Annotated in this window: 55 protein-coding genes, 1 tRNA gene and 3 pseudogenes (1 of these 59 running past the window's edge); 33 read left to right on the forward strand and 26 right to left on the reverse strand. The window is 52.3% G+C overall.

Annotated elements, in window-relative coordinates:
- Positions 1-40 precede the first annotated feature (40 nt).
- Positions 41-940, forward strand: coding sequence for a DMT family transporter (locus P0D43_RS00005; RefSeq protein WP_394672919.1), 900 nt, complete (start codon positions 41-43; stop codon positions 938-940).
- Between the two features lie 511 nt (positions 941-1451).
- Here the strand turns inward: P0D43_RS00005 and P0D43_RS00010 are convergent.
- Positions 1452-1976, reverse strand: coding sequence for a flavin reductase family protein (locus tag P0D43_RS00010; RefSeq protein WP_159568809.1), 525 nt, complete (start codon positions 1974-1976; stop codon positions 1452-1454).
- Between the two features lie 140 nt (positions 1977-2116).
- Between P0D43_RS00010 and tgt (P0D43_RS00015) the strand changes: the two are divergent.
- Positions 2117-3268, forward strand: a pseudogene (tgt, locus tag P0D43_RS00015) (tRNA guanosine(34) transglycosylase Tgt).
- Here the strand turns inward: tgt (P0D43_RS00015) and P0D43_RS00020 are convergent.
- Genes P0D43_RS00020 through P0D43_RS00035 form a run of 4 tightly spaced genes read right to left on the reverse strand, consistent with a single transcriptional unit; the run spans position 3207 to position 9212 of the window.
- A complete protein-coding gene (locus P0D43_RS00020; RefSeq protein WP_394672920.1) occupies positions 3207-4787 on the reverse strand; it encodes a chemotaxis protein CheW in 1581 nt (526 codons plus the stop codon). The pseudogene tgt (P0D43_RS00015) and the gene P0D43_RS00020 sit on opposite strands and share 62 nt — an antisense overlap.
- Positions 4784-7255 (reverse strand): PAS domain-containing methyl-accepting chemotaxis protein, encoded by a 2472-nt coding sequence (locus P0D43_RS00025; RefSeq protein WP_394672921.1) that lies wholly within the window; start codon positions 7253-7255, stop codon positions 4784-4786. The genes P0D43_RS00020 and P0D43_RS00025 overlap by 4 nt, the downstream gene beginning before the upstream one ends.
- A 30-nt stretch (positions 7256-7285) precedes the next feature.
- Entirely contained in the window at positions 7286-8821 is a 1536-nt protein-coding gene (locus P0D43_RS00030; RefSeq protein ID WP_394672922.1) for an IS3 family transposase, read from the reverse strand.
- Positions 8822-8831: 10 nt separating this feature from the next.
- On the reverse strand, positions 8832-9212 hold the full coding sequence (locus P0D43_RS00035) for a PAS domain-containing protein (protein ID WP_394672923.1): 381 nt from the start codon (positions 9210-9212) through the stop codon (positions 8832-8834).
- A gap of 305 nt (positions 9213-9517) precedes the next feature.
- Here P0D43_RS00035 and P0D43_RS00040 point away from each other — a divergent pair, with 305 nt between their 5' ends.
- Positions 9518-9778 carry a DUF4212 domain-containing protein gene (locus P0D43_RS00040; RefSeq protein ID WP_394672924.1) on the forward strand — a complete coding sequence of 87 codons (261 nt, stop codon included), beginning with the start codon at positions 9518-9520 and terminating at the stop codon, positions 9776-9778.
- An 11-nt stretch (positions 9779-9789) separates the two neighbouring features.
- Complete coding sequence (locus tag P0D43_RS00045) at positions 9790-11595, forward strand: sodium:solute symporter family protein (RefSeq protein WP_394672925.1); 1806 nt, start codon at positions 9790-9792, stop codon at positions 11593-11595.
- A 119-nt stretch (positions 11596-11714) separates the two neighbouring features.
- Here the strand turns inward: P0D43_RS00045 and P0D43_RS00050 are convergent, their stop codons facing one another.
- A complete protein-coding gene (locus tag P0D43_RS00050; RefSeq protein ID WP_159568804.1) occupies positions 11715-12113 on the reverse strand; it encodes a YkvA family protein in 399 nt (132 codons plus the stop codon).
- Positions 12114-12208: 95 nt separating this feature from the next.
- On the opposite strand from P0D43_RS00050, the gene P0D43_RS00055 reads away from it, so the two are divergent.
- A complete protein-coding gene (locus tag P0D43_RS00055; RefSeq protein WP_394672926.1) occupies positions 12209-12727 on the forward strand; it encodes an SRPBCC family protein in 519 nt (172 codons plus the stop codon).
- Entirely contained in the window at positions 12727-13803 is a 1077-nt protein-coding gene (locus P0D43_RS00060; RefSeq protein ID WP_341236754.1) for a putative solute-binding protein, read from the forward strand. Before P0D43_RS00055 ends, P0D43_RS00060 begins: the two co-directional genes overlap by 1 nt.
- A 12-nt stretch (positions 13804-13815) precedes the next feature.
- Here the strand turns inward: P0D43_RS00060 and P0D43_RS00065 are convergent, their stop codons facing one another.
- From P0D43_RS00065 to trxA (P0D43_RS00095), 7 genes are all read right to left on the reverse strand, one after another.
- Positions 13816-14316, reverse strand: a complete 501-nt coding sequence (locus P0D43_RS00065; RefSeq protein ID WP_341236755.1) for a TPM domain-containing protein — start codon at positions 14314-14316, stop codon at positions 13816-13818.
- Between the two features lie 2 nt (positions 14317-14318).
- Entirely contained in the window at positions 14319-15197 is an 879-nt protein-coding gene (locus tag P0D43_RS00070) for a YgcG family protein (protein WP_341236756.1), read from the reverse strand.
- On the reverse strand, positions 15197-15790 hold the full coding sequence (locus P0D43_RS00075) for a LemA family protein (protein ID WP_341236757.1): 594 nt from the start codon (positions 15788-15790) through the stop codon (positions 15197-15199). Before P0D43_RS00075 ends, P0D43_RS00070 begins: the two co-directional genes overlap by 1 nt.
- A gap of 56 nt (positions 15791-15846) precedes the next feature.
- On the reverse strand, positions 15847-16407 hold the full coding sequence (locus tag P0D43_RS00080; RefSeq protein WP_341236758.1) for a hypothetical protein: 561 nt from the start codon (positions 16405-16407) through the stop codon (positions 15847-15849).
- Between the two features lie 2 nt (positions 16408-16409).
- Complete coding sequence (locus P0D43_RS00085) at positions 16410-16826, reverse strand: polymorphic toxin type 44 domain-containing protein (RefSeq protein WP_341236759.1); 417 nt, start codon at positions 16824-16826, stop codon at positions 16410-16412.
- Positions 16827-16906: 80 nt separating this feature from the next.
- Positions 16907-18163: a transcription termination factor Rho gene (gene rho, locus P0D43_RS00090; RefSeq protein WP_008250210.1), complete on the reverse strand. Its 1257-nt coding sequence runs from the start codon at positions 18161-18163 to the stop codon at positions 16907-16909.
- A gap of 122 nt (positions 18164-18285) precedes the next feature.
- Positions 18286-18615, reverse strand: coding sequence for a thioredoxin TrxA (gene trxA / locus P0D43_RS00095; RefSeq protein WP_159571900.1), 330 nt, complete (start codon positions 18613-18615; stop codon positions 18286-18288).
- A 155-nt stretch (positions 18616-18770) separates the two neighbouring features.
- On the opposite strand from trxA (P0D43_RS00095), the gene P0D43_RS00100 reads away from it, so the two are divergent.
- Positions 18771-20609 carry a hypothetical protein gene (locus tag P0D43_RS00100; RefSeq protein WP_394672927.1) on the forward strand — a complete coding sequence of 613 codons (1839 nt, stop codon included), beginning with the start codon at positions 18771-18773 and terminating at the stop codon, positions 20607-20609.
- Between the two features lie 240 nt (positions 20610-20849).
- Here P0D43_RS00100 and P0D43_RS00105 read toward each other — a convergent pair whose 3' ends face one another.
- The 3 genes from P0D43_RS00105 to P0D43_RS00115 all read right to left on the reverse strand — a co-directional run bounded on the left by P0D43_RS00105 (position 20850) and on the right by P0D43_RS00115 (position 22268).
- Positions 20850-21605 carry a hypothetical protein gene (locus P0D43_RS00105; RefSeq protein ID WP_394672928.1) on the reverse strand — a complete coding sequence of 252 codons (756 nt, stop codon included), beginning with the start codon at positions 21603-21605 and terminating at the stop codon, positions 20850-20852.
- Positions 21562-21945, reverse strand: coding sequence for a hypothetical protein (locus tag P0D43_RS00110; protein WP_394672929.1), 384 nt, complete (start codon positions 21943-21945; stop codon positions 21562-21564). The genes P0D43_RS00105 and P0D43_RS00110 overlap by 44 nt, the downstream gene beginning before the upstream one ends.
- A gap of 182 nt (positions 21946-22127) precedes the next feature.
- Positions 22128-22268, reverse strand: coding sequence for a hypothetical protein (locus P0D43_RS00115; RefSeq protein WP_394672930.1), 141 nt, complete (start codon positions 22266-22268; stop codon positions 22128-22130).
- A gap of 155 nt (positions 22269-22423) precedes the next feature.
- Between P0D43_RS00115 and trxA (P0D43_RS00120) the strand changes: the two genes are divergently transcribed.
- The 7 genes and pseudogenes from trxA (P0D43_RS00120) to P0D43_RS00150 all read left to right on the forward strand — a co-directional run bounded on the left by trxA (P0D43_RS00120) (position 22424) and on the right by P0D43_RS00150 (position 27224).
- On the forward strand, positions 22424-22753 hold the full coding sequence (trxA, locus tag P0D43_RS00120) for a thioredoxin TrxA (protein WP_159571900.1): 330 nt from the start codon (positions 22424-22426) through the stop codon (positions 22751-22753).
- Positions 22754-22876: 123 nt separating this feature from the next.
- A pseudogene (gene rho, locus P0D43_RS00125) lies at positions 22877-24115 on the forward strand (transcription termination factor Rho); the annotation flags it as partial.
- 99 nt (positions 24116-24214) lie between these two features.
- A complete protein-coding gene (locus P0D43_RS00130) occupies positions 24215-24631 on the forward strand; it encodes a polymorphic toxin type 44 domain-containing protein (protein WP_341236759.1) in 417 nt (138 codons plus the stop codon).
- A 2-nt stretch (positions 24632-24633) separates the two neighbouring features.
- Entirely contained in the window at positions 24634-25194 is a 561-nt protein-coding gene (locus P0D43_RS00135; protein ID WP_341236758.1) for a hypothetical protein, read from the forward strand.
- A gap of 56 nt (positions 25195-25250) precedes the next feature.
- Positions 25251-25843 (forward strand): annotated as a pseudogene (locus tag P0D43_RS00140) (LemA family protein).
- On the forward strand, positions 25843-26721 hold the full coding sequence (locus P0D43_RS00145) for a YgcG family protein (RefSeq protein WP_341236756.1): 879 nt from the start codon (positions 25843-25845) through the stop codon (positions 26719-26721). Before P0D43_RS00140 ends, P0D43_RS00145 begins: the two are co-directional and overlap by 1 nt.
- 2 nt (positions 26722-26723) lie before the next feature.
- Positions 26724-27224 carry a TPM domain-containing protein gene (locus P0D43_RS00150; RefSeq protein ID WP_341236755.1) on the forward strand — a complete coding sequence of 167 codons (501 nt, stop codon included), beginning with the start codon at positions 26724-26726 and terminating at the stop codon, positions 27222-27224.
- A 12-nt stretch (positions 27225-27236) separates the two neighbouring features.
- Here the strand turns inward: P0D43_RS00150 and P0D43_RS00155 are convergent, their stop codons facing one another.
- The gene (locus tag P0D43_RS00155; protein ID WP_341236754.1) at positions 27237-28313 is read right to left on the reverse strand and encodes a putative solute-binding protein; all 1077 of its coding nucleotides are present in this window, start codon (positions 28311-28313) and stop codon (positions 27237-27239) included.
- Positions 28313-28831, reverse strand: coding sequence for an SRPBCC family protein (locus tag P0D43_RS00160; RefSeq protein WP_394672926.1), 519 nt, complete (start codon positions 28829-28831; stop codon positions 28313-28315). The genes P0D43_RS00155 and P0D43_RS00160 overlap by 1 nt, the downstream gene beginning before the upstream one ends.
- A 95-nt stretch (positions 28832-28926) precedes the next feature.
- Here P0D43_RS00160 and P0D43_RS00165 point away from each other — a divergent pair, with 95 nt between their 5' ends.
- Positions 28927-29325 carry a YkvA family protein gene (locus tag P0D43_RS00165; protein WP_159568804.1) on the forward strand — a complete coding sequence of 133 codons (399 nt, stop codon included), beginning with the start codon at positions 28927-28929 and terminating at the stop codon, positions 29323-29325.
- Positions 29326-29444: 119 nt separating this feature from the next.
- Here P0D43_RS00165 and P0D43_RS00170 read toward each other — a convergent pair whose 3' ends face one another.
- A complete protein-coding gene (locus P0D43_RS00170; protein WP_394672931.1) occupies positions 29445-31250 on the reverse strand; it encodes a sodium:solute symporter family protein in 1806 nt (601 codons plus the stop codon).
- An 11-nt stretch (positions 31251-31261) separates the two neighbouring features.
- Positions 31262-31522, reverse strand: coding sequence for a DUF4212 domain-containing protein (locus P0D43_RS00175; RefSeq protein WP_394672924.1), 261 nt, complete (start codon positions 31520-31522; stop codon positions 31262-31264).
- A gap of 305 nt (positions 31523-31827) precedes the next feature.
- Between P0D43_RS00175 and P0D43_RS00180 the strand changes: the two genes are divergently transcribed.
- From P0D43_RS00180 to P0D43_RS00195, 4 genes are read left to right on the forward strand one after another with little or no spacing between them, the layout of a single operon-like run.
- A complete protein-coding gene (locus P0D43_RS00180; RefSeq protein WP_394672923.1) occupies positions 31828-32208 on the forward strand; it encodes a PAS domain-containing protein in 381 nt (126 codons plus the stop codon).
- Positions 32209-32218: 10 nt separating this feature from the next.
- Complete coding sequence (locus P0D43_RS00185) at positions 32219-33754, forward strand: IS3 family transposase (RefSeq protein WP_394672932.1); 1536 nt, start codon at positions 32219-32221, stop codon at positions 33752-33754.
- A 30-nt stretch (positions 33755-33784) separates the two neighbouring features.
- On the forward strand, positions 33785-36256 hold the full coding sequence (locus P0D43_RS00190) for a PAS domain-containing methyl-accepting chemotaxis protein (protein WP_394672933.1): 2472 nt from the start codon (positions 33785-33787) through the stop codon (positions 36254-36256).
- Positions 36253-37833, forward strand: a complete 1581-nt coding sequence (locus P0D43_RS00195; RefSeq protein WP_394672920.1) for a chemotaxis protein CheW — start codon at positions 36253-36255, stop codon at positions 37831-37833. Before P0D43_RS00190 ends, P0D43_RS00195 begins: the two co-directional genes overlap by 4 nt.
- Here the strand turns inward: P0D43_RS00195 and tgt (P0D43_RS00200) are convergent.
- Entirely contained in the window at positions 37772-38923 is a 1152-nt protein-coding gene (gene tgt / locus P0D43_RS00200; RefSeq protein WP_394672934.1) for a tRNA guanosine(34) transglycosylase Tgt, read from the reverse strand. The genes P0D43_RS00195 and tgt (P0D43_RS00200) overlap by 62 nt on opposite strands.
- Positions 38924-39063: 140 nt before the next feature.
- Here tgt (P0D43_RS00200) and P0D43_RS00205 point away from each other — a divergent pair, with 140 nt between their 5' ends.
- On the forward strand, positions 39064-39588 hold the full coding sequence (locus P0D43_RS00205) for a flavin reductase family protein (protein ID WP_159568809.1): 525 nt from the start codon (positions 39064-39066) through the stop codon (positions 39586-39588).
- A gap of 511 nt (positions 39589-40099) precedes the next feature.
- On the opposite strand, the gene P0D43_RS00210 is transcribed toward P0D43_RS00205, so the two are convergent.
- Positions 40100-40999 (reverse strand): DMT family transporter, encoded by a 900-nt coding sequence (locus tag P0D43_RS00210; protein ID WP_394672919.1) that lies wholly within the window; start codon positions 40997-40999, stop codon positions 40100-40102.
- A 117-nt stretch (positions 41000-41116) separates the two neighbouring features.
- Here P0D43_RS00210 and pyrF point away from each other — a divergent pair, with 117 nt between their 5' ends.
- From pyrF to P0D43_RS00275, 13 genes are all read left to right on the forward strand, one after another.
- Positions 41117-41977: an orotidine-5'-phosphate decarboxylase gene (pyrF, locus tag P0D43_RS00215; RefSeq protein WP_394672935.1), complete on the forward strand. Its 861-nt coding sequence runs from the start codon at positions 41117-41119 to the stop codon at positions 41975-41977.
- A 74-nt stretch (positions 41978-42051) separates the two neighbouring features.
- Positions 42052-42756 (forward strand): response regulator transcription factor, encoded by a 705-nt coding sequence (locus P0D43_RS00220; RefSeq protein WP_159568812.1) that lies wholly within the window; start codon positions 42052-42054, stop codon positions 42754-42756.
- Between the two features lie 13 nt (positions 42757-42769).
- Complete coding sequence (locus P0D43_RS00225; protein ID WP_394672936.1) at positions 42770-44227, forward strand: sensor histidine kinase N-terminal domain-containing protein; 1458 nt, start codon at positions 42770-42772, stop codon at positions 44225-44227.
- 39 nt (positions 44228-44266) lie between these two features.
- Positions 44267-45283: a PhoH family protein gene (locus P0D43_RS00230; RefSeq protein WP_394672937.1), complete on the forward strand. Its 1017-nt coding sequence runs from the start codon at positions 44267-44269 to the stop codon at positions 45281-45283.
- Complete coding sequence (gene ybeY, locus P0D43_RS00235) at positions 45273-45770, forward strand: rRNA maturation RNase YbeY (RefSeq protein ID WP_394672938.1); 498 nt, start codon at positions 45273-45275, stop codon at positions 45768-45770. The genes P0D43_RS00230 and ybeY overlap by 11 nt, the downstream gene beginning before the upstream one ends.
- 92 nt (positions 45771-45862) lie before the next feature.
- A tRNA-Lys gene (locus P0D43_RS00240) sits at positions 45863-45938 on the forward strand.
- A gap of 186 nt (positions 45939-46124) precedes the next feature.
- Positions 46125-47153 carry a hypothetical protein gene (locus P0D43_RS00245; RefSeq protein WP_394672939.1) on the forward strand — a complete coding sequence of 343 codons (1029 nt, stop codon included), beginning with the start codon at positions 46125-46127 and terminating at the stop codon, positions 47151-47153.
- 84 nt (positions 47154-47237) lie between these two features.
- Positions 47238-48068, forward strand: a complete 831-nt coding sequence (locus tag P0D43_RS00250; protein ID WP_394672940.1) for a hypothetical protein — start codon at positions 47238-47240, stop codon at positions 48066-48068.
- A 67-nt stretch (positions 48069-48135) separates the two neighbouring features.
- Entirely contained in the window at positions 48136-48378 is a 243-nt protein-coding gene (locus P0D43_RS00255; RefSeq protein WP_394672941.1) for a type II toxin-antitoxin system Phd/YefM family antitoxin, read from the forward strand.
- Positions 48354-48638: a Txe/YoeB family addiction module toxin gene (locus P0D43_RS00260; protein ID WP_394672942.1), complete on the forward strand. Its 285-nt coding sequence runs from the start codon at positions 48354-48356 to the stop codon at positions 48636-48638. Before P0D43_RS00255 ends, P0D43_RS00260 begins: the two co-directional genes overlap by 25 nt.
- Positions 48639-48765: 127 nt before the next feature.
- A complete protein-coding gene (locus P0D43_RS00265) occupies positions 48766-49269 on the forward strand; it encodes a hypothetical protein (protein ID WP_394672943.1) in 504 nt (167 codons plus the stop codon).
- Between the two features lie 32 nt (positions 49270-49301).
- Complete coding sequence (locus P0D43_RS00270) at positions 49302-50978, forward strand: peptidase M19 (protein ID WP_394672944.1); 1677 nt, start codon at positions 49302-49304, stop codon at positions 50976-50978.
- Positions 50975-52396 (forward strand): hypothetical protein, encoded by a 1422-nt coding sequence (locus tag P0D43_RS00275; protein WP_394672945.1) that lies wholly within the window; start codon positions 50975-50977, stop codon positions 52394-52396. The genes P0D43_RS00270 and P0D43_RS00275 overlap by 4 nt, the downstream gene beginning before the upstream one ends.
- Before the next feature lies 1 nt (position 52397).
- On the opposite strand, the gene P0D43_RS00280 is transcribed toward P0D43_RS00275, so the two are convergent.
- The 4 genes in view from P0D43_RS00280 to P0D43_RS00295 are tightly spaced (at most 31 nt apart) and all read right to left on the reverse strand, a layout consistent with a single transcriptional unit that may run on beyond the window.
- Positions 52398-53054 carry a peroxiredoxin gene (locus P0D43_RS00280; RefSeq protein WP_394672946.1) on the reverse strand — a complete coding sequence of 219 codons (657 nt, stop codon included), beginning with the start codon at positions 53052-53054 and terminating at the stop codon, positions 52398-52400.
- Positions 53055-53085: 31 nt separating this feature from the next.
- On the reverse strand, positions 53086-54768 hold the full coding sequence (locus P0D43_RS00285; protein WP_394672947.1) for a sulfatase-like hydrolase/transferase: 1683 nt from the start codon (positions 54766-54768) through the stop codon (positions 53086-53088).
- Positions 54765-57374, reverse strand: coding sequence for a glycosyltransferase (locus tag P0D43_RS00290; RefSeq protein WP_394672948.1), 2610 nt, complete (start codon positions 57372-57374; stop codon positions 54765-54767). The genes P0D43_RS00285 and P0D43_RS00290 overlap by 4 nt, the downstream gene beginning before the upstream one ends.
- Positions 57375-57397: 23 nt before the next feature.
- On the reverse strand, positions 57398-57671 hold the end of the coding sequence (locus P0D43_RS00295; RefSeq protein ID WP_394672949.1) for an alpha/beta fold hydrolase. It continues 620 nt past the right edge of the window; the window shows 274 of its 894 coding nt (coding positions 621-894); its start codon lies beyond the right edge, outside the window; its stop codon occupies positions 57398-57400.

Consider the following 57671-nt stretch of genomic DNA (forward strand, 5'->3'; position numbering starts at 1 on the left):
CACTACACTGGGGCACCTTACTGAATGATCGTTCACTTTCGTGCCTGCAGCAAAATTATCCCTACCGCAAATCCAGTTACTCCTTGGCATTACTGCCATTTGGGGAATGAACTGGCCCGTGATGAAATATGCGGTAACCCAGTATCCACCCTTGCATTTTCGTGCCCTGTGCATGGTGTTTGGCATGGTGGCCATGTGGTTTGTTGCCCGGCAAATGAAGGTGTCGCTGAAGGTGCCACGAGAAATGTGGGGCAGGCTGGCCTTGCTGTGCATTCCCAATATGATTGGTTGGCACCTGTTTTGTATTTTGGCCGTGAAGGAACTGAGCTCGGGGCGTGCTGCCATTTTGGGCTACACCATGCCGGTGTGGGTGGTGTTGACCGGTTTGATGTTTGCGCACCCCGTAGGAAGGCGAGGCTGGATTGGACTTGCTTTGGCCATGGTGGCCGCCATGTTGCTGTTGTCGTCTGAATTTGCTGCAATTGCAGGCAGCCCGTTGGGCGTTGTTCTTATGTTGATTGCAGCCGCCAGTTGGGGCTTGGGCACCACCTTGATTCGGCATTACCCCACCGGTTTGCATGCACTTACCTTCACGCATGCCATGATGCCCCCCACCATTGTGGCCATGGGTTTGGCCGGGTTTTGGTTCGAAGGAACCGATGTGGGCGCGCCGCAGGGTTGGTCGCAGTGGTGGCCAATTTTCTACAACGCGTTTGGTGTATTCGCATTTTGCCAAGTGGCTTGGTTTAGCCTGGCCAAATCATTGCCGCCAATCGTGTCGAGCTTGTCCATCATGATCATTCCGGTGGTGGGTGTAATGGCTGGCAGCTTCTTTTTGGGCGAAGTGCCGCACTGGCCCGACTTCGTTGCGCTGGTGTTGATTCTTGGTGCGATGGCTGTGATTTTGGTGCCAGGGCGGAAGAAGGTGGTAGTCGGCTGAAGCGCGGGTTTATTGCCAACTCGGCGTGAGTTACTTGTGCAGCACTTGAATGGCGACTTTTGATCTGAACTTGAAGGGTCACCGCTGCCCGAAAACTTGGCATATCGGCTTGTCTGCTTGAGCCTGCACTAAGCCAAGTCCTCCAAAAGTAACGGTCGGGTCTTGGCTTTCGCGCCAGGGCGCGATCGTTTGTCTCGGCGCGCCAAGCCGGCAAGTTTTCTGACTGGTCATCGTGCGACCACTTGCAAGTTCAGCCCCGCGTCACCGGCGGCTGAATTTACAGCCCAATCGGCGGCGGTGTTTCGATCGCCTCGCCTTCAAGAAAACCTGCCCGTTTGAATTCACCCGCCACGGTCGGCCAAAGGCCGGCACCGAGACTCGGCCCGCCTTTTTGCCGAGCGAGGTGAGTCAGGGTGAATCTCAAAAAGGGAAGTACAGGTTTTCAGGCGAGAGCTCGGAACCCAAGCTGGTTGGGCTAAATAAACCAGCTGTCGAGCAAGCAAGAATTTGATCAGTTCCGGAAGTACTTCCTCGACCGATACACCAAGGCCTCACCTTCCCGGAAATCGCAACGCAACACCTCACCCACCATAATGAAATGGTCGCCTTCGTCATGGCGATTGCGTACCTTGCATTCAAAGTGAGCCAATGCATTGGGAATCAGCGGTGCGCCACCCAACCCCTCGATCACTTCAAGCCCGGCAAAGCGATCGCCTTTGAAGGTAGAAAAGTGATGCGACAGTTCTTCCTGATCTGCCGATAGCACGCTGACACCGTAGTGCGTGGCTACAGCAAATGCGTCGTGGCTGCTGGCCTTTTTGGACAAACTCCACAGCACCAGAGGTGGGTGCAAAGAAACGGAATTGAAAGAATTTGCAGTGACCCCCACGTATTTGCCTTCGGCATTTTTGGTGGTGATGATAGTGATGCCAGTGGCGAACTGGGCCAGCGCTTGCCGAAACAGATGCGCGTCCAGTTCGGCGTCGCCTTCGCGTTTCTCGGCGCGAATGAATTCGGGTTTTGCAGGTGATTGCATGGGGTACTTCTTTTGTATCGAATGGCCCCATTGTGCCAAACAAGTGCTTGAATTGCTGGAATCGGCACTCAAATCGTCGTTTTCAGACCCATGTGCTTGAAATGATTTAAAATACGGCCAATTCTAAAAAGGCATTTTCCTTGAGCGCACTGTCCTTCAAACTCAAAACCACCTCGGGCAAGGCCCGACGCGGTGAAATCACCACAGCCCATGGCGTCATTCAAACGCCGATCTTCATGCCAGTGGGTACCTATGGCACCGTGAAGGGCATGACCCCGCGCGACCTCACCGAGACCAATGCGCAAATTATTCTGGGTAACACCTTTCATTTGTGGATGCGGCCGGGCCTGGATATCATGGAAAAATTTGGAGGCCTTCACCAGTTCATGGGCTGGAAAGGCCCAATTTTGACCGATTCTGGCGGCTTTCAAGTGTTCAGCCTTGGTGCCATGCGCAAAATCAAGGAAGAGGGTGTTCATTTCCGCAGCCCCGTGAACGGCGACAAATTATTCCTTACGCCTGAGGAAAGCATGCGAATTCAAACGGTGTTGAATTCCGACATCGTCATGATTTTTGACGAATGCACGCCATACCCTGCCACCCACACCGAGGCAAGGCTGTCCATGGAAATGTCCATGCGCTGGGCGCGCCGTTCGCGCGATTCATTCGATGCACTGGATAACAACAACGGTTTGTTCGGTATTGTGCAGGGCGGTATGTACGAGGACTTGCGCGACATTTCGCTACAAGGTCTGTAAGAAATCGGCTTTGATGGTTATGCAATTGGTGGCTTGTCTGTTGGCGAACCCAAAGACGACATGCAGCGTATTTTGGCGCACACCGCGCCGAAGCTGCCCCAAAACAAGCCCCGTTATTTAATGGGTGTTGGCACACCAGAAGATTTGGTGAATGCCGTGGGGCAGGGCATTGACATGTTTGATTGCGTGATGCCCACCCGCAACGCGCGCAATGGTTGGCTATTTACGCGCACAGGCGACATTCGCATTCGCAACGCAAAATTTCGCAACGATGACAATCCGCTCGATTCGACCTGTACTTGTTACACCTGCAAAAATTTCTCACGGGCGTACTTGCATCACCTCGACCGCAGCAAAGAAATTCTCGGTGCGCAGCTTAACACCATGCACAACCTGCACTACTACCTGGAATTGATGCGGGAAATGCGCGAAGCGATCGAGCAAGACCGCTTCGACGAGTTTGTGAAAGAATTCAATGCGCTGCGTGCACGGAATGCCCAACAACTTCCACAGCCACTTCAGGCGGCACCGTAGGCGCCAGTCCAAACTGGTCGAGAATCAGTAACACCTGCTGGTGCAGGTCGATTACCTCGACCATTCGTTGGTGATCGGTTTCACCAATTTGCGCAAGCCGCTGGGTGGTTTTCAATTGACCATGCATTAGTTGCCGTTGCTCACCCAACACAGGCACGTTGGGTTCCCACTGCGCATTTTCAATTGCTGTCAGCGAAGTAACCGCAAAGCCCACGCTTGCGCCATGCACATTCACCACCAGAATACTTGATTCATGATTCAGACTTTGGCGTGCTGCACCCAGCCATTGAGCCAAGTCAAATACGGGAATGGATTCATCGCGGTGAGTCAGCATGCCGAGCATGGGGTTGCTTCGCTCAAAAATTTCGATGTCAGCCCGGTAGGGAAGTACTTCCCGCACTTGCTCAATTGGCGTAGAAAATTCGGTGTCCAAACGGTACACCATCAACCGGTCTAAACCGTGGGCAGTCCTGCCTTGCTGACTCGCTGCGTCCAGTTGGGCCGACGCGCTGGCCTTGGCCAAAATACCGGCCAGTTCAATCAGTTCCTGGTCTTCGCTGATTCGCGGGCAAGACAGCACAAAGTACTGCGGGCCACGTTGTGAATGCGGGTCTTCTTTTGAAAACACCGTACAGGGCAAGGCCCCCTCAAGTTGCGCCGCTTTGGGCAAACCAAAGCCAGGCAATGCAATCACTGAATTGTGCGGCACATGAACAATGTCCAGAACTTTGTCGATCAGCAAGGCAAGCGGGTTACCCGCTACCCGAATCACAAACGCCTGTTGTGCCGGGCATTGCGTTTTACCGGCATTGCCCAAGCCCAAATAGCTTGCCAGGTCCACTGCGGGAATGGTTTGCTCCCGGTAATCCAGATTGCCTTTGTAAAATCCACCGGAGTATTCACTGGGCAGCAACACGGGGTTGACCACCGTGGTTTCGATGTCTTTGGGATTCACCGCAAACAGCGTTGACATGCTTTGCATCAACATCAGCGGTGTTCGCGTGTTCAACGCGGTGTCTTCATTCGATGTTTGCAGTTCAAGCGATTGACGATGCGGCTCAGGGTCTTTGGCTTTGGGTAAACCTGGCAAGTCGAACAAGGCTTGCGTAGAAAGCACCTGAACCAGTTGATTCAATTCGCTGTTCATCAGGCTGCCAGCAAAAATGCTGCCAATACAATCGGCGGAATTGACCGTGTGCATATTGGCTGGGTTTGCAAAAAACAGGGCCTTGACCTCGTCGGCAATCAAACCGAGCAAATTGTTTTCGTGGGCGATCAGCAAAATACAGCCCGGTGCATAGGCATGGCCAGGGCGGTTCAAAAGGCATTCCAGATCGAGTACGGGAATGCTGACGCCGCGCAAGTTCAGGCCACCTTTGATCCAGGGCTGTGGGCAAGGCACGGCCATGAGTGGGTGAAAGGGCACCACTTCCCTGACCGACTTCATGGGCAAGGCCAAGGTCATTTCACCAATTCGAAATGAACCAAAGCCCTGTTCGTATTGGCTCAAATCACTCATGCAGCTTTACTGCCAGTGTGTTTCTCAAGTCCGCCAGTCAGTTCTTCAATCAGCCGGTTCACGGCAATGGCCAACTCGCGTTGCTGTTCTGCTGAACTGGTAATTTGCTTCACGCTTTCACCGGTCTCGGTCACGCTGCTCAAAATGCCGTCAAAGCTTTGCGCGGCGTTCTGGCTTACCTCTACGCCTTCCTCAACCTGCGCAACCGATTCTTCAATTAGCGTGGCGATCTCGCGTGCAGCGCTTGAGCTGCTTTCAGCCAGCTTGCGCACTTCGGCGGCCACCACTGAAAACCCAACGCCGTGTTGCCCGGCGCGTGCAGCTTCAATGGCAGCGTTGAATGCGAGCAAGTTGGTTTGGTTCTCAATGTCGCCAATGACCCGCACAATTTCTGAAACCTTGCTGGAGCTGTTTTGAATGGCATGAATTGCAGCAATGGATCTTTTCAATTCCCTGCTGCCCAGGTTCGCCGCGTCAAGGCCCTTTTGTGCCAGTTGAGTGGCCGTGGCCGAGTTGCTGGAAATGTCGGTAATGCTGTCGACCAGTTTGGAAACCCGTTCCCGCATTTCGCCCGACTTTTTGTTGATACCCTGTTCCAACATCACTTCTTTCGTTACGTCGTAAGCGTACTTCACTACTTTGACCACGTTGCCATTCAAATCCAGAATGGGGTTGTAGGTGGCTTGAATCCACACATCCCGATTAAACTTGCCCACGCGGTGAAAGCGACCGCTGACGAATTTTCCTTCGTTCAGTTTCAACCAGAAGTCGCGGTACTCTTCGCTTTGTGTGTATTCCAGCGTGCAGAAAATGCTGTGGTGCTGGCCTTGAATTTCTCGCGAGGTATAGCCCATCGCGTTCAGGAAGTTGCGGTTGGCATTGAGCACATGGCCGTCCAGGTCAAATTCAATCACCGCTTGACCCAAATTGATCGCTTCTACCTTGGCTTCAAATTCCGAGTTTTTCAGTTTGCTGTTGGTCACGTCGCTGGCAAACTTCACCACTTTGACCAGGTTGCCGCGTGGGTCGTAAATCGGGTTGTAGGTGGCTTGAATCCACACCTCACGCTCACCCTTGGCCACACGTTTGTATTCTCCCGATTCAAACTGACCGCGGCCCAGGCTTTCCCAAAAGGCCTGGTACTGCGGTGTGGCTGCATGGGCGGCATCCACAAACATGCGGTGGTGACGGCCTGTGATTTCTTCAGCCGAGTAACCCATCAGATTCAGGAAGTTGGCATTGGCTGACAGCACCTTGCCCTGCATGTCGAATTCAATCACGGCCTGCGAACGATCAATTGCGCCCAGTTTGCCTTCTGCATCCAGTCGCGACAGTTTGGATTCGGTGATGTCTTGGAGCATCAGCACCACTTTGATCAATTGCCCGTCCAGCCCAATCACCGGGCTGCGGGTACCTGAAAGCCAAATCTCTTTTCCACCCACGCCCTTGTATCTGAATTCGCCAGCCAGGTTCTTGCCTTCCCGCAGGTCATTCCAGATCTTGAAGTGGCTACTGTCGTTGCGCTCTTCATCGAACATCAAAAAGCCTTCCGACTTGTCGGCCAGGTCTGTTTGGCTGTAACCCAGTGATTTCTGTATCAACTCATTGCTGCTAAGAATTTTCCCTTCGGCATTGAATTCAAGAATGCAACTGGTGCTGGACACAGAGTCCATGCGTGCCTGGGTTTCAATTGCGTGCAATTTGGATTCGGTGATGTCGCTGCAAAACTTGACGATTTTGACGGGGTTGCCTTCCAGGTCAAGAATCGGGTTGTAACTGGCTTGAATCCAGATTCTTTTGCCATGGTTGCCCACGCGCAGGTATTCTCCCGAATCGAATTCGCCTTGCCCCAGCTTGCGCCAAAAAGCGCGGTAGGCGCCGCCACTGCTTTCTTCTTTGTCGACAAACATGCTGTGGTGTTGCCCCATAATGTCGTCTAGCGAATAGCCGGTCAAGCTCAGGAAATTCTCGTTGGCATTCAAAATATTGCCACCCAGGTCAAATTCAATAATGCCTTGTGAACGGTTCATGGCGCTGACTTTGCCATCGTCTTCAATGGCCTTGATTTTTGCGGCCGTGATATCGCTTGCAAATTTAACCACTTTCACCGGCTTGCCATTCACACCCAGAATCGGGGTGTAGGTGGCTTGCAACCACACTGGGCGACCATGCCGGTTTACGCGCATGAATTCGCCAGACTTGAACTCGCCCGCAGCCAGGTCTTTCCAGAAATTGCTGTATTCCTCCGATTCTGCATAATTTTTTTCGCAAAACTGACGGTGGTGTTGCCCCACAATTTCCTGAATGCGATAGCCCATGGTGTTCAGGAAATTGTCGTTGGCCGCCAGAATGCGGCCGCTGGTGTCAAATTCGATCACCGCCTGGGTTTTGTCGATGGCAGCCACTTTGCCTTCATTTTCAAGTGACTTGCTCTTGGCCTCTGTAATGTTGCTTGCAATCTTGATCACCGGGGGATGCGGACAAGATCTTGGACTTTTTTACGTTAAAAATCCCAGACTTTCACGGTATTCAATCGGGCTAAGGTAGCCCAGTGAGCTTTTGATTCTTTTTTCGTTATACCAGCGAATGTAGGCATCAAGCTTGGCGATGAATTCCTCAACTGAAGTTGAGCGCCAGTCTTTAGGGTAAAACATTTCTGTTTTTAACCTGCCAAAGAAGCCTTCACAAGCCGCATTATCTGGCGAGCAAGCTTTGCGTGACATCGACCTTGTCAGATTGGCTTTTGAGACCCTAGTAAGCCAACCTGGCCATCGATAGTGACCACCTCTATCTGAATGAATGATGGTGTTTTTTGCATCAGTCACAGTCTCAATTGCTGCGTCGAGCATGCCGTTTACAAGCTCTGCGTCAGGACTGGTACTGATGGACCAGCTAATCACCATTCCATCGAAACAATCAATCATCGGCGATAGATACACTTTTCCTGCTGGAATCTGAAATTCCGAAATATCCGTTAGCCACTTTTCGTTTGGAGCGGTCGCAGTAAAATCGCGGTTGATTAGGTTCTCTGGGGCTGGGCTAACCTCACCGACATAGGACGCATATCGACGTTTTTTGGGTCTGGCTGCCTTGAGTCCGCCTTGCTTCATGAGCCGACGTACAACTTTTTCAGAGAGAAACACTCGTTCTCTTCCAAGAGCTGCTTTTAGTCGACGATAACCATATGAATGATGGTTGTCTTCAAACACCTCGGCCAGTGTGTTTCTAACCTCAGCATACTTGTCCCCTACACGGGAAGGTGACCGATGATAAAAATACGAACTGCGCGGCATGTCTAATTTTTTGAGTAACTCAGTCAAGTCATATTCTTCTCTGAGGGCGTCAAGCAACATTGTCTTCTCGCTATTGCACAGAATTTGCAGGTCGACGCCCAGGTCTTTTTTTAGCAGTTCGTTGGCCTTCTTCAACAAATCGTGCTCTAGTTTCAAATCGCGAATATCGCGTTGCAGCTCCTGGATTTGCTTCTCTAGTTCGAGCCGATTTGAATCCGCATGGGAACCTTTGTCATGTTTCATGGATGCCGCGTCCTCCTTCCCCAACAACTGTTTTTTCCAGTTGTATAGAGTTACTCGGTCCACGTCCAGCTTTTCTGCCAACACCTGGGCACTTTCATTTCTTGTACAAAGTTCAAAGACAGCCGCCCGTTTGAAAGCCAGCGAAGCGGCCTCCCTGCGAACTTTGCCTACGACTCGTTGTTTCGCTTCGGGATACAGCTCGCAGACCCAGTCAGAAAGCTTCTGGCGTGAAGGGTAGCCCAAAGACCTAATCGTCGCAGCAATACATCGGCCGTTAGCCATGAAATGAGAAACAGCGGTCTTTTTCTGCTCCTCTGAATACTTTGGCTTGGTCCTTTGGTAACGCTTGAGCACATCACCATTTTGCTCAAAATCAACACACCATGCTTTCAAGGCGTTCTTTGTTGGATAACCCAACTGGCGTATGGTCACCTTGCAGTTTTTTCCTGTTCTCAGAAAAAGTTGCACTGCCCTAAGACGTTCTTCGTATGAATACATGGACTACCTCCTAAAGTAGTCCAAGATTTTGTCCGCATCCCCCCGACACCAAATTGCCGTCGTCGTCCCGTACCGGGTTGTAGCTGGCCTGGATATACACCTCCTGGCCCTGTGAATCCAGTCGCAAAAACTCGCCGCTTTGGAATGTACCCTCGCGCAATTTATCCCAAAATTGTCGGTATTCGTCCGATTCTGCGGTGTCGGCAGTGCAAAACAGGCTGTGGTGCTTGCCCAGTACATCCTCTTGCGCGTAGCCAAAAACATTCAGAAAGTTCTCGTTGGCATACAGAACATTGCCGTCCAGGTCGAATTCAATGCAGGCTTGACTCTTGGCCAAAGCATTGAACAGATGAGTACGGTGATTGTGCGTCTGCTCTGTATTGTGGGTCATGGTTTGCCTTGCTGATCAGAATGGGTTGGCTCGATTGGGGTAAACACCATTGTGTGGGGCCTTGGCTGGGTCAATCACTCGATAAAACAGGTAATCACAGTTCAATTGAGGTTTTTCCGTTGTTGTGAATCGCACATTTGGGGAGGGGGGTAATGCAAGGGGAGGGGTTTAAGGGTCTATCTGGCAGGCTTTCAGTTTGGCGTAAGTTTTCGCTTTGATACTCGTTCGCAAGCCTAGGCTTGGGAGGGATGTGACCTCGTATTCCTTGCCTGCGGTTAACAACAACCTTAAAAAGGAGACAAGCGATGAGCAACCCAAAGGGCGGTGAAGCCTACTGGAAAGCGACAATCGGCCTGTTGACCAAAATCATGATCGTGTGGTTTTTGGTTTCTTACGGCGCCGGCATTCTGTTTGTTGAGCAACTCAATCAATTCAGCATTGGTGGTTACCCACTGGGCTTCTGGTTTGCACAACAAGGTTCTATCTACACGTTCATTATTCTCATTTTCTACTACGCGAAGAAAATGGGTCAGATTGACCGCGAACACGACGTTCACGAAAACTAAGGAGATTGCTAATGGATTTGCAAACAATCACCTACGTGATCGTGGGTTTGAGTTTTGCGCTGTACCTCGGTATTGCGTTTTGGGCCCGTGCTGGCAGCACGGGTGAATTTTATGTGGCCGGTGGTGGTGTACACCCCGTAGCCAACGGTATGGCGACTGCAGCGAACTGGATGTCAGCTGCTTCGTTCATTTCCATGGCCGGTTTGATTGCCAACATGGGTTACGGTGGTTCCGTATTCCTGATGGGGTGGACGGGGGGCTATGTGTTGCTGGCGATGTTGCTGGCACCCTATCTTCGCAAGTTTGGCAAGTTTACGGTGCCCGATTTTATCGGTGACCGTTACTACTCGAACACAGCACGCACAGTGGCTGTGATCTGTTTGCTGGTTGCTTCCATTACATACGTAATTGGACAGATGACCGGTGTGGGTGTGGCTTTCTCCCGATTCCTGGGTGTATCCGCTGAAGTGGGTATTTATGTAGGTATGGGTATTGTGTTCATGTACGCTGTGTTTGGCGGCATGAAGGGCATTACCTACACGCAGATCGCACAGTATTGCGTGTTGATCATGGCCTACACCATTCCCGCCATCTTCATTTCCTTGAACCTGACAGGCAATCCATTGCCTCAACTGGGTCTGGGTTCTGACATGTTGGCAAATGGTCAACCCATGCTGGCTACCTTGGACAAAGTGGTGATGGACCTGGGCTTTAACCAGTACACCACGACTCCCGCGGGCGGCAGCTACCTGAACACGTTCTTCTACACAGTCAGCTTGATGATTGGTACCGCGGGTCTGCCCCACGTGATCATTCGCTTCTTCACTGTACCTACAATGGCCGATGCGCGTTCATCTGCTGGTTGGGCATTGGTGTTCATCGCAATTTTGTACACCACTGCACCTGCTGTTGGCGCAATGGCCCGTTACAACTTGCATGCAACGGTCAACGCCAACGTGGCAACAGGCGGCGACTTGTTTGCACCTGAAGCAGCTTTGGAAAACGACAAGAAACCAGCCTGGATGGGCCGTTGGGAAACTACAGGCCTGTTGAAGTTTGAAGACAAAAACGGTGATGGTCGCATTCAGTACTACAACGACAAGTCCAAAAACGAAGCATTCCTGGCCAAGGCTGAAGCAGCAGGCTGGAAAGGCAGCGAAATGACAGTGAACGCCGACATTATGGTGTTGGCCAACCCTGAAATTGCACTGTTGCCCAACTGGGTGATCGCCTTGGTGGCTGCTGGTGGTTTGGCTGCTGCGTTGTCGACTGCTGCTGGTTTGTTGCTGGCGATTTCGTCTGCTGTGTCTCACGACTTGATCAAGGGTGTGTTCAATCCAAGTATTTCTGAAAAGAACGAATTGCTGGCCGGTAAAATTTCCATGGCCTTCGCGATTGTTCTGGCCGGTTATTTGGGCTTAAACCCACCGGGCTTCGCGGCGGGTACTGTGGCTTTGGCCTTCGGTATTGCAGCATCAAGCTTGTTCCCTGTGATCATGATGGGTATTTTCTCCAAGACCATGAACTCCGCGGGCGCAATCGTGGGTATGTTGAGTGGCTTGGCGGTAACCCTGTTCTACGTGTTTGCACACAAGGGTATTTTGTTTGTCAACGGTACTGAGTACCTGCACTTGGTGGGCGGCGCCAACGGCTTCTTCGGCATTACGCCTGAAGCCTTCGGTACCGTGGGCGCGATTGTTAACTTTATCGTGGCCTACCTGGTCAGCAAGGTAACAGCACCACCCCCAGAGCACATTCAGCACTTGGTTGAAGACGTACGTACCCCGCGTGGTGCAGGCGTTGCAACTGGTCACTGATTGACTGTTCAACAATAATCACTGCCTTCATTGAAAGGCAGGGCTTGAGAAGCTTGAAAGCCCGGTGAGAAATCACCGGGCTTTTTTATTGTTCTAGAGTAAAACTGTTACTTCCACTCTCAAAAAAATGCTCCAATGCTTCCAAGCTGCGCATGTACCCAAGGGTGGCTGGCCAAAGCGGCAATGAGTAAACCCAGCAGCAGAATAATTCCGAAAGGCTTCAGTGGGCTTGTTTTAGCGGGTGTCGCAGGCAAATTAGTGGATGCTTTCGCGGTGTTTTGTTGCGTAGGCTGCGTCTTGCTTTGTTCTACAGGCATGCTGTTTTTGACCTTTTCCGGGACCACTTTGCCTAAAAACCACATGGCTGCGCTAATCACGATCAAATCGTCGGTGATGCCAAAGAGCACCAGAAAATCGGGAATCATGTCGATTGGACTGAACAGGTATACCACCACAGCCAGCATGAAACCCTTGATCCATTTGGGCGTGTCGGCATGCCGAAAAGCATGCCACAACATGCGGCTATGGGTCTTAAGCGCTTTGAGCTTGGTAAGAACTGGAAAAAAACGAGTAAAAAACATACACAGCACTCAACTATAAAAGAGGAAACATTGTGACCCAAGCACCCTTGATGATCCAGCGTTCATGCCGAATCCCTGTGCCTTTGGCGGACTGTTTTGCTTTGTACACCCGTTTGAAAGCGGATGAATATATTCACAGTGACGCATTAATTGCGCCCATTACCCGTATAGAAATGATTCTGGGCAAATCGTTCAATGAAGTGGGTGATATTCAGCGAATTACCTTCAAGGGTGGCGCTGTGATTGACGAAGAAGTGTTGGCCTTTGTTCCGAATCGGCAGTTTGTTTACAAAGGAACCGGTTTTAGCCAGCCTTTGCTGAACTGGCTTGACCATGCAAAAGGCTCATTTGAATTTGAGAAGGACGGCGACGGCACCCTGGTGACCTGGCGCTATCTGTTTTATTTAAAACCCGGCTTGGGCATTGGGCTCAAGCGACTCGTATTCAAGGCAGTGATAGTCGACTTGATTTGGCACCGGATGATGAGCAAAACACTGATCAATCTGACGCAAATCATTACGCTTCGCACCTTGCAGGCAGGAAAAAAATGATGAATCCATGTTTTAAGAACGGTCTGCGCATTGCGGCCGTTTTCAGTTTGATGATGCTGGTTTTTTTGGGCTTTCAAACCACTGCACGCGCGCAAACAGTAAGTGGCCACGAACCCAGCATTTGCGTATTTGATCTGTTGGGTGCCAAAGGACCCATATTTAATTTGGCGCAAGAATATGCACTGGAAGGCCGAAAAAACGGCTACGGCTTCAAGCCCGTGGTGTACACGAATGAGTCGATTGCAACGAAAGATTTTGAAATTGGTGTGTGCGATGGCTTGGTAGCAACCGGAATTCGCACGCGCAAATACAACAGCTTCACAGGTAGCCTGGATGCCGTGGGTGGTTTGCCAAATTATGATGCCGTGCTGTTGGCCTTAAAGTCGATGGGCAGCCCACAGTTGCAACCCGTAATGCAGCAAAGTGATTTTGAAGTGGGCGGGGTATTGCCCTTTGGTACGGCGTATGTGTTTGTGCGCGACCGTGAAATTAATTCATTGGCCAAAGCGGCAGGCAAGCGTGTGGCGGCTTTGTCGCATGACGAATCGCAACGTCGGCTAATAGAGCAGGTGGGCGCGCAGCCCATTGCTGCGGATGTATCCAATTATGGGTCGATGTTCAACAACGGTGCCGTGGACATTATCGTGGCGCCTTCCATTGCCTATTCCCCCTTGGAGCTGTACAAAGGCCTGGGCAAGAAGGGTGCAATCATTCAGTTGCCCGTGGCCATGGTGACTTACCAAATCATTTTGCGTAAGTCCAAGTTTCAGCCGGGTTCAGGCCAAAAGTTACGTGCCTTTGTGGCCCAGGAAATGCCCAAGGCATTGAATGCTGTTAAAAAAATCGATCGGCAGATTCCTGACAAAGCCTGGTTGAAAATGACGGATGCCGACAAGCTGGAATACACCACCATGATGCGCGAAGCCCGCATCAGCTTGAGCAAAGACGGCGTGTACGATGGATGCGCCTTGCGCTTGCTGAAAAAGGTACGTTGCTCACTGGATGGCAAGGCCTCGGAATGCAGTTTGCCTGAGGGCTATACCGTGCCCAAGAGTTGCCCCATACAGCCCATGTAATCGGGTGTTGTATTAGCCAATTACCACTGGGGTGTCGGGAAGCTCGTTCTTGCCACCCCCTTCGTGTGGAAAGTGTTCAATCAATTTCTCGCTCACGGCTTGAATGCCGCGCAGTGCGCCTTCCGCGTAATGCCCTTGGGCGAATTCAGATTGAATCGTGCGGCACAATTCTTCCCAGTACTGGGTACCCACTTGGGTATGAATACCCCGGTCCGCCACAATTTCAATGGCATGGTCCGCCAGCAACACGTATATCAGTACGCCGTTGTTGAGTTCCGTATCCCACACGTGCAATTCACTGAACACCTCGATTGCGCGTTGGCGAGGTGTTTGCCCTTGTAACAGTGGTTGAAGTTCTATCGAACTTTCCACTGCAAATCGAATTTCCCCAGAGTGCCGCGTTTCACTGGCCTTGATGGTTTGTGCAATGCGCTCCAGGTGCATGGGCGAGAAAATTTGCCGCACATGGCGCTCGGCTGTCATCAGGTGTTTCAGAATGCGTTCAATGCCCATGCTTACCACCTTCCCGAGGCACCACCGCCTCCAAAACCGCCGCCACCACCACCGAAGCCTCCGCCCCCGCCAAAGCCACCACCGCCACGGCCGAATCCACCACGCCCGCCGCCAATGCCGCCCACGGAATTACCAAACAATGTCAGCAGTGCTGCCACCACAGCGGCAAGCACGGCAAAAATAACAGCACCCGCAAACAGCCAGGCCACCACAAATACCAATCCACCGGTGGCCAAGGCAGCAGGCAGTTTTCCAACGGCCTTGCGTAAAAATCCACCAATGAAAAGTGTTCCCATGAACAGAAGTGGTGCAATGTCTTCAATGGTGCTGGAGGAACTCGTTGTGCCAGTGGTAGCGGGGGCGGGCAAGGGCTCGCCTTCGATGACCTTGATTATTTGGTCTACGCCAGCCGTTACGCCGCCCGCGAAGTCGCCCTGTCGAAATTGCGGAACAATGATTTCGTCAATAATGCGTTTTGACGTGAGATCGGTGAGCACACCTTCAAGCCCGTAGCCCACCTCAATACGCAGTGCCCGGTCTTGCAGGGCCACCACCAAAATAGCCCCATCATCAATATTCTCGCGGCCAATTTTCCAACTCTCGGCCACACGCAAGGCGTATTGCTCAATCGTTTCAGGTTGTGTTGTTGGTACCAGCAGCACGGCAATCTGGCTGCCCTTGCTGGCTTCAAATGCCTGTAGTTTTTGAATCAGTGCGCTTTGCTGCTCGCTGCTTAAGGTACCCGTGGTGTCCACCACCTGAGCGCTTAATGGGGGTACTGGTACTTCTTGTGCCCACAGCAGGCCTGGCACTGGAATGAGTGCCAGCGCCAACAAGCCACAAAGCCAAAACCGGTCAATTGCATCGCTCACAGCGACCATCACTTGGTACCGAAGTCCACAGTGGGCGGCTTCGAAATAGCGGCTTCGTTTTCAACAGTGAAGCTTGGTTTTACTGCATAACCCATCACCATCGCGGTGAGGTTGTTGGGGAATGAGCGCACGGTGATGTTGTATTCCTGAACGGATTTAATGTAGCGGTTGCGAGCCACCGTAATTCGGTTTTCAGTGCCCTCAAGCTGTGTTTGCAAATCCCGAAAGCCCTGATTGGCCTTCAGGTTGGGGTAGTTCTCGGTAATCAGCAACAAGCGCGACAACGCACCGCTGAGTTCACCTTGCGCCTGCTGGAATTTGTTGAATGCTTCCGGGTCGTTGATCAATTCAGGAGTGGCTTGAATGGACGTGGCTTTTGAGCGTGCCTCCACGACCTGTGTCAGTGTTTCCTGTTCGAAATTTGCCTCGGCTTTCACCACATTCACCAGATTGGGTACCAGGTCGGCGCGGCGCTGGTATTGGTTCAACACTTCAGCCCAAGCCGCTTTGACTTGTTCATCGTTGCTTTGAATGGTGTTGTAACCGCAGCCGCTGAGTAGCAGTGCGAACATTAAAGTGAATAGAGAGAAAACGCGATTCATGTGAACGCTCCTAGTGGGTGGCTAGCCTGATTGTGCAGTGAATTGAGGTTCTAGGGCTAGTCCTGATGAATTTCTATGACCTCTTTTGTTTTTTCATTGTTATAAAGAACGCGCAACGCAGTGTTTGGGTTTAAGGCGTTATTTCCCGCACTTAAGCTTTTCTGCACGCGTGGGTCTGCAAGAATAACTTCAGGAAGGTTATCTGTCCCGGTGCCAGGTTCAATATAGATCCATTGATCGCGCACAGGTTCAGAGCATTGGCTATCGAGTTCAATTCGAATATCTTGGCCGTCTATGATGCTTCTATTGATCCAAAAATAGACATCTCCACGTAAGCAGGTAATTTTTAAGAGTTGCCTTGATTGCCATACAAGTGTTGTATCCACAATGCTGTTTGTTCTCAGAATTTCTTTATTCTTTTCGAGTTCAGGGTGTGAACTGTTGATGTGAGTGTGCAGGCGGTACACGAAGTCGGTGGTCGCACCTTCGCTGGTTTCACTCCATGTGGCTGCAAGATTACTTTCCGAGTTTGCTGTGCTTGAAAGCCTCATCAATTCGGAGGGCGTGGGTTGGCAGCCGACAATTGCAAAGAAGGTCAAATACGTCAAGTATTTCATCCTCAGTATCCTTTTCGTTTAGCGAAGTCGATTCCGTTGAGAATCTGTATTTGATCTCTTGGGTCGTCGCCATACGGCGCATCGTCAGTCCAATCACCAAAGGAATTGAGTGTGGTTCCCGCTCTACTTTGAGCCCAGCCAGCCGCTCTTAGCAACACTTGCTCAGGTATACCAATTGCATAACCGATTGCGCCGTAATGGAAGTTACCAAAGTCGGCATACTGAGGGCCTTTTTGCTTGAAATCCCAAGGACCTTTGTTTCTGACCTGATTGTAAAACCACAATAAGTCGGAAGGTGAAAGAATTGCGCCAACACGCTTTGCTGCGTATCGCATATTCATTTCGATGAACACATTTGGAGGGGGACAGGGGGTACCAACAGCAACATTGTCGGTCAAGCAGGTCTGGTCGTTGGACATTTTGGATTATCCAAAATACCAGATGTTATTGAATAAGTTGGCGAGGTGACAAACCTCACCTCGCCTCACTTCAAAGCGGATTACTTCTTCATCATCTCGAAAAACTCTGCGTTGTTCTTGGTCTGGCGAATCTTGTCCATCAAGAATTCCATTGCAGCGATTTCGTCCATGTCGTGCAGCAAGCGGCGCAACACCCAAATCTTTTGCAGCAAATCGGGCTTGATCAGCAGTTCTTCGCGACGTGTGGAAGAACGGTTGATGTTGATGGCTGGGTAAACACGTTTTTCCGCCATGCGGCGTTCCATGTGAATTTCCATGTTGCCGGTGCCCTTGAATTCTTCGTAAATCACTTCATCCATGCGGCTGCCGGTGTCAACCAGTGCAGTGGCGATGATGGTCAGTGAACCACCTTCCTCAATGTTACGGGCAGCGCCGAAGAAACGCTTGGGGCGGTGCAGGGCGTTGGCGTCTACACCACCGGTCAATACCTTGCCGGAAGAAGGTACCACGGTGTTGTACGCACGGGCCAGGCGTGTAATCGAGTCGAGCAAAATGACCACGTCGCGCTTGTGTTCAACCAAGCGTTTGGCCTTCTCGATCACCATTTCCGCAACCTGCACGTGGCGGGTTGCTGGTTCATCGAATGTCGAGGCAATTACTTCGCCGCGCACTGAGCGCATCATTTCTGTTACTTCTTCGGGACGCTCGTCGATCAGCAAAACGATCAAAGTGATGTCGGGGTGGTTGGCGGTAATGGCATGTGCAATGTGCTGCAACATGACTGTTTTACCCGACTTGGGCGGTGCCACCAGCAGGCCACGCTGGCCTTTTCCGATTGGCGCCACCAGGTCGATGATACGGCCAGTGTTGTTTTCCTCGCCCCGCATGTCGCGTTCCAGCTTCAGGGGCTGGTTCGGGTGCAATGGAGTCAGGTTTTCAAACAGAATTTTGTGCTTGCTGGCCTCGGGCGCTTCGCCGTTGACCTTGTCCACTTTCACCAGCGCAAAGTAACGTTCGCCGTCTTTGGGGGTGCGAACCTCGCCTTCAATGCTGTCACCAGTGTGCAGGTTGAAGCGGCGAATCTGGCTGGGCGAAATATAAATGTCGTCCGGGCTGGCCAGGTAAGATGTTTCAGGTGAGCGCAGGAAGCCGAAGCCGTCAGGCAGCACTTCTAGCACGCCGTCGCCGAAAATTTGCTCGCCGTTTTTGGCGCGTTTTTTCAGAATGGCGAACATCAATTCCTGTTTGCGCATGCGGTTGGCGTTTTCAATTTCAAGGCCACCAGCCACTTCAAGCAGGGCAGAGACGTGTTGCGTTTTTAGTTCAGATAGATACATGTTTGGCTTTTTGTGTAGGTGGCGAACGCCGCGAGGTAAACAGGTTGACAAAGGGTGGGAGTTTTGCTGCGGTGAGGGGTTTTCAAGCCCGGCACACGCCGGGCGGTTTAAACAATATTGTATTACAGGTGACTGTCGATGAAAGCGGCCAACTGGGATTTGGACAAGGCGCCTACTTTCGTGGCTACCACTGCACCATTCTTGAACAACATCAAGGTTGGAATGCCGCGAATGCCGTATTTGGCGGGTGTTTCTGAATTCTCGTCCACATTCAGCTTGGCGATTTGCAACTTGCCCTGGTATTCCGAAGACAGGTCATCAAGAATGGGCGCAATCATTTTGCAAGGACCACACCATTCAGCCCAGTAATCCACCAGCACGGGGCCGTCGGTACTCAAAACATCGCTGTCGAAAGATGCGTCACTGACGTGTTTGATCAGGTCACTGCTCATTTAAATCCTCAAGTGGGTAATTGCTTTGGGGGTGTTCACAAAGCGTGTCCGGGTGATTAAAGCACACGCGCAGACCATGAAAGTTCTTCATTTAAGAAAATGCTATTCTGAATGGTACAGCGAAATCGAACTGAAACACAAACCAAACACGCGTTTTGACCCAACACATCATTTCCATTGACCCTTTTCAAGCCACACCATTCAGGCTTGCATTCGATTGGCTGGCCCAATCGGAACTGGATGCCCAGCAAGTATTGTGGGTCATGCCCCGTATTGAAACGGTGGGCAGCTTTAAACGGTGTTGGGCGCAGCACCACGCCGGCCTTGCCGCACTGGGGCCCTGGGTGCAAACAGCAGACCGTTTAAGCCAGCCCGCTGCCATGGGCCCGTGGTTGGCCTTGCAGGCCGATTTGGTGGGGGTATTGCGCGAATTGCCCTTGTTGGGCGGTGGTTCATCGCCCTCGCAGTTGTGGGGTTTGGCGCAGGAATACCTGGAGTTGGCCTTGCGACAGGTGTTGGTGCAAAAACGCAACACAAACGCGCTGGCCGAGTACGCAGAGCACAACACTTTTGCCTGGGAAGAGGCGCAAGTGGTGGCCACACTGGCCCAAACCTATCAAGCAGAATTGATGGATTTATTGCCCAAGCCGGCAGAGCCCATGGGCAGGCAGCCACTTCAAGTGGTGTGGTTCGACGACGGCGAGACCGTGCCGGGCCTTTGGCTTGAGTTGTTTTACCCAGGGGTGCCGGTGCAGGTGTTCAAATTGCCCGCCATTGAAGGTCCCCAACCCTGGCAAGCCTTGGGCGCCAGTCGCTTTGCTGAAAAACCCAACCCGGTGGTGTTACAAGTTGCGCCCGATGAAACCACGCAAGCTCAGCAAGCAGCCCATCAAATTCTGGAATGGTTGCGCGCCGACCCCACCACTGAAATAGCTGTGGCCGTGCTTGATCGATTGGCTGCGCGCCGCATGGTGGGTTTGTTGGCCGATGTTGGCGTGTTGGTGGACGACCGCACGGGTTGGCGTTTGTCCACCTCGAACGTGGCAGGCTGGTTTGACCACCTGTTGCAGCAATTTGTTGAGCATGGGCAGTTAACGGCGGTTACCCAACCCTTTACCGGCCTGCCACTTGAGCATTTGGAACCCTGGGCTTTCGGCAAATCGGGTAGCCAATACACCTTGGCGCAGTGGGCTGCAGCTTTCGCAGCCTTGTTTGAAAAACACGGCCTTGACCTTGCATTGCAGCCCGATGAAGCAGGGCAGCAGTTGCTGACCGTGTTGGGCCTGATGCAACAGGTGCCTGCTGAAACCGAATTTGATGCGAAGGAGTTTTTGGCCGCCTGGCGCAGTTGGGCCGAATCGCAGCGTTTCCGCCCACTCGACATTGAAAGCCCGGTGCGCATGGTGCCGCTGCTGAGTACACGCATGCGGCCATTTCAGCGCGTGTTGGTGTTGGGCTGTGCGCAGTCGCATTTTCAGGAAAGTCCGCCTGGTTTGTTGCCACCCGCCGTGGCACAGGAACTGGGTTTTCCAGGGCCACGCCTGGCCCGCATTCAAAAAATTTCCGCGCTTTATGAACTGCTTTTGCACAGCAGCGAAGTGACCCTGTTGCACAGTGCACAGGTGGCTGGCAAACCTGAAATGTTGTTGCCCGAATTGACTTGGCTTGACATTGTGTTGCGCGATTGCGCCAGTGTTGAACAACACTGGTCGAGCAGCTGGCACCGCACACCTGCCAACCTTGAAATTGAAGTGCAAAGACAACCGGAACAGGCCCTGCAAATTACGGCCTTGGGCAATGCGGGATCACTGCCCGATTCAATCCGCGTAACCGCATTGGACGATTGGGCCGCTTGTCGCCTGCGTTTTGGTTTAAAGCATGCGCTGCCTTGGCCTAGTGGCCTCTTCGCGTTGCTGCGGCCAAGGCAGCGCATGCTTTTAAACCAAAACGCAGGCGACAAGCGGCCCAATCGTCCAATGCGTTACGCGGATTGAATCGGGCAGTGATCCCGCATTGCCAAGGCGTAATATTGCAGGGCCTGTTCGGTTGTCTTTGCACTTCAATTTCAAGGTTGGCAGGTGTGCGGTGCCAGCTGCTCGACCAGTGTTGTTCAACACTGGCCGCAATCGCGCAACACAATGTCAAGCCAAGTCAATTCGGGCAACAACATTTCAGGTTTGCCAGCCACCTGTGCACTGTGCAACAGGGTCACTTCGCTGCTGTGCAAAAGCAGTTCATAAAGCGCGGAAATTTTTTTGAATGCGGCCAGGCGTGGCCCTGGAAAACCAGTTCCTGTGCCACGGCGGGTGCAACAAACCAGGCGGACTTTCCTGAAAATGCGACTGCGCACAGCCCACACCAACACGCGCTGAAATGGCCGCATGCGTGTACTCAGCAGCGGCACCAATGCGCACCGGGCTTTCAATGTCGAGTGGGCGGAAACGCTGCGATTCGGCCCAACTGCGCCAGGCGGCCAAAAACTCCTTCGCATCAAATTCGGTTTCAGCAGGCACCTGTTGCATCAGGCCCAACACGGTCAGCAACTGCTGCCCTGCTTCATCGGGCTGCAATGCAAGGTCAAGGCCGTGTTTTTCAAACAAGGCTGCGAAAGCTGCAGCCCACTGCGCCAAGGTGTATTGGCTACCCGATTTGCCGAAAGCCCAGGGTTCCAAATGCTCAAGTGGCAGGCCGGTAAAGGGTTGGGTAACCGCCGTTAACTGCCCATGCTCAACAAATTGCTGCAACAGGTGGTCAAACCAGCCTGCCACGTTCGAGGTGGACAAACGCCAACCCGTGCGGTCGTCCACCAACACGCCAACATCGGCCAACAAACCCACCATGCGGCGCGCAGCCAATCGATCAAGCACGGCCACAGCTATTTCAGTGGTGGGGTCGGCGCGCAACCATTCCAGAATTTGATGGGCTGCTTGCTGAGCTTGCGTGGTTTCATCGGCGCAACTTGTAACACCACCGGTTGGGTTTTTCAGCAAAGCGACTGGCGCCCAAGGCTTGCCAGGGTTGGGGACCTTCAATGGCGGGCAATTTGAACACCTGCACCGGCACCCCTGGGTAAAACAACTCAAGCCAAAGGCCCGGCACGGTCTCGCCGTCGTCGAACCACACCACTTGAAGTGGCTGCCTGCCCATGGGCTCTGCCGGCTTGGGCAATAAATCCATCAATTCTGCTTGATAGGTTTGGGCCAGTGTGGCCACCACTTGCGCCTCTTCCCAGGCAAAAGTGTTGTGCTCTGCGTACTCGGCCAGCGCGTTTGTGTTGCGTTTTTGCACCAACACCTGTCGCAAGGCCAACTCCAGGTATTCCTGCGCCAAAACCCCACAACTGCGAGGGCGATGAACCACCGCCCAACAAGGGCAATTCGCGCAATACCCCCACCAAATCGGCCTGCAAGGCCAACCACGGGCCCATGGCAGCGGGCTGGCTTAAACGGTCTGCTGTTTGCACCCAGGGCCCCAGTGCGGCAAGGCCGGCGTGGTGCTGCGCCCAACACCGTTTAAAGCTGCCCACCGTTTTCAATACGGGGCATGACCCACAATACTTGCTGGGCATCCAGTTCCGATTGGGCCAGCCAATCGAATGCAAGCCTGAATGGTGTGGCTTGAAAAGGGTCAATGGAAATGATGTGTTGGGTCAAAACGCGTGTTTGGTTTGTGTTTCAGTTCGATTTCGCTGTACCATTCAGAATAGCATTTTCTTAAATGAAGAACTTTCATGGTCTGCGCGTGTGCTTTAATCACCCGGACACGCTTTGTGAACACCCCCAAAGCAATTACCCACTTGAGGATTTAAATGAGCAGTGACCTGATCAAACACGTCAGTGACGCATCTTTCGACAGCGATGTTTTGAGTACCGACGGCCCCGTGCTGGTGGATTACTGGGCTGAATGGTGTGGTCCTTGCAAAATGATTGCGCCCATTCTTGATGACCTGTCTTCGGAATACCAGGGCAAGTTGCAAATCGCCAAGCTGAATGTGGACGAGAATTCAGAAACACCCGCCAAATACGGCATTCGCGGCATTCCAACCTTGATGTTGTTCAAGAATGGTGCAGTGGTAGCCACGAAAGTAGGCGCCTTGTCCAAATCCCAGTTGGCCGCTTTCATCGACAGTCACCTGTAATACAATATTGTTTAAACCGCCCGGCGTGTGCCGGGCTTGAAAAACCCCTCACCGCAGCAAAACTCCCACCCTTTGTCAACCTGTTTACCTCGCGGCGTTCGCCACCTACACAAATAGCCAAACATGTATCTATCTGAACTAAAAACGCAACACGTCTCTGCCCTGCTTGAAGTGGCTGGTGGCCTTGAAATTGAAAACGCCAACCGCATGCGCAAACAGGAATTGATGTTCGCCATTCTGAAAAAACGCGCCAAAAACGGCGAGCAAATTTTCGGCGACGGCGTGCTAGAAGTGCTGCCTGACGGCTTCGGCTTCCTGCGCTCACCTGAAACATCTTACCTGGCCAGCCCGGACGACATTTATATTTCGCCCAGCCAGATTCGCCGCTTCAACCTGCACACTGGTGACAGCATTGAAGGCGAGGTTCGCACCCCCAAAGACGGCGAACGTTACTTTGCGCTGGTGAAAGTGGACAAGGTCAACGGCGAAGCGCCCGAGGCCAGCAAGCACAAAATTCTGTTTGAAAACCTGACTCCATTGCACCCGAACCAGCCCCTGAAGCTGGAACGCGACATGCGGGGCGAGGAAAACAACACTGGCCGTATCATCGACCTGGTGGCGCCAATCGGAAAAGGCCAGCGTGGCCTGCTGGTGGCACCGCCCAAGTCGGGTAAAACAGTCATGTTGCAGCACATTGCACATGCCATTACCGCCAACCACCCCGACATCACTTTGATCGTTTTGCTGATCGACGAGCGTCCCGAAGAAGTAACAGAAATGATGCGCTCAGTGCGCGGCGAAGTAATTGCCTCGACATTCGATGAACCAGCAACCCGCCACGTGCAGGTTGCGGAAATGGTGATCGAGAAGGCCAAACGCTTGGTTGAACACAAGCGCGACGTGGTCATTTTGCTCGACTCGATTACACGCCTGGCCCGTGCGTACAACACCGTGGTACCTTCTTCCGGCAAGGTATTGACCGGTGGTGTAGACGCCAACGCCCTGCACCGCCCCAAGCGTTTCTTCGGCGCTGCCCGTAACATTGAGGAAGGTGGTTCACTGACCATCATCGCCACTGCACTGGTTGACACCGGCAGCCGCATGGATGAAGTGATTTACGAAGAATTCAAGGGCACCGGCAACATGGAAATTCACATGGAACGCCGCATGGCGGAAAAACGTGTTTACCCAGCCATCAACATCAACCGTTCTTCCACACGTCGCGAAGAACTGCTGATCAAGCCCGATTTGCTGCAAAAGATTTGGGTGTTGCGCCGCTTGCTGCACGACATGGACGAAATCGCTGCAATGGAATTCTTGATGGACAAGATTCGCCAGACCAAGAACAACGCAGAGTTTTTTCGAGATGATGAAGAAGTAATCCGCTTTGAAGTGAGGCGAGGTGAGGTTTGTCACCTCGCCAACTTATTCAATAACATCTGGTATTTTGGATAATCCAAAATGTCCAACGACCAGACCTGCTTGACCGACAATGTTGCTGTTGGTACCCCCTGTCCCCCTCCAAATGTGTTCATCGAAATGAATATGCGATACGCAGCAAAGCGTGTTGGCGCAATTCTTTCACCTTCCGACTTATTGTGGTTTTACAATCAGGTCAGAAACAAAGGTCCTTGGGATTTCAAGCAAAAAGGCCCTCAGTATGCCGACTTTGGTAACTTCCATTACGGCGCAATCGGTTATGCAATTGGTATACCTGAGCAAGTGTTGCTAAGAGCGGCTGGCTGGGCTCAAAGTAGAGCGGGAACCACACTCAATTCCTTTGGTGATTGGACTGACGATGCGCCGTATGGCGACGACCCAAGAGATCAAATACAGATTCTCAACGGAATCGACTTCGCTAAACGAAAAGGATACTGAGGATGAAATACTTGACGTATTTGACCTTCTTTGCAATTGTCGGCTGCCAACCCACGCCCTCCGAATTGATGAGGCTTTCAAGCACAGCAAACTCGGAAAGTAATCTTGCAGCCACATGGAGTGAAACCAGCGAAGGTGCGACCACCGACTTCGTGTACCGCCTGCACACTCACATCAACAGTTCACACCCTGAACTCGAAAAGAATAAAGAAATTCTGAGAACAAACAGCATTGTGGATACAACACTTGTATGGCAATCAAGGCAACTCTTAAAAATTACCTGCTTACGTGGAGATGTCTATTTTTGGATCAATAGAAGCATCATAGACGGCCAAGATATTCGAATTGAACTCGATAGCCAATGCTCTGAACCTGTGCGCGATCAATGGATCTATATTGAACCTGGCACCGGGACAGATAACCTTCCTGAAGTTATTCTTGCAGACCCACGCGTGCAGAAAAGCTTAAGTGCGGGAAATAACGCCTTAAACCCAAACACTGCGTTGCGCGTTCTTTATAACAATGAAAAAACAAAAGAGGTCATAGAAATTCATCAGGACTAGCCCTAGAACCTCAATTCACTGCACAATCAGGCTAGCCACCCACTAGGAGCGTTCACATGAATCGCGTTTTCTCTCTATTCACTTTAATGTTCGCACTGCTACTCAGCGGCTGCGGTTACAACACCATTCAAAGCAACGATGAACAAGTCAAAGCGGCTTGGGCTGAAGTGTTGAACCAATACCAGCGCCGCGCCGACCTGGTACCCAATCTGGTGAATGTGGTGAAAGCCGAGGCAAATTTCGAACAGGAAACACTGACACAGGTCGTGGAGGCACGCTCAAAAGCCACGTCCATTCAAGCCACTCCTGAATTGATCAACGACCGGAAGCATTCAACAAATTCCAGCAGGCGCAAGGTGAACTCAGCGGTGCGTTGTCGCGCTTGTTGCTGATTACCGAGAACTACCCCAACCTGAAGGCCAATCAGGGCTTTCGGGATTTGCAAACACAGCTTGAGGGCACTGAAAACCGAATTACGGTGGCTCGCAACCGCTACATTAAATCCGTTCAGGAATACAACATCACCGTGCGCTCATTCCCCAACAACCTCACCGCGATGGTGATGGGTTATGCAGTAAAACCAAGCTTCACTGTTGAAAACGAAGCCGCTATTTCGAAGCCGCCCACTGTGGACTTCGGTACCAAGTGATGGTCGCTGTGAGCGATGCAATTGACCGGTTTTGGCTTTGTGGCTTGTTGGCGCTGGCACTCATTCCAGTGCCAGGCCTGCTGTGGGCACAAGAAGTACCAGTACCCCCATTAAGCGCTCAGGTGGTGGACACCACGGGTACCTTAAGCAGCGAGCAGCAAAGCGCACTGATTCAAAAACTACAGGCATTTGAAGCCAGCAAGGGCAGCCAGATTGCCGTGCTGCTGGTACCAACAACACAACCTGAAACGATTGAGCAATACGCCTTGCGTGTGGCCGAGAGTTGGAAAATTGGCCGCGAGAATATTGATGATGGGGCTATTTTGGTGGTGGCCCTGCAAGACCGGGCACTGCGTATTGAGGTGGGCTACGGGCTTGAAGGTGTGCTCACCGATCTCACGTCAAAACGCATTATTGACGAAATCATTGTTCCGCAATTTCGACAGGGCGACTTCGCGGGCGGCGTAACGGCTGGCGTAGACCAAATAATCAAGGTCATCGAAGGCGAGCCCTTGCCCGCCCCCGCTACCACTGGCACAACGAGTTCCTCCAGCACCATTGAAGACATTGCACCACTTCTGTTCATGGGAACACTTTTCATTGGTGGATTTTTACGCAAGGCCGTTGGAAAACTGCCTGCTGCCTTGGCCACCGGTGGATTGGTATTTGTGGTGGCCTGGCTGTTTGCGGGTGCTGTTATTTTTGCCGTGCTTGCCGCTGTGGTGGCAGCACTGCTGACATTGTTTGGTAATTCCGTGGGCGGCATTGGCGGCGGGCGTGGTGGATTCGGCCGTGGCGGTGGTGGCTTTGGCGGGGGCGGAGGCTTCGGTGGTGGTGGCGGCGGTTTTGGAGGCGGTGGTGCCTCGGGAAGGTGGTAAGCATGGGCATTGAACGCATTCTGAAACACCTGATGACAGCCGAGCGCCATGTGCGGCAAATTTTCTCGCCCATGCACCTGGAGCGCATTGCACAAACCATCAAGGCCAGTGAAACGCGGCACTCTGGGGAAATTCGATTTGCAGTGGAAAGTTCGATAGAACTTCAACCACTGTTACAAGGGCAAACACCTCGCCAACGCGCAATCGAGGTGTTCAGTGAATTGCACGTGTGGGATACGGAACTCAACAACGGCGTACTGATATACGTGTTGCTGGCGGACCATGCCATTGAAATTGTGGCGGACCGGGGTATTCATACCCAAGTGGGTACCCAGTACTGGGAAGAATTGTGCCGCACGATTCAATCTGAATTCGCCCAAGGGCATTACGCGGAAGGCGCACTGCGCGGCATTCAAGCCGTGAGCGAGAAATTGATTGAACACTTTCCACACGAAGGGGGTGGCAAGAACGAGCTTCCCGACACCCCAGTGGTAATTGGCTAATACAACACCCGATTACATGGGCTGTATGGGGCAACTCTTGGGCACGGTATAGCCCTCAGGCAAACTGCATTCCGAGGCCTTGCCATCCAGTGAGCAACGTACCTTTTTCAGCAAGCGCAAGGCGCATCCATCGTACACGCCGTCTTTGCTCAAGCTGATGCGGGCTTCGCGCATCATGGTGGTGTATTCCAGCTTGTCGGCATCCGTCATTTTCAACCAGGCTTTGTCAGGAATCTGCCGATCGATTTTTTTAACAGCATTCAATGCCTTGGGCATTTCCTGGGCCACAAAGGCACGTAACTTTTGGCCTGAACCCGGCTGAAACTTGGACTTACGCAAAATGATTTGGTAAGTCACCATGGCCACGGGCAACTGAATGATTGCACCCTTCTTGCCCAGGCCTTTGTACAGCTCCAAGGGGGAATAGGCAATGGAAGGCGCCACGATAATGTCCACGGCACCGTTGTTGAACATCGACCCATAATTGGATACATCCGCAGCAATGGGCTGCGCGCCCACCTGCTCTATGAGCCGACGTTGCGATTCGTCATGCGACAAAGCCGCCACACGCTTGCCTGCCGCTTTGGCCAATGAATTAATTTCACGGTCGCGCACAAACACATACGCCGTACCAAAGGGCAATACCCCGCCCACTTCAAAATCACTTTGCTGCATTACGGGTTGCAACTGTGGGCTGCCCATCGACTTTAAGGCCAACAGCACGGCATCATAATTTGGCAAACCACCCACGGCATCCAGGCTACCTGTGAAGCTGTTGTATTTGCGCGTGCGAATTCCGGTTGCTACCAAGCCATCGCACACACCAATTTCAAAATCTTTCGTTGCAATCGACTCATTCGTGTACACCACGGGCTTGAAGCCGTAGCCGTTTTTTCGGCCTTCCAGTGCATATTCTTGCGCCAAATTAAATATGGGTCCTTTGGCACCCAACAGATCAAATACGCAAATGCTGGGTTCGTGGCCACTTACTGTTTGCGCGCGTGCAGTGGTTTGAAAGCCCAAAAAAACCAGCATCATCAAACTGAAAACGGCCGCAATGCGCAGACCGTTCTTAAAACATGGATTCATCATTTTTTTCCTGCCTGCAAGGTGCGAAGCGTAATGATTTGCGTCAGATTGATCAGTGTTTTGCTCATCATCCGGTGCCAAATCAAGTCGACTATCACTGCCTTGAATACGAGTCGCTTGAGCCCAATGCCCAAGCCGGGTTTTAAATAAAACAGATAGCGCCAGGTCACCAGGGTGCCGTCGCCGTCCTTCTCAAATTCAAATGAGCCTTTTGCATGGTCAAGCCAGTTCAGCAAAGGCTGGCTAAAACCGGTTCCTTTGTAAACAAACTGCCGATTCGGAACAAAGGCCAACACTTCTTCGTCAATCACAGCGCCACCCTTGAAGGTAATTCGCTGAATATCACCCACTTCATTGAACGATTTGCCCAGAATCATTTCTATACGGGTAATGGGCGCAATTAATGCGTCACTGTGAATATATTCATCCGCTTTCAAACGGGTGTACAAAGCAAAACAGTCCGCCAAAGGCACAGGGATTCGGCATGAACGCTGGATCATCAAGGGTGCTTGGGTCACAATGTTTCCTCTTTTATAGTTGAGTGCTGTGTATGTTTTTTACTCGTTTTTTTCCAGTTCTTACCAAGCTCAAAGCGCTTAAGACCCATAGCCGCATGTTGTGGCATGCTTTTCGGCATGCCGACACGCCCAAATGGATCAAGGGTTTCATGCTGGCTGTGGTGGTATACCTGTTCAGTCCAATCGACATGATTCCCGATTTTCTGGTGCTCTTTGGCATCACCGACGATTTGATCGTGATTAGCGCAGCCATGTGGTTTTTAGGCAAAGTGGTCCCGGAAAAGGTCAAAAACAGCATGCCTGTAGAACAAAGCAAGACGCAGCCTACGCAACAAAACACCGCGAAAGCATCCACTAATTTGCCTGCGACACCCGCTAAAACAAGCCCACTGAAGCCTTTCGGAATTATTCTGCTGCTGGGTTTACTCATTGCCGCTTTGGCCAGCCACCCTTGGGTACATGCGCAGCTTGGAAGCATTGGAGCATTTTTTTGAGAGTGGAAGTAACAGTTTTACTCTAGAACAATAAAAAAGCCCGGTGATTTCTCACCGGGCTTTCAAGCTTCTCAAGCCCTGCCTTTCAATGAAGGCAGTGATTATTGTTGAACAGTCAATCAGTGACCAGTTGCAACGCCTGCACCACGCGGGGTACGTACGTCTTCAACCAAGTGCTGAATGTGCTCTGGGGGTGGTGCTGTTACCTTGCTGACCAGGTAGGCCACGATAAAGTTAACAATCGCGCCCACGGTACCGAAGGCTTCAGGCGTAATGCCGAAGAAGCCGTTGGCGCCGCCCACCAAGTGCAGGTACTCAGTACCGTTGACAAACAAAATACCCTTGTGTGCAAACACGTAGAACAGGGTTACCGCCAAGCCACTCAACATACCCACGATTGCGCCCGCGGAGTTCATGGTCTTGGAGAAAATACCCATCATGATCACAGGGAACAAGCTTGATGCTGCAATACCGAAGGCCAAAGCCACAGTACCCGCCGCGAAGCCCGGTGGGTTTAAGCCCAAATAACCGGCCAGAACAATCGCGAAGGCCATGGAAATTTTACCGGCCAGCAATTCGTTCTTTTCAGAAATACTTGGATTGAACACACCCTTGATCAAGTCGTGAGACACAGCAGACGAAATCGCCAGCAACAAACCAGCAGCAGTCGACAACGCAGCAGCCAAACCACCAGCAGCCACCAAGGCGATCACCCAGTTGGGCAACAGTGCAATTTCAGGGTTGGCCAACACCATAATGTCGGCGTTCACTGTCATTTCGCTGCCTTTCCAGCCTGCTGCTTCAGCCTTGGCCAGGAATGCTTCGTTTTTGGACTTGTCGTTGTAGTACTGAATGCGACCATCACCGTTTTTGTCTTCAAACTTCAACAGGCCTGTAGTTTCCCAACGGCCCATCCAGGCTGGTTTCTTGTCGTTTTCCAAAGCTGCTTCAGGTGCAAACAAGTCGCCGCCTGTTGCCACGTTGGCGTTGACCGTTGCATGCAAGTTGTAACGGGCCATTGCGCCAACAGCAGGTGCAGTGGTGTACAAAATTGCGATGAACACCAATGCCCAACCAGCAGATGAACGCGCATCGGCCACTGTAGGTACAGTGAAGAAGCGAATGATCACGTGGGGCAGACCCGCGGTACCAATCATCAAGCTGACTGTGTAGAAGAACGTGTTCAGGTAGCTGCCGCCCGCGGGAGTCGTGGTGTACTGGTTAAAGCCCAGGTCCATCACCACTTTGTCCAAGGTAGCCAGCATGGGTTGACCATTTGCCAACATGTCAGAACCCAGACCCAGTTGAGGCAATGGATTGCCTGTCAGGTTCAAGGAAATGAAGATGGCGGGAATGGTGTAGGCCATGATCAACACGCAATACTGTGCGATCTGCGTGTAGGTAATGCCCTTCATGCCGCCAAACACAGCGTACATGAACACAATACCCATACCTACATAAATACCCACTTCAGCGGATACACCCAGGAATCGGGAGAAAGCCACACCCACACCGGTCATCTGTCCAATTACGTATGTAATGGAAGCAACCAGCAAACAGATCACAGCCACTGTGCGTGCTGTGTTGGAGTAGTAACGGTCACCGATAAAATCGGGCACCGTGAACTTGCCGAACTTGCGCAGGTACGGAGCCAGCAACATCGCCAGCAACACATAACCACCGGTCCAGCCCATCAGGAATACGGAACCACCGTAACCCATGTTGGCAATCAAACCGGCCATGGAAATGAACGAAGCAGCTGACATCCAGTCCGCTGCAGTCGCCATACCGTTGGCTACGGGGTGTACACCACCACCGGCCACATAAAATTCACCCGTGCTGCCAGCACGGGCCCAAAACGCAATACCGAGGTACAGCGCAAAACTCAAACCCACGATCACGTAGGTGATTGTTTGCAAATCCATTAGCAATCTCCTTAGTTTTCGTGAACGTCGTGTTCGCGGTCAATCTGACCCATTTTCTTCGCGTAGTAGAAAATGAGAATAATGAACGTGTAGATAGAACCTTGTTGTGCAAACCAGAAGCCCAGTGGGTAACCACCAATGCTGAATTGATTGAGTTGCTCAACAAACAGAATGCCGGCGCCGTAAGAAACCAAAAACCACACGATCATGATTTTGGTCAACAGGCCGATTGTCGCTTTCCAGTAGGCTTCACCGCCCTTTGGGTTGCTCATCGCTTGTCTCCTTTTTAAGGTTGTTGTTAACCGCAGGCAAGGAATACGAGGTCACATCCCTCCCAAGCCTAGGCTTGCGAACGAGTATCAAAGCGAAAACTTACGCCAAACTGAAAGCCTGCCAGATAGACCCTTAAACCCCTCCCCTTGCATTACCCCCCTCCCCAAATGTGCGATTCACAACAACGGAAAAACCTCAATTGAACTGTGATTACCTGTTTTATCGAGTGATTGACCCAGCCAAGGCCCCACACAATGGTGTTTACCCCAATCGAGCCAACCCATTCTGATCAGCAAGGCAAACCATGACCCACAATACAGAGCAGACGCACAATCACCGTACTCATCTGTTCAATGCTTTGGCCAAGAGTCAAGCCTGCATTGAATTCGACCTGGACGGCAATGTTCTGTATGCCAACGAGAACTTTCTGAATGTTTTTGGCTACGCGCAAGAGGATGTACTGGGCAAGCACCACAGCCTGTTTTGCACTGCCGACACCGCAGAATCGGACGAATACCGACAATTTTGGGATAAATTGCGCGAGGGTACATTCCAAAGCGGCGAGTTTTTGCGACTGGATTCACAGGGCCAGGAGGTGTATATCCAGGCCAGCTACAACCCGGTACGGGACGACGACGGCAATTTGGTGTCGGGGGGATGCGGACAAAATCTTGGACTACTTTAGGAGGTAGTCCATGTATTCATACGAAGAACGTCTTAGGGCAGTGCAACTTTTTCTGAGAACAGGAAAAAACTGCAAGGTGACCATACGCCAGTTGGGTTATCCAGCAAAGAACGCCTTGAAAGCATGGTGTGTTGATTTTGAGCAAAATGGTGATGTGCTCAAGCGTTACCAAAGGACCAAGCCAAAGTATTCAGAGGAGCAGAAAAAGACCGCTGTTTCTCATTTCATGGCTAACGGCCGATGTATTGCTGCGACGATTAGGTCTTTGGGCTACCCTTCACGCCAGAAGCTTTCTGACTGGGTCTGCGAGCTGTATCCCGAAGCGAAACAACGAGTCGTAGGCAAAGTTCGCAGGGAGGCCGCTTCGCTGGCTTTCAAACGGGCGGCTGTCTTTGAACTTTGTACAAGAAATGAAAGTGCCCAGGTGTTGGCAGAAAAGCTGGACGTGGACCGAGTAACTCTATACAACTGGAAAAAACAGTTGTTGGGGAAGGAGGACGCGGCATCCATGAAACATGACAAAGGTTCCCATGCGGATTCAAATCGGCTCGAACTAGAGAAGCAAATCCAGGAGCTGCAACGCGATATTCGCGATTTGAAACTAGAGCACGATTTGTTGAAGAAGGCCAACGAACTGCTAAAAAAAGACCTGGGCGTCGACCTGCAAATTCTGTGCAATAGCGAGAAGACAATGTTGATTGACGCCCTCAGAGAAGAATATGACTTGACTGAGTTACTCAAAAAATTAGACATGCCGCGCAGTTCGTATTTTTATCATCGGTCACCTTCCCGTGTAGGGGACAAGTATGCTGAGGTTAGAAACACACTGGCCGAGGTGTTTGAAGACAACCATCATTCATATGGTTATCGTCGACTAAAAGCAGCTCTTGGAAGAGAACGAGTGTTTCTCTCTGAAAAAGTTGTACGTCGGCTCATGAAGCAAGGCGGACTCAAGGCAGCCAGACCCAAAAAACGTCGATATGCGTCCTATGTCGGTGAGGTTAGCCCAGCCCCAGAGAACCTAATCAACCGCGATTTTACTGCGACCGCTCCAAACGAAAAGTGGCTAACGGATATTTCGGAATTTCAGATTCCAGCAGGAAAAGTGTATCTATCGCCGATGATTGATTGTTTCGATGGAATGGTGATTAGCTGGTCCATCAGTACCAGTCCTGACGCAGAGCTTGTAAACGGCATGCTCGACGCAGCAATTGAGACTGTGACTGATGCAAAAAACACCATCATTCATTCAGATAGAGGTGGTCACTATCGATGGCCAGGTTGGCTTACTAGGGTCTCAAAAGCCAATCTGACAAGGTCGATGTCACGCAAAGCTTGCTCGCCAGATAATGCGGCTTGTGAAGGCTTCTTTGGCAGGTTAAAAACAGAAATGTTTTACCCTAAAGACTGGCGCTCAACTTCAGTTGAGGAATTCATCGCCAAGCTTGATGCCTACATTCGCTGGTATAACGAAAAAAGAATCAAAAGCTCACTGGGCTACCTTAGCCCGATTGAATACCGTGAAAGTCTGGGATTTTTAACGTAAAAAAGTCCAAGATTTTGTCCGCATCCCCCGGTGATCAAGATTGCAAGCAACATTACAGAGGCCAAGAGCAAGTCACTTGAAAATGAAGGCAAAGTGGCTGCCATCGACAAAACCCAGGCGGTGATCGAATTTGACACCAGCGGCCGCATTCTGGCGGCCAACGACAATTTCCTGAACACCATGGGCTATCGCATTCAGGAAATTGTGGGGCAACACCACCGTCAGTTTTGCGAAAAAAATTATGCAGAATCGGAGGAATACAGCAATTTCTGGAAAGACCTGGCTGCGGGCGAGTTCAAGTCTGGCGAATTCATGCGCGTAAACCGGCATGGTCGCCCAGTGTGGTTGCAAGCCACCTACACCCCGATTCTGGGTGTGAATGGCAAGCCGGTGAAAGTGGTTAAATTTGCAAGCGATATCACGGCCGCAAAAATCAAGGCCATTGAAGACGATGGCAAAGTCAGCGCCATGAACCGTTCACAAGGCATTATTGAATTTGACCTGGGTGGCAATATTTTGAATGCCAACGAGAATTTCCTGAGCTTGACCGGCTATTCGCTAGACGACATTATGGGGCAACACCACAGCATGTTTGTCGACAAAGAAGAAAGCAGTGGCGGCGCCTACCGCGCTTTTTGGCGCAAGCTGGGGCAAGGCGAATTCGATTCGGGAGAATACCTGCGCGTGGGCAACCATGGCAAAAGAATCTGGATTCAAGCCAGTTACAACCCGATTCTTGACCTGGAAGGCAACCCCGTCAAAATCGTCAAGTTTTGCAGCGACATCACCGAATCCAAATTGCACGCAATTGAAACCCAGGCACGCATGGACTCTGTGTCCAGCACCAGTTGCATTCTTGAATTCAATGCCGAAGGGAAAATTCTTAGCAGCAATGAGTTGATACAGAAATCACTGGGTTACAGCCAAACAGACCTGGCCGACAAGTCGGAAGGCTTTTTGATGTTCGATGAAGAGCGCAACGACAGTAGCCACTTCAAGATCTGGAATGACCTGCGGGAAGGCAAGAACCTGGCTGGCGAATTCAGATACAAGGGCGTGGGTGGAAAAGAGATTTGGCTTTCAGGTACCCGCAGCCCGGTGATTGGGCTGGACGGGCAATTGATCAAAGTGGTGCTGATGCTCCAAGACATCACCGAATCCAAACTGTCGCGACTGGATGCAGAAGGCAAACTGGGCGCAATTGATCGTTCGCAGGCCGTGATTGAATTCGACATGCAGGGCAAGGTGCTGTCAGCCAATGCCAACTTCCTGAATCTGATGGGTTACTCGGCTGAAGAAATCACAGGCCGTCACCACCGCATGTTTGTGGATGCCGCCCATGCAGCCACACCGCAGTACCAGGCCTTTTGGGAAAGCCTGGGCCGCGGTCAGTTTGAATCGGGAGAATACAAACGTGTGGCCAAGGGTGAGCGTGAGGTGTGGATTCAAGCCACCTACAACCCGATTTACGACCCACGCGGCAACCTGGTCAAAGTGGTGAAGTTTGCCAGCGACGTGACCAACAGCAAACTGAAAAACTCGGAATTTGAAGCCAAGGTAGAAGCGATCAATTTGGGTCAAGCGGTGATTGAATTTGACCTGGACGGCCATGTGCTCAATGCCAACCGCAACTTCCTGAACGCGATGGGCTATACCTCGCGAGAAATTCAAGGCCAGCACCACAGCATTTTCTGCACGCTGGAATACACACAAAGCGAAGAGTACCGCGACTTCTGGTTGAAACTGAACGAAGGAAAATTCGTCAGCGGTCGCTTTCACCGCGTGGGCAAGTTTAATCGGGATGTGTGGATTCAAGCCACCTACAACCCCATTCTGGATTTGAATGGCAACGTGGTCAAAGTAGTGAAGTACGCTTACGACGTAACGAAAGAAGTGATGTTGGAACAGGGTATCAACAAAAAGTCGGGCGAAATGCGGGAACGGGTTTCCAAACTGGTCGACAGCATTACCGACATTTCCAGCAACTCGGCCACGGCCACTCAACTGGCACAAAAGGGCCTTGACGCGGCGAACCTGGGCAGCAGGGAATTGAAAAGATCCATTGCTGCAATTCATGCCATTCAAAACAGCTCCAGCAAGGTTTCAGAAATTGTGCGGGTCATTGGCGACATTGCGAACCAAACCAACTTGCTCGCATTCAACGCTGCCATTGAAGCTACACGCGCCGGGCAACACGGCGTTGGGTTTTCAGTGGTGGCCGCCGAAGTGCGCAAGCTGGCTGAAAGCAGCTCAAGCGCTGCACGCGAGATCGCCACGCTAATTGAAGAATCGGTTGCGCAGGTTGAGGAAGGCGTAGAGGTAAGCCAGAACGCCGCGCAAAGCTTTGACGGCATTTTGAGCAGCGTGACCGAGACCGGTGAAAGCGTGAAGCAAATTACCAGTTCAGCAGAACAGCAACGCGAGTTGGCCATTGCCGTGAACCGGCTGATTGAAGAACTGACTGGCGGACTTGAGAAACACACTGGCAGTAAAGCTGCATGAGTGATTTGAGCCAATACGAACAGGGCTTTGGTTCATTTCGAATTGGTGAAATGACCTTGGCCTTGCCCATGAAGTCGGTCAGGGAAGTGGTGCCCTTTCACCCACTCATGGCCGTGCCTTGCCCACAGCCCTGGATCAAAGGTGGCCTGAACTTGCGCGGCGTCAGCATTCCCGTACTCGATCTGGAATGCCTTTTGAACCGCCCTGGCCATGCCTATGCACCGGGCTGTATTTTGCTGATCGCCCACGAAAACAATTTGCTCGGTTTGATTGCCGACGAGGTCAAGGCCCTGTTTTTTGCAAACCCAGCCAATATGCACACGGTCAATTCCGCCGATTGTATTGGCAGCATTTTTGCTGGCAGCCTGATGAACAGCGAATTGAATCAACTGGTTCAGGTGCTTTCTACGCAAGCCTTGTTCGACTTGCCAGGTTTACCCAAAGCCAAAGACCCTGAGCCGCATCGTCAATCGCTTGAACTGCAAACATCGAATGAAGACACCGCGTTGAACACGCGAACACCGCTGATGTTGATGCAAAGCATGTCAACGCTGTTTGCGGTGAATCCCAAAGACATCGAAACCACGGTGGTCAACCCCGTGTTGCTGCCCAGTGAATACTCCGGTGGATTTTACAAAGGCAATCTGGATTACCGGGAGCAAACCATTCCCGCAGTGGACCTGGCAAGCTATTTGGGCTTGGGCAATGCCGGTAAAACGCAATGCCCGGCACAACAGGCGTTTGTGATTCGGGTAGCGGGTAACCCGCTTGCCTTGCTGATCGACAAAGTTCTGGACATTGTTCATGTGCCGCACAATTCAGTGATTGCATTGCCTGGCTTTGGTTTGCCCAAAGCGGCGCAACTTGAGGGGGCCTTGCCCTGTACGGTGTTTTCAAAAGAAGACCCGCATTCACAACGTGGCCCGCAGTACTTTGTGCTGTCTTGCCCGCGAATCAGCGAAGACCAGGAACTGATTGAACTGGCCGGTATTTTGGCCAAGGCCAGCGCGTCGGCCCAACTGGACGCAGCGAGTCAGCAAGGCAGGACTGCCCACGGTTTAGACCGGTTGATGGTGTACCGTTTGGACACCGAATTTTCTACGCCAATTGAGCAAGTGCGGGAAGTACTTCCCTACCGGGCTGACATCGAAATTTTTGAGCGAAGCAACCCCATGCTCGGCATGCTGACTCACCGCGATGAATCCATTCCCGTATTTGACTTGGCTCAATGGCTGGGTGCAGCACGCCAAAGTCTGAATCATGAATCAAGTATTCTGGTGGTGAATGTGCATGGCGCAAGCGTGGGCTTTGCGGTTACTTCGCTGACAGCAATTGAAAATGCGCAGTGGGAACCCAACGTGCCTGTGTTGGGTGAGCAACGGCAACTAATGCATGGTCAATTGAAAACCACCCAGCGGCTTGCGCAAATTGGTGAAACCGATCACCAACGAATGGTCGAGGTAATCGACCTGCACCAGCAGGTGTTACTGATTCTCGACCAGTTTGGACTGGCGCCTACGGTGCCGCCTGAAGTGGCTGTGGAAGTTGTTGGGCATTCCGTGCACGCAGCGCATTGAATTCTTTCACAAACTCGTCGAAGCGGTCTTGCTCGATCGCTTCGCGCATTTCCCGCATCAATTCCAGGTAGTAGTGCAGGTTGTGCATGGTGTTAAGCTGCGCACCGAGAATTTCTTTGCTGCGGTCGAGGTGATGCAAGTACGCCCGTGAGAAATTTTTGCAGGTGTAACAAGTACAGGTCGAATCGAGCGGATTGTCATCGTTGCGAAATTTTGCGTTGCGAATGCGAATGTCGCCTGTGCGCGTAAATAGCCAACCATTGCGCGCGTTGCGGGTGGGCATCACGCAATCAAACATGTCAATGCCCTGCCCCACGGCATTCACCAAATCTTCTGGTGTGCCAACACCCATTAAATAACGGGGCTTGTTTTGGGGCAGCTTCGGCGCGGTGTGCGCCAAAATACGCTGCATGTCGTCTTTGGGTTCGCCAACAGACAAGCCACCAATTGCATAACCATCAAAGCCGATTTCTTCCAGACCTTGTAGCGAAATGTCGCGCAAGTCCTCGTACATACCGCCCTGCACAATACCGAACAAACCGTTGTTGTTATCCAGTGCATCGAATGAATCGCGCGAACGGCGCGCCCAGCGCATGGACATTTCCATGGACAGCCTTGCCTCGGTGTGGGTGGCAGGGTATGGCGTGCATTCGTCAAAAATCATGACGATGTCGGAATTCAACACCGTTTGAATTCGCATGCTTTCCTCAGGCGTAAGGAATAATTTGTCGCCGTTCACGGGGCTGCGGAAATGAACACCCTCTTCCTTGATTTTGCGCATGGCACCAAGGCTGAACACTTGAAAGCCGCCAGAATCGGTCAAAATTGGGCCTTTCCAGCCCATGAACTGGTGAAGGCCTCCAAATTTTTCCATGATATCCAGGCCCGGCCGCATCCACAAATGAAAGGTGTTACCCAGAATAATTTGCGCATTGATCTCGGTGAGGTCGCGCGGGGTCATGCCCTTCACGGTGCCATAGGTACCCACTGGCATGAAGATCGGCGTTTGAATGACGCCATGGGCTGTGGTGATTTCACCGCGTCGGGCCTTGCCCGAGGTGGTTTTGAGTTTGAAGGACAGTGCGCTCAAGGAAAATGCCTTTTTAGAATTGGCCGTATTTTAAATCATTTCAAGCACATGGGTCTGAAAACGACGATTTGAGTGCCGATTCCAGCAATTCAAGCACTTGTTTGGCACAATGGGGCCATTCGATACAAAAGAAGTACCCCATGCAATCACCTGCAAAACCCGAATTCATTCGCGCCGAGAAACGCGAAGGCGACGCCGAACTGGACGCGCATCTGTTTCGGCAAGCGCTGGCCCAGTTCGCCACTGGCATCACTATCATCACCACCAAAAATGCCGAAGGCAAATACGTGGGGGTCACTGCAAATTCTTTCAATTCCGTTTCTTTGCACCCACCTCTGGTGCTGTGGAGTTTGTCCAAAAAGGCCAGCAGCCACGACGCATTTGCTGTAGCCACGCACTACGGTGTCAGCGTGCTATCGGCAGATCAGGAAGAACTGTCGCATCACTTTTCTACCTTCAAAGGCGATCGCTTTGCCGGGCTTGAAGTGATCGAGGGGTTGGGTGGCGCACCGCTGATTCCCAATGCATTGGCTCACTTTGAATGCAAGGTACGCAATCGCCATGACGAAGGCGACCATTTCATTATGGTGGGTGAGGTGTTGCGTTGCGATTTCCGGGAAGGTGAGGCCTTGGTGTATCGGTCGAGGAAGTACTTCCGGAACTGATCAAATTCTTGCTTGCTCGACAGCTGGTTTATTTAGCCCAACCAGCTTGGGTTCCGAGCTCTCGCCTGAAAACCTGTACTTCCCTTTTTGAGATTCACCCTGACTCACCTCGCTCGGCAAAAAGGCGGGCCGAGTCTCGGTGCCGGCCTTTGGCCGACCGTGGCGGGTGAATTCAAACGGGCAGGTTTTCTTGAAGGCGAGGCGATCGAAACACCGCCGCCGATTGGGCTGTAAATTCAGCCGCCGGTGACGCGGGGCTGAACTTGCAAGTGGTCGCACGATGACCAGTCAGAAAACTTGCCGGCTTGGCGCGCCGAGACAAACGATCGCGCCCTGGCGCGAAAGCCAAGACCCGACCGTTACTTTTGGAGGACTTGGCTTAGTGCAGGCTCAAGCAGACAAGCCGATATGCCAAGTTTTCGGGCAGCGGTGACCCTTCAAGTTCAGATCAAAAGTCGCCATTCAAGTGCTGCACAAGTAACTCACGCCGAGTTGGCAATAAACCCGCGCTTCAGCCGACTACCACCTTCTTCCGCCCTGGCACCAAAATCACAGCCATCGCACCAAGAATCAACACCAGCGCAACGAAGTCGGGCCAGTGCGGCACTTCGCCCAAAAAGAAGCTGCCAGCCATTACACCCACCACCGGAATGATCATGATGGACAAGCTCGACACGATTGGCGGCAATGATTTGGCCAGGCTAAACCAAGCCACTTGGCAAAATGCGAATACACCAAACGCGTTGTAGAAAATTGGCCACCACTGCGACCAACCCTGCGGCGCGCCCACATCGGTTCCTTCGAACCAAAACCCGGCCAAACCCATGGCCACAATGGTGGGGGGCATCATGGCATGCGTGAAGGTAAGTGCATGCAAACCGGTGGGGTAATGCCGAATCAAGGTGGTGCCCAAGCCCCAACTGGCGGCTGCAATCAACATAAGAACAACGCCCAACGGGCTGCCTGCAATTGCAGCAAATTCAGACGACAACAGCAACATGGCGGCCACCATGGCCAAAGCAAGTCCAATCCAGCCTCGCCTTCCTACGGGGTGCGCAAACATCAAACCGGTCAACACCACCCACACCGGCATGGTGTAGCCCAAAATGGCAGCACGCCCCGAGCTCAGTTCCTTCACGGCCAAAATACAAAACAGGTGCCAACCAATCATATTGGGAATGCACAGCAAGGCCAGCCTGCCCCACATTTCTCGTGGCACCTTCAGCGACACCTTCATTTGCCGGGCAACAAACCACATGGCCACCATGCCAAACACCATGCACAGGGCACGAAAATGCAAGGGTGGATACTGGGTTACCGCATATTTCATCACGGGCCAGTTCATTCCCCAAATGGCAGTAATGCCAAGGAGTAACTGGATTTGCGGTAGGGATAATTTTGCTGCAGGCACGAAAGTGAACGATCATTCAGTAAGGTGCCCCAGTGTAGTGCATCAGCCCTTGCTTGCCCCTAGGGGCTTGCCCTGATCCTGTACAATGGTGACATCTTTCAACTGTACACATGCGCAATGGCCAGCAATCGCTTTTTCGAGTTCAACACCTTTCCAGAACGCCTTGCGCACAGTTGGCAGCACAGCAATTCCATGTTGTGCGTGGGCCTTGACCCCGACATAACCCGCATGCCCCAAGGCTACGGCACAAGCCCTTCTGAAATCGAGCGCTTTTGCATGGAAATTGTGAAGGCCACGGCTGAATTTGCCTGCGCGTTCAAACCCCAAATTGCTTACTTTGCAGCCAACCGCGCTGAAGCAGCACTGGAAAACATTCTGGCCTACGCCAATGAAATTGCACCGCACGCCACCACCATTCTCGACGCCAAACGCGGCGACATTGGGGCCACCGCCAAGCAATACGCCATTGAGGCGTTCGAGCGCTACAAAGCCGACAGCGTAACCCTGAGCCCCTACATGGGCAGCGATTCAGTTGAGCCTTACCATGCCTATGCTGACCGAGGTCTTTTCCTTCTGTGCCGCACATCCAATCCCGGTGGCAATGACCTGCAATTTTTAAACACGGAGCACAGCGAACCGCTTTATCAAACCGTTGCCAAACTGGCGACCACCACCTGGAACCCGCACCAACAAGTGGGCCTGGTTGTGGGCGCCACCTACCCTGAAGAAATTAAAACCGTGCGCAGCATTGTGGGCGACGCACCACTGCTGGTGCCTGGCATTGGCGCACAGGGCGGCGACTTGCTGAACACCGTGAAAAACGGTTTGTGCAGCCAAGGCTGGGGCTTGTTGATCAATTCCTCTCGCGCAATCCTGTACTCCAGTCAAAAGGCCGATTTCGCCAGTGCTGCCGCACTGGAAGCCCGAAACACCCGTGACGCCATACAAGCTTCAAAAGCCACCGCACTTTCAGGCTAAAATCAACACAACACACACCATTCGAGTTCAGGGAAAAAGAGCCACACTGGCCGGCCTGCACTGAGGAGACAGGGATGAAAATACTTCTGGCCGAAGACGACAGTTTGTTGTCTGAAGGTTTGTCGCAATCGTTGCGTCAGGCAGGCTATGCCGTGGATTGCATGTTCAAAGGCAGCGACGCCGACACAGCGCTAACCACCATGAACTACGATATTTTGATACTCGATTTGGGCTTGCCCAAAATGAGTGGTCTTGAGGTGTTGCGTCGCCTGCGGGCACGCAGCAACAACATGCCTGTACTGATACTGACAGCGGCCGATAGCGTGGAGCAACGCGTGCAAGGCCTCGATGCCGGTGCCGACGATTACATGGCAAAACCTTTCGACCTGAAAGAACTTGAAGCCCGTGTGCGAGCCCTGGCACGCCGTGGTACCGGTGGCGGAGCCAGCATTTGGAAACATGGCCCTTTGACCTTCGATCAGGTGGGGCGCATTGCCTACATCAACGACGACATGCTCGACTTGTCAGCGCGTGAAGTAGGCCTGCTCGAAGTTCTGCTTCAGCGGGTAGGCCGCCTGGTCAGCAAAGAACAATTCGTCGACCACCTGTGTGAATGGGGCGAAGAAGTCAGCAACAACGCCATTGAGGTTTACATTCACCGCCTTCGCAAAAAAATTGAAGTCAACGGTGTGCGAATTGCCACCGTGCGCGGCTTGGGTTACTGCCTTGAAAAATACACCGAGAAAGAAGCCGCACCGAATGCCGATGCCAATACATAAAGCAGGTGCCTGATTGGCCTGGTACAAACGCAATCCGCTGGCCTCGGGTCAACAGCAACGGCGCTCACTGTTCGGTGAAATTCTGGACTGGATGCTGGCCCCGCTGTTGATTTTGTGGCCAATGAGCATTGGGGTCACCTACCTTGTGGCCAAATCCATCGCCAACGACCCCTTCGATCACATTCTCGACGACAAAATAACAGCCTTGGCCCAAGAGGTGGCCGCTCAGGCACCAAGCAACCAATTCAGCATTCCCAAAGAGGCCATGGAAATTTTACTGGCCGATGGCACCGACCAACTGCGTGCACAAGTATTGGGGAAAACCGGTGAGTTTTTGCTGGGCGATGAGCGCACCTTGCCAATTCCACAGCGCGAAGCCCGACAAATTGGCGTGGTTAATTTTCGGGACATTGTGGTCAATGGCGAAGACTTCCGCGCAGGCCACCTTTGGATTGAACTGCCCACCGTGGGCGAAAACCGTTTCATCCTGATACAGGTTGCGGAAACGCTGGGCAAACGCGACGGCTTGGCCAACGAAATCATCAAGGGCGTGATTCTGCCGCAGTTCGTCATTCTGCCCCTGGCCGTGTTGCTGGTTTGGTTTGGTCTGTCGCGCGGAATTGCACCATTGAACAGCTTGCTGGACATTATTCGCGCCCGCAAACCTGATGACCTGAGTGCGCTGCAAACCAAAGACACGCCCGAGGAGTTGTTACCTGTTATTACTGCGTTGAACGAACAACTGGAGCGATTGGAACAAACCATCGACACGCAAAAACGCTTTGTGGCCGATGCCGCCCACCAGTTGAAAACACCGTTGGCTGGCCTGCGCATGCAAGTTGAATTGCTCAGCGATGAAACCGACGAGGCAGCCAGGCTGCGCAGCCTGCGCCGACTGAAAGTGGGCACCGAACGATCCACCCGCCTGGTGAACCAGTTGTTGGCACTGGCCCGCACTGAAGCACCATCGGTGCTGCAATTTGAAAAACTTGATTTAACTCACATTGCGCGCACGGTGACCAGGGACTTTGTGCCCGAAGCCATGAACAAGCACATCGACCTGGGTGTGGAAGTACCCGATCACCCCGTGTACGTGAACGGCCAAACCCTGATGCTGACCGAGATGATGAAAAACCTGGTGGAAAACGCCCTGCGTTACACCCCCGAGGAAGGTTGCGTCACTGTGCGTGTCGATGACAGCCCACAGCGCGAAGCGATTGTGCTCGAGGTGGAGGACGACGGCCCCGGCATTCCTGAAAGTGAACGCAACCTGGTGTTTGACCGTTTCTATCGCGTGCTGGGCACCAGCGAGGACGGCTCGGGCCTTGGGCTGGCCATTGTGCAGGAAACCGCATTCCAGCACGACGCCAATGTAACCATTCATGACAATCCAAAATCAAGCCACCCCGATCGATCGGGTACCGTAATGCGTGTCAGTTTCCCGCCGCGCTACCGGCAAATGGAAGATTGATTGCTTAAAATACAAATTCAACTTTTTTAGAAGCACCCGATGAGAGCAAAAGGCAGTGAATGGCACGCCCCTGAAGACGACAACCACAAACTGGCCAATTTGTGTGGCCCCGTGGATGCCAACCTTCGTCAAATTGAAGCCGCATTGAACGTAAAAATTGCGCGCCGCAACGGCACCTTGAATGTGGCAGGCGACAAAGAAAATGCCAAACAGGCTTTTATCCTGATCAATCACTTTTTTGAGAAAAGTGACAAGCCAGTGACCGCCGACGAAATTCAATTGGCATTGGTCGAACTGAAGAACACCAACGCCGTGGCCAGCGCCAAAAAAGAAATTCCGCTGATTGCCGGTGAAGACGAACCCGTGATCCTGAAAACCAAGAAGGGTGACCTGCAACCCCGCACCGCCCGCCAGAAGGATTATTTAAAGGCCGTGCTTGAACACGACCTGACCTTTGGCATTGGCCCTGCCGGTACCGGCAAAACTTATTTGGCTGTGGCCTGCGCAGTGGATGCGCTTGAGCGCGACAGCGTGAAACGAATCATTTTGACCCGCCCAGCGGTGGAGGCTGGCGAACGGCTGGGCTTTTTGCCAGGTGACCTGAACCAGAAAGTAGACCCCTACCTGCGCCCCTTGTACGATGCACTGTACGATTTGGCGGGCTTTGACCGCGTGCAAAAATGGTTTGAACGCAATGTGATTGAAATTGCACCGCTGGCCTACATGCGTGGCCGCACGTTAAGCCATGCTTTCGTGATTCTGGACGAAGCCCAAAACACCACGCCCGAGCAAATGAAAATGTTTTTGACCCGAATCGGTTTTGGGAGCAAGGCAGTGATTACTGGCGACGTGACCCAAATTGACCTGCCGCGCGGCCAACAAAGTGGCCTGGTTCAAACCCAGCACGTGCTGCGCAACGTCAAAGGCATTGCAATGACCTACTTCACCAGCGCGGATGTGGTGCGCCACCCACTGGTGGCCCGCATTGTTGAGGCTTACGAACGTTTCCACAACCCCGAACGAACCAACCCAGCTGACGAAATCAATGACGAGTAAAACCACCACACCGGTTGGCGTAGCCATTCAATGGGCCGTACACGCAGACCACCCACCATTTTCTGAAGTGGAGAACAGCCGCATTCGCCGCTGGGCCAAAGCCTGCTTCATGGACAGGGCTGAAATCACCATTCGCCTGGTGGGCGAAGAAGAAGGTCGACAACTGAACCACGATTTTCGCGGCAAAGACTACGCCACCAATGTGCTGACCTTTCCCATGGACATGCCCGACCTGGGCCCGGATTCGGGCCTGCCCGTGTTCATGGCAGACATTGTGATATGCCCTGCCGTGGTAGAACGCGAGGCGGCTGAACAGGGTAAAAACCCAATTGATCACTTGGCCCATTTGATTGTTCACGGCTGCCTGCATGCCCAAGGCTATGTGCATGAAAGCGACAATCAGGCTGAGTTGATGGAAAACCGCGAAATTGAAATTCTAAAACGTTTCAAGATTTCAAACCCTTACGTGATATCAGGCAAAAAATAGTGGCTTTTTGCCGCCATAGGGCTTGACCACTTTTGAAAACTTGGCCATAATCGCGGTCTTCGGTTGAGGGCGTAGGCCTGACAGCGAAATGTGGGTCGTTAGCTCAGCTGGTAGAGCAGAGGACTTTTAATCCTTTGGTCGTGAGTTCGAATCTCGCACGACCCACCACAAATTCAAGGACTTAGATGCGAGAGCATCTAGGTCCTTTTTCATTTTCGGCGATCTGGTACCAAACTGGTACCCAATGCAATTCAATACTGCCATCCCCCACCCAAGCAACACACACAGAGAATTTCTACCCCTCCCGATCCTTTCCGCATACTCATGGGTCGATCTGCTTTCGTTCAAAACTGCATGAATGCCCAAGCCCGCACATTTCACGAAGACCACCTGAAGCGCAAAGCCCAATCGCTGCAACTTGCTTACACCCGAGCGCTGAATAGCCACGACGGCTCAACCCCGCTTTACCTACATCAGGAAATGGATTTTCTGGGTCACTTCGAGCCCGATGCTCAAGTAAGCCTGGCCGTGGTGCCCGAGGTAATGCAGCAAGATCCCATAGCAGGCATCATGTTGATGACAGCCCAGCTGAATACACAGCAAACCAGCGCCTTAGTCACAGCATTTGAAAAAGGTACATTCAACGCTGCCTTGCTGGGTCAGTTGTTTGGTGCAACCAACTTACCCGGTAACCTGGCCAATTTAATTGAAGCTGCTGCCAAGGCACACTTTACTGCAAAAATGAGAACCGAATTACGAGCCACACTGGCCAGCGGTAAATCCCGCACGGTGAAGCTGGGCAACGGTGTGGAATTGAAAGCCGTGGGCCTTAGAGGCCCCAACCAGTTTGGCAAACATGCCGATGTACTTATTCGCGTTCGTCAAACCAATGCCAAGCAAATTACCTTGTTGGAGAAGAACCAGTTTCAGCAAATTAGCAAAAACATGAGCACCAAGTCCTTGGGGCCTGCCGCATTCAAACATGACAAAGTACTCAGCTTTAGCCGACAGGCGGCAGATGAAATGTGGGAGTTGCGCAGGCTTACAGGATCATCTTTCCTGGGCTCCGCAAGAGTGGGTGGTGTTCTAACGTTCGGTCCCACATTGATCAACGACGTGATGACCAACTACAACCACAACGCCAAACTGGACCAGAAGTTCAACTACAAGAAGTTCGCGGTAGACAGCGCCAAGAATCAAACTGGCAATGCGCTAGGTATGGCCGCTGGTTTTGGCGTAGCTATTCTGTTTACCGGTGGAATGGTTGCTGGCGCCCCCTTGATTCTGCTCTCAATGGGAATTGGGGTTGCTGTTTCAATTGGCTACGACCGTCTTGGATTTGATGATGTTGTTGAAGCCAAAGCCAAAAAGCTATTTCAATAAAACAAACAGACGGCACTGTTATTTTTATCGACCATGATTAATCCAGCCCCTTTGCACTTTTATTTCCTTGGTGGAATTCTCAGCTTGTCATTTTTGCTGCTGATTGCCGCGACCCCTCTGTACATGGCCACCTGGATGACCACGGGTATAGTTCTGTGTTTGTTTGCCAGCATAGTTCTCTTCTCATCCGTCGTGTGTTACCAATGGGTTTTTGTTAGCAAAAGGCCAATCAAAGCAACCATCATTGAATTTACTACGCTGTTGATCGCGGTTCATCCGTTTGTGTTTGGAATCCATCATTGGCCCCCACTGACTGACCACAGTGAGCTAATTCAAACCTCGCACTGGTATGAAAACATCAATCTTGTTTTTGGTGTCTGTGTGCTGCTCATCACCACTGTTGTCGCTTATGCGATTGCGTATTCCAGATCTGACAAATCATCTCTTGAAACATGCTCTGGCCTTGAGTGGACCATTTTTCAAATCAATCTTCGAACCAGAAAGTACAGTCGCCGTAAAAACTTTCCAATCATTCATACACTTTACTGGCCACTTGTATTGGCGGGTGGTTTTTATATCATGTGGTTTGCCAGTCAATACGCCCAGGTGGAAGATTTAAAAGAGGATCTAAAACTTATTTCTTTACTCGGAATATGCTCAATGATTCTTTGTTACCTCTGCGGTCTTGTGTTTGGAGAGGGTATTCGGCTTATTCAGATCGAACGATATTTGAATAAGGGAAAATTCGAAATCGAAGGTCTGGAACATCTGAAACGCTGGCGCCACGACTACGTGAAGTACCACCTTCCCGCCCCGATCCGCAAACTCAACTTGCGCTTGTTCAACCAACATGTAAAGGCGTATGAAGACCTCCAAAAAACCAAATATCAAAGTCGCTCACAATCACGCCTTTAATTATGTACGCATTGACGTACGTTCGTTTTATCGTACAATAAACGACTACAAAAGTTTGAGGTTCATCATGGCTGGAATCACCGCAACCGAGGCTCGCAGCAATCTTTATCGCCTAATTGATGAAACCGCAGAGTCTCACCAACCCATCGTCATCACCGGGAAACGCAATAGCGCGGTTCTTGTTTCCGAAGAGGATTGGTCTGCCATTCAAGAAACGCTTTATTTACTCTCGGTTTCGGGTATGAGAGAGTCCATTCGAGAAGGCATGGACACGCCAGTGGATGAATGCGACCAGGAGTTGGACTGGTGACTTGGGCAATCGTTTACACCAAACAAGCCCAGAAGGACGCAAAAAAACTGGCTGCAAGCGGCCTGAAACCAAAAGCTCAAGAACTGCTTGCGATCATTGCCGAAGACCCCTACCGCAAACCACCCCCCATTGAAAAACTGGTCGGCGACCTGGCCGGGGCGTATTCGCGGCGAATCAACATTCAACATCGTTTGGTCTATCAAGTGCTCGACAATGACCGCACAGTTAAAGTGCTGCGCCTATGGAGCCACTACGAATAGCCTCAATTGAAGTGACAAGTGTCGCCCTTTTTACATTACTGGCATTCTCACTGTCACAAACACATCTAAAACTTCCACACCTTCAGTAAGAGTAAATCACCACCAAATTTTGAACGGGGTTTGCCTGATGAATGTGAAGTCACTTCTCGCCTTGAGCGCAACAGCAGCACTCCTTTCCGCCTGTCTTTCAAGCGGCGAATCCACCACCACAACCACCAGCGGCGCTAGCCAGCCTGTCACGCCCAGTGAAACCCCGCTGCAGCTGTCTGAATTCTCGGTGGCCAATGGCTGCTTTGGATTGCAATCGACGTTTAGTCGCCAGTTTGTGCAACCCGCCGCAGCCCGCTACGCCGCGGGACCCGCCACAGAAGCGGAAAACTTCACCATGCGGCCCACAGAATTGGGCAAGTATTTGATTTACGGCAGCGACCGGCAAATGATCACAGCGCAAGGCAACACCCTGGTGGCGAGCGCCGAACCCACGGATGCAGCCGTGTGGCAAGCCAGTTTTGACAAAAACAAAAACCAGTTCAGCTTCGCTGATGCAACGGGAAGGTTCTTGGCACTGGATGAAACGGCTGGACTGACTACCGCAGCCGAGCCAAACGAACTGGCACCCAATTCAAATTAACACCGAGCAGCGATTGTGCCGCCTACCCTGAAATGCCCACTGCCATGGAAGGTACGCCATACAAAGGCCGCGGTGAGAACCAACCCATCATCGGCTTTGCGGACACCCACACGCACATGGGTATGTCCAGCGAAATGTCGCTGGATGGCAGCGTAGGCCCATCTGCCGGTGGTGTGCTTTATGGCGAGGTAGTACATCGCTTTGGCATACCCCACGCGCTGGGCAGCTGCGAGGGATTCCATGGTCCCAATGGCATTCGCGATGCCAACAACATTCTGGAAACCACACCGGGCGCACAACACGATACGCAAGGTTGGCCCACCTTTGTGGACTGGCCACGCCGCAATTTCCTGACCCACCAAGTGATGTACCACGCCTGGGTTGAACGCGCATGGCGCGCAGGCTTGCGCGTGATGGTGAACCACGGTACCAATATTGCGGCACTGTGCCGGGTCGGCCAAACCTACTCAGGCAAACCCGAAGCCGATTGCGACGACATGAGTGTTGCGAGTAAACAGGTGGAATACCTGTATGACGTACAAGACTACGTGGACGCGCAATTTGGAGGCCCTGGTAAAGGCTGGTATCGAATTGTAAAAACACCAGCGGAAGCACGCCAAGTAGCAAACGAGGGCAAGCTGGCTGTGGTGCTAGGCGTGGAAGTAGCGCAGGTGTTCAACTGTGGCGTTACCATGCTGCCGGGCGGCACAGAAATCCGGAAGTGCGACCAAACGCAAATTGACGCGGAAATCGAAAAACTGTGGGCACTGGGCGCCCGCCACGTGTACCCCTTCCATGACATTGACAGTTCGCTGGGCGGCGCTGGTATTTTCAGTGGCGACGTCATCAACTTTCTGAATTTCCTGGACACGGGCGCCTTCTGGAAAACCACCGAATGCCGCGACTTCCCCAAGAACGAGCCCTCGGTGCGCGAACCGGGTACCAATATGACTACTGCAGTTCCTGGTACTGGCAGCAATGCACTGACCACTATGCTGCTGGAGGCAGTGGGCGGTATTACACCGCTATACCCAGACGGCAAACGTTGTAATGCCCGAACGGTAACTGACCTTGGCAAGTATGCACTGACCGCCCTGATGAATCGTGGCTTTGTAATCGACATTGATCATGCTGCGTACCACAGCAAAGATGTGATGCTGGATTTGGCCGAAACCATGAATCCGCCCTACCCCATGGCCTCATCCCACGACGCCCATGGTGGTTTAACCAGCGACCAGGCAGTGCGCATGCTGAAAAGTGGCGGTGTGATTTACCCCTACAAAGGCAACGGCATCAAGCATGTGGAGTTTCTGGAAAAGCTGAAATTCTGGCGCAACAAGGCAGGGTTGAATAACACCTTGCTGGGCCTGGGTTATGGCGCAGATGGCAACGGCTTTGGTGGACACCCTGGTCCGCGCGGTGGCAACAGTGTGCCCGTTCAATACCCCTTCACCCTGTTCCGTGGTGAAGGTTGGGGCTCACGTTACCAGTCACTGCCTGCCATGAAAGTCAATTTGCTGACCATACCTGAGAGTGGCAAGTTCTGGCACATCGACGAAGTGGGCATGGCGCACTATGGCATGGTGGCCGACTTTGTTGAAGAAGTTCGACTTGAAGGTGGCGGCGAGGCCATCGACGCGCTGTACAACAGCGCCGAGACTTACGTGCGCATGTGGGAAAACGTGTACTACCGCAACAATCCGAAATGATTGCACGCTGGTTCACTGCGGTGCTGCTAGCAGCACCGGGTAGCGTGTGGGCACATGCATTTGGTGAACCAGTGCAGTTGCCCATGCCCTACGGGCTTTATATTGCGGGCTCGGTGCTGGCGCTTGTGTTGTCATTTCTGTTGCTGGCCCTGGCCGGTCGCTATTCCTCGAACAGGCAATTCAAAGTACAACTGGCCTTGATGGCGTGGCCTGCGAAGTGGGTTCACGCTGCGCGGGCAGCAGGTTCACTATTCTGGTTGAGCGCGTTGGCGTTTTGTATCGTGACCGGCCTTGTGGGCAGCAACGACAGCCACCGCAATATCAACATGACTTTCTTCTGGATACTGTTTGTGTTGGGTGGTTCCTACGCAGCCCTGTTGATTGGCGACTGGTACAAGTACCAACACCCATGGCGTTTTTTGTTGTCCGCCCGCTGGAAAGGTTTTTACAACTATCCAAAATGGCTTGGGCACTGGCCCGCGTTGGTTCAGTTGGTCACCCTGGTGTCGATCGAATTGTTTTTTCACAGCACGCCACGCAAATTGGCCTTGCTGCTGATCGCATTTGGCGCGTTCAACTATGCAGGCATGCTGTTGTGGGGAACGCGGCGCTGGCTGCAGCGCGGCGAGTTATTTGCCGTACTGTTTCGCTTGTTCGCCGCCTGTGCACCACTGCGCAGAACACGTGGTACCGACGGAAAATACCGCTGGCGATTCACGCTGCCTTTCTCTGACCTTCGCCACGCACGGCTGTGGCACCCCGCGCAATGCCTGTTTGTATTGTTTCTGCTGTCTTCCACTGCCTACGACGGGCTGCGGGAAACCGCGGTGTACTTCAACGTGTTTTGGCAAGACCCACTGGGGCTGTTGACCGCTGCATTTGGCGATCACCCCATGAAAATTTACCCCACAGTACGCCCGTGGTTTGTGGCCTGGGAAATCACTTTGTTGTTGGTTTCCCCGCTGTTCTACCTGCTGCTGTTCATCGCATTTCTCACCTTGGGGCGAGTGTTGACTGGCGGGCAACAACCCATCGGCTTGCTGTTGCGCCGTTACTTGCCCAGCCTGGTACCCATTGCAGTGGTGTACTACTTCACGCATTACTACACCCTGCTGTTTAGTCAGGGTTTGAAAATTCGGGGTTTGGTGTCTGATCCCTTCGGTTGGGGCTGGAATATTTTCGGCAATGCCATCACTGGCCGCCTGCCCTGGTTGCCCGACATGGCCAACATCTGGACCAGCCAGGTGGTACTGATTCTGGCCGGGCATGTGGCCGCTGTGTGGTTAGCCCACCAGCAGGCGTTGCAACTTGAACACAGCAACAGGCGCGCCACACTAAGCCAACTGCCCATGCTGGTGTTGATGGTGGTATTCACCAGCGTGGGGCTTTGGATTCTGGCGCAACCGTTACAGGGTTAGATCACTGCGCCGGCATTTTCGTGGTGCGCAGGTAAGGCAGCTTAATGTCAATTTCACCAAATTTCTCAGTGGCCTGTTCATTGTTCACCGACAAGGCCACGATCACATCCTGCCCTTGCAGCCAGTTGGCCGGTGTGGCAATTGGCTTGCCATAAGTAGTCTGGAGTGCATCCAGTGCACGCAACACTTCCGCAAAATTTCGGCCCACCGACATGGGGTAAGTCATGGACAACTGCATTTTCTTGTCTGGGCTGAAAATAAACACCACGCGCACGCTGGCAGAGTCTGCGGCAGTGCGACCATCGGGCAAATATGCATTGGCAGGCAGCATGTCCAGTGCTTTGGATACTTCAAGCGACTTGTCCGCAATAATCGGAAATGACGCTTTTGCGCCAGAAAACTTCTCGATATCACCTTTCCAATGCGTGTGCTCCTCCACGCCATCCACCGAAAGACCGATGACTTTGGTTCCGCGCTTTTTCCATTCCTCGGCCAACTGGGCCACTGCACCAAACTCGGTGGTGCACACAGGCGTGAAGTCTTTGGGGTGACTAAACAAAATGGTCCAGCTGTCGCCGATGAAATCGTGCAGCATGAATTTTCCCTGATCTGTTTCCAGGCTTAGGTTAGGCACCACATCATTGATTCTTAATCCCATTGCTTTCTCCTTGTTGAGGCATTTCACGAATTCAACTGCCGAAGCCTTTCAGCAAGACGGCAGTCAGCTCATTCAATGTCCCCAAGGGTACTCGTTTCTGAGGCGTCAATCCATTGGTGAAACCCATCGCCCTGAAACGATCCAGCAAGCGACTGTCTTTCGACACGATAAAAACAGGTACATCCCAGGGCGTGGGCTCTCGGGACACGCTGCCTGTGGGCTGGTGATCTCCGATCATGACATACACGGTTTCTCTGGGCTCGGGCTGACTGAAGTAACCCGCCAGCCACGTGTTGGTGTAGTTAATCGTGCGCAGGTAATCCGGCTTCATGTACTCCCAGTTCACGGGCTCGGCTTGCGCGCGTGCAGCTTCGGCGGCATCAAACGGTTGTGGGCCCAGTAATTTTTTCCAGTCGGACTGGTAAGGCGGCACTTGATGAAACGGGAAATGACTGGAAATAGTCGGAAAGAAAGTGAAACGGGGCTTGGCCGATTCATTGCGCGGGTACAGCTGATCAACCCGGGCTGCAGCAAACTGGTCAGGAATTTTCCAGAAACCAAATGCAGGGCCTTCGTAGTTCAAGGCTGGGCCATCAATGTATTGATCAAAGCTGTAAAAGGCGCGCTCAACCCATTCCCACCCCACTGAATGGTACAAACCAAATGTTTCATAACCATCACGTTCGAACACGTCCAGTAAGGTTGGGCGTTCGGTGGTCAGAAGTACGTCGTGCTTGCGCGAATCTTTCAGATCGATACCAGACAACACCGACAAATGAGCAAGGTCACTGGCACCGCCAATAGTTGGCGACACATAAAACGCGGACACCACATTGCGGCCACTGGCCAGTATGGACTTTTCAAGCTGTGCACGGGTTTGAGCGACCGCGGCCGACGAGTCCTTTTGGTCATACAACACGGCGCCATACGTTTCAAGAAATATCATGTGCACATCGCGTTTGTTCAATGCACCCAACACGGGTGCATCTGTTTTGGCCAAGGCCTCGTCAATCACCGTGCTGGCGGGCAAAAGTTGTGCGGCCCGGGAAGGTATCAAAATATCGCGCAGCTTTAAGGCTTCTTTCCAGTACACGGGCACCACTGCTTTGGAAACAAATGTGGGTTCGTCCGGGTTTTCCGAGTAATTGGCGATCACAATGACGCCAGCCAACAACAGCGCACTCCACAGCCACGGGGTTTTTGCCACAGGCTGAACCGCCTTGCTCACTGTGTTCATCGCCATTACCAACAAACGGTAATAAGCCCACACGACTGCGCAGGTCAACAGCACAACCAAGGCGGTAAGCCACACAGGCAAACCTTGAACAGTGACCCAAACAAAACGGGGAAGCTGGGGTACATCCCAGTAAAGGTTGACGGGGCGCCCCAACAAATTGGGCACCACGACATCGGCGTAATGCCCCACCGCCATCAACAAGTAAATTGCCGAAACAATGCTCAACGCCCGAAGGGTGGGCTTGCCAAACACGGCCACCCATGCCGACAACAGCATGAGCAAACACACGAACTCGGAAGACACACCAAGGTCGGGCAATACATAGACCGTGGGCCAAATGGCTGAAAAACAAAGCGTGGAATTTAAAAAGACCAGGGCCAGCAACACCTGACCACTGAAACGCCATTTTGAAACTTCCGCGCTTGTGCCAACGCCCAGGCCCAAGCCACCTCGCAGTGCGGTATCTGTTGAACTCATGACTGCTTTACACCAACTTCATTGTGCGCCGCGGCCCGTGTGGGCGCAGCACTGAGTAAGGAAACGACGAACGCCGCTACGAAGGGCAAACTCTGGGACACCAGAACCAGGCACCAGGCCAGGTTTTCTTTGGAATCGAAACCCAATTGAAAATAAATCACCCCTACCGCACACAACAACACAAACGCCAAAACAGATTCATCGCGGGCAGCATTCATGGCATAAAGAACGGCCATTCGGTTGGCCATTTTGGGTGTGCGAATGAACGGGATTTTACGGCCAACAAACAAACCCGACAAGGTGGCCCGCCCAATGGCATAGCTCAAAGACAGCCCGGCCAGGGTGGCTGCAAAGGCTGTTCGGAAACTGGCTTTGACTTGCACCAAATACAAGGTGAACAGTTTGGTGATTTTGAATAAAAAGAACATGATTGGCACAACACTGATCAGCAGCGGCGGTGCATTGAATGTCAATGGGTCAAAAAGCATTAAACCAGACCACACAATCGCCAACAGCGTGAAAACCAGATTGAGACCGTCTGCCACCCAGGGCAGCCAACCTGACACAAAGTGATACCGCTGACCTGCAGTCAGACTGCTGCGCCGAAAACCCAGAAGCTGGCCTGCGTGTTCACGCAAAATTTGCATGGCACCGTAGGCCCAGCGGTGTCGCTGTTTTTTGTAATCCGTGAATGTGTCGGGAATCAGGCCGTGTCCATAACTTTGGTCGATATACACTGCCTCGTGGCCTTGCTCAAAAATTCGCAAACCCAGCTCAGTGTCCTCAGTAATGGTACTCACGCCCCAGCAGCCAACCTTCTCCAACACAGACCGGCGAACCATGGTCATGGTGCCGTGTTGAATAATGGCATTTCGCTCATTGCGAGTGACCATGCCCAAATGGAAAAAACCCTTGTACTCCGCATAACACAACGACTTGAATGCACTGTCTGCACCGTCGCGGTAATCTTGCGGCGCCTGTACGATCGCAATCTCGGGTTTTTCGAACTGTGGCGCCAAATCGCTTAACCAGTGTGGCTGCACTTTGTAGTCTGCATCAATCACCGCCACCACTTCTGCATGCGGGCAGGTTCTTTCCAGCGCGTAATTCAAGGCTCCCGCCTTGTAACCGCTCAAGGGTTTTACGTGAAAGAAACGGAAGCGCTCACCCAACAACTGGCAATGCGCCTGCACAGGGCGCCAGGTATCATCGTCTTTCGTGTTGTTGTCCACCACGATTACCTCAAAATTCGGGTAATCCAACCTGGCCAAAGCATTCAAGGTGTCGATCAACATCTCAGGTGGCTCTTCATAAGCCGGCACATGCACAGACACGAATGGCCGGTACTTGGTGACCACTGAACTGTGTGAATCGGTGCGCGTGGGCAAGGTCAGCAATCTGCGTCGACTGGTGTACCACATGGCCTCAGCCCACTCATGGGCCTCCGACATCACAATGACAAAAACGCCCACCACACCCAACAACAAAAACACGGAAATGGCCACACTGACCCAGGTGTGGTACTGCAGGGTGAAGTCGTAAATGACATAAATGATCAAGGACGAAATAACGAAGGCATTGAAAATCAAAAATGTGCGCCCACTGTCTCGCAGGGTTCTGCTGTCAATCAGCAGCAGAAAAGTCATCATCAAAGCCACCACAATCGATGCAGCGGCCAACAACTTCCATTGCGGTATCGCAATAATCGGGCGGTCTGGCTCAAACTTCGGCTCACGGAATGAATCGAACACCCCCCAGTGCCCACCCACGCTGCCTTCAATGTCAGATTTCCACGGTTGGTCAAACGCCTCCATCACATAAAACACCATGTGCTCTTGCTCGGCACGCGGAATGAAACGACGCAGAAATTTGGCCTGGTTGGCCTGCGATGCATCCGCCTGTTTGATTGAACGTCCGTTACTGGGCCAACCCACCTCGGTGACCACAATCGGTTTACCCGGGAAAGCCTCCTGCAAACGTTGGTAGGTGTTGATTGAAAAGTCCACGGCATTGTCCAGCGCAATGCCTTCCCAGAAGGGCAGCAGGTGAACCGCAAGGTAATCAACATGCTCAGCCAGATCCGGGTTTTTCAACCACACATGCCAGGGCTCAGCCGTGCTCACCGGTATGTCTGTTGCAATGCGTACCTTGTCGAGGGAGGCAATAATTTGAGTCAGGTTCAGGTCCTCACGAAGCAAGGCCTCGTTGCCTGCGATCAGGCGCACCACATTGTAGGGTGGGCTGTGTGCAACGCTGAGCAAGCGATCCAGTTCTTTTTCATTGGCCTGCAGATCGGGGCTTAACCATGCACCCAAGGCGACATTGATGTTGTGCGTTTTGGCCAGTGCAGGAATTTCGCCAAAAATACCGGCCACTGTGTAGGTTCGAATGGCAAGCGTTTTACCGGCCAGCAAGGACAGGTCCCGATTAATGTCCTCAACCTTGGGTTCGATGTTGTCGATGGGGCTTTGCCCAGCCTGGTAAGGCGAAAATGCGAAGCCTGGGATAACCTGATTCCAGGGCGGTACCTGTTCAGGTTGGTTGATATAGCCATAACCTCCGACAACCAACAACACAAAGGCAAACAGTGCAAAAACGGAGGGCATGGGCGTACTGCTTTAAAATCGATTCAATGAATTCTATCTTGACCACGAAGATGCGCAAGAAGTTCTTTCAACACCGCATCGGGCCGCTCGGCCTGAAGAAAATGGCCACATTCGGACAGGGTACACGTTCGAACGCCTTTCGGAAAACATTGGGGCTCTACCATGGCAGGCAGCAATGCCGCTTGCATGCAACCATCGTTTTCACCGGCCATGACCAGGGTTGGCACAGCGAGCGGCTTTCTGGACAAGGCGTAAATTGAACGGGTCGCAGCGCGATGCAAGGTGAACAAGGAACGG

Origin of the sequence: Limnobacter sp. (genome assembly GCF_043511195.1) — a bacterium.
Lineage (GTDB): Bacteria > Pseudomonadota > Gammaproteobacteria > Burkholderiales > Burkholderiaceae_B > Limnobacter.

Bases quoted from the DNA above. Each gene is read 5' to 3' on its own strand.
- P0D43_RS00150 (WP_341236755.1), top strand. From the start codon at position 26,724: ATGGGCATTGAACGCATTCTGAAACACCTGATGACAGCCGAGCGCCAT.
- P0D43_RS00145 (WP_341236756.1), top strand. From the start codon at position 25,843: ATGGTCGCTGTGAGCGATGCAATTGACCGGTTTTGGCTTTGTGGCTTG.
- P0D43_RS00130 (WP_341236759.1), top strand. From the start codon at position 24,215: ATGTCCAACGACCAGACCTGCTTGACCGACAATGTTGCTGTTGGTACC.
- P0D43_RS00195 (WP_394672920.1), top strand. From the start codon at position 36,253: ATGAGTGATTTGAGCCAATACGAACAGGGCTTTGGTTCATTTCGAATT.
- P0D43_RS00155 (WP_341236754.1), bottom strand. From the start codon at position 28,313: ATGAATCCATGTTTTAAGAACGGTCTGCGCATTGCGGCCGTTTTCAGT.
- P0D43_RS00070 (WP_341236756.1), bottom strand. From the start codon at position 15,197: ATGGTCGCTGTGAGCGATGCAATTGACCGGTTTTGGCTTTGTGGCTTG.
- P0D43_RS00185 (WP_394672932.1), top strand. From the start codon at position 32,219: ATGTATTCATACGAAGAACGTCTTAGGGCAGTGCAACTTTTTCTGAGA.
- P0D43_RS00060 (WP_341236754.1), top strand. From the start codon at position 12,727: ATGAATCCATGTTTTAAGAACGGTCTGCGCATTGCGGCCGTTTTCAGT.
- P0D43_RS00050 (WP_159568804.1), bottom strand. From the start codon at position 12,113: ATGTTGTGGCATGCTTTTCGGCATGCCGACACGCCCAAATGGATCAAG.
- P0D43_RS00245 (WP_394672939.1), top strand. From the start codon at position 46,125: ATGAATGCCCAAGCCCGCACATTTCACGAAGACCACCTGAAGCGCAAA.
- P0D43_RS00085 (WP_341236759.1), bottom strand. From the start codon at position 16,826: ATGTCCAACGACCAGACCTGCTTGACCGACAATGTTGCTGTTGGTACC.
- P0D43_RS00275 (WP_394672945.1), top strand. From the start codon at position 50,975: ATGATTGCACGCTGGTTCACTGCGGTGCTGCTAGCAGCACCGGGTAGC.
- P0D43_RS00255 (WP_394672941.1), top strand. From the start codon at position 48,136: ATGGCTGGAATCACCGCAACCGAGGCTCGCAGCAATCTTTATCGCCTA.
- ybeY (WP_394672938.1), top strand. From the start codon at position 45,273: ATGACGAGTAAAACCACCACACCGGTTGGCGTAGCCATTCAATGGGCC.
- P0D43_RS00080 (WP_341236758.1), bottom strand. From the start codon at position 16,407: ATGAAATACTTGACGTATTTGACCTTCTTTGCAATTGTCGGCTGCCAA.
- P0D43_RS00265 (WP_394672943.1), top strand. From the start codon at position 48,766: ATGAATGTGAAGTCACTTCTCGCCTTGAGCGCAACAGCAGCACTCCTT.
- P0D43_RS00075 (WP_341236757.1), bottom strand. From the start codon at position 15,790: ATGAATCGCGTTTTCTCTCTATTCACTTTAATGTTCGCACTGCTACTC.
- P0D43_RS00290 (WP_394672948.1), bottom strand. From the start codon at position 57,374: ATGCCCTCCGTTTTTGCACTGTTTGCCTTTGTGTTGTTGGTTGTCGGA.
- P0D43_RS00270 (WP_394672944.1), top strand. From the start codon at position 49,302: ATGCCCACTGCCATGGAAGGTACGCCATACAAAGGCCGCGGTGAGAAC.
- P0D43_RS00205 (WP_159568809.1), top strand. From the start codon at position 39,064: ATGCAATCACCTGCAAAACCCGAATTCATTCGCGCCGAGAAACGCGAA.
- P0D43_RS00135 (WP_341236758.1), top strand. From the start codon at position 24,634: ATGAAATACTTGACGTATTTGACCTTCTTTGCAATTGTCGGCTGCCAA.
- P0D43_RS00035 (WP_394672923.1), bottom strand. From the start codon at position 9,212: ATGACCCACAATACAGAGCAGACGCACAATCACCGTACTCATCTGTTC.
- rho (WP_008250210.1), bottom strand. From the start codon at position 18,163: ATGTATCTATCTGAACTAAAAACGCAACACGTCTCTGCCCTGCTTGAA.
- P0D43_RS00285 (WP_394672947.1), bottom strand. From the start codon at position 54,768: ATGAGTTCAACAGATACCGCACTGCGAGGTGGCTTGGGCCTGGGCGTT.
- P0D43_RS00045 (WP_394672925.1), top strand. From the start codon at position 9,790: ATGGATTTGCAAACAATCACCTACGTGATCGTGGGTTTGAGTTTTGCG.
- P0D43_RS00260 (WP_394672942.1), top strand. From the start codon at position 48,354: ATGCGACCAGGAGTTGGACTGGTGACTTGGGCAATCGTTTACACCAAA.
- pyrF (WP_394672935.1), top strand. From the start codon at position 41,117: ATGGCCAGCAATCGCTTTTTCGAGTTCAACACCTTTCCAGAACGCCTT.
- P0D43_RS00280 (WP_394672946.1), bottom strand. From the start codon at position 53,054: ATGGGATTAAGAATCAATGATGTGGTGCCTAACCTAAGCCTGGAAACA.
- P0D43_RS00180 (WP_394672923.1), top strand. From the start codon at position 31,828: ATGACCCACAATACAGAGCAGACGCACAATCACCGTACTCATCTGTTC.
- P0D43_RS00065 (WP_341236755.1), bottom strand. From the start codon at position 14,316: ATGGGCATTGAACGCATTCTGAAACACCTGATGACAGCCGAGCGCCAT.
- P0D43_RS00040 (WP_394672924.1), top strand. From the start codon at position 9,518: ATGAGCAACCCAAAGGGCGGTGAAGCCTACTGGAAAGCGACAATCGGC.
- P0D43_RS00010 (WP_159568809.1), bottom strand. From the start codon at position 1,976: ATGCAATCACCTGCAAAACCCGAATTCATTCGCGCCGAGAAACGCGAA.
- P0D43_RS00020 (WP_394672920.1), bottom strand. From the start codon at position 4,787: ATGAGTGATTTGAGCCAATACGAACAGGGCTTTGGTTCATTTCGAATT.
- P0D43_RS00220 (WP_159568812.1), top strand. From the start codon at position 42,052: ATGAAAATACTTCTGGCCGAAGACGACAGTTTGTTGTCTGAAGGTTTG.
- P0D43_RS00030 (WP_394672922.1), bottom strand. From the start codon at position 8,821: ATGTATTCATACGAAGAACGTCTTAGGGCAGTGCAACTTTTTCTGAGA.
- P0D43_RS00175 (WP_394672924.1), bottom strand. From the start codon at position 31,522: ATGAGCAACCCAAAGGGCGGTGAAGCCTACTGGAAAGCGACAATCGGC.
- trxA (WP_159571900.1), top strand. From the start codon at position 22,424: ATGAGCAGTGACCTGATCAAACACGTCAGTGACGCATCTTTCGACAGC.
- P0D43_RS00230 (WP_394672937.1), top strand. From the start codon at position 44,267: ATGAGAGCAAAAGGCAGTGAATGGCACGCCCCTGAAGACGACAACCAC.
- P0D43_RS00170 (WP_394672931.1), bottom strand. From the start codon at position 31,250: ATGGATTTGCAAACAATCACCTACGTGATCGTGGGTTTGAGTTTTGCG.
- P0D43_RS00165 (WP_159568804.1), top strand. From the start codon at position 28,927: ATGTTGTGGCATGCTTTTCGGCATGCCGACACGCCCAAATGGATCAAG.
- trxA (WP_159571900.1), bottom strand. From the start codon at position 18,615: ATGAGCAGTGACCTGATCAAACACGTCAGTGACGCATCTTTCGACAGC.